Annotated in this window: 56 protein-coding genes (2 of these 56 cut by a window edge); 26 read left to right on the top strand and 30 right to left on the bottom strand. The window is 67.7% G+C overall.

Annotated features, from left to right (window positions below; translation table 11 throughout):
• Positions 1-992, bottom strand: the 5' portion of a protein-coding gene (gene metK / locus AC13GF_RS04035; protein ID WP_010481882.1) for a methionine adenosyltransferase. Its footprint begins 220 nt before the window's first position; the window shows 992 of its 1,212 coding nt (coding positions 1-992); the start codon lies at positions 990-992; the stop codon falls past the left edge of the window.
• A gap of 336 nt (positions 993-1,328) precedes the next feature.
• Here metK and olsF point away from each other — a divergent pair, with 336 nt between their 5' ends.
• From olsF to AC13GF_RS04020, 3 genes are all read left to right on the top strand, one after another.
• On the top strand, positions 1,329-3,044 hold the full coding sequence (olsF, locus tag AC13GF_RS04030) for a bifunctional ornithine lipid synthase OlsF (RefSeq protein WP_483003356.1): 1,716 nt from the start codon (positions 1,329-1,331) through the stop codon (positions 3,042-3,044).
• Positions 3,041-3,841, top strand: coding sequence for a UDP-2,3-diacylglucosamine diphosphatase (locus tag AC13GF_RS04025; RefSeq protein ID WP_483003355.1), 801 nt, complete (start codon positions 3,041-3,043; stop codon positions 3,839-3,841). Before olsF ends, AC13GF_RS04025 begins: the two co-directional genes overlap by 4 nt.
• Positions 3,842-3,953: 112 nt before the next feature.
• The gene (locus AC13GF_RS04020; protein ID WP_483003354.1) at positions 3,954-5,000 is read left to right on the top strand and encodes a metal-dependent hydrolase; all 1,047 of its coding nucleotides are present in this window, start codon (positions 3,954-3,956) and stop codon (positions 4,998-5,000) included.
• 80 nt (positions 5,001-5,080) lie between these two features.
• On the opposite strand, the gene AC13GF_RS04015 is transcribed toward AC13GF_RS04020, so the two are convergent.
• The 4 genes from AC13GF_RS04015 to AC13GF_RS04000 form a co-directional block, all read right to left on the bottom strand.
• Positions 5,081-5,908 (bottom strand): methyltransferase domain-containing protein, encoded by an 828-nt coding sequence (locus AC13GF_RS04015; protein ID WP_483003352.1) that lies wholly within the window; start codon positions 5,906-5,908, stop codon positions 5,081-5,083.
• Between the two features lie 174 nt (positions 5,909-6,082).
• A complete protein-coding gene (dusB, locus tag AC13GF_RS04010) occupies positions 6,083-7,078 on the bottom strand; it encodes a tRNA dihydrouridine synthase DusB (protein WP_483003350.1) in 996 nt (331 codons plus the stop codon).
• A gap of 147 nt (positions 7,079-7,225) precedes the next feature.
• The gene (locus AC13GF_RS04005) at positions 7,226-7,657 is read right to left on the bottom strand and encodes a hypothetical protein (RefSeq protein WP_483003348.1); all 432 of its coding nucleotides are present in this window, start codon (positions 7,655-7,657) and stop codon (positions 7,226-7,228) included.
• Between the two features lie 109 nt (positions 7,658-7,766).
• The gene (locus tag AC13GF_RS04000) at positions 7,767-8,684 is read right to left on the bottom strand and encodes a LysR family transcriptional regulator (protein WP_483003346.1); all 918 of its coding nucleotides are present in this window, start codon (positions 8,682-8,684) and stop codon (positions 7,767-7,769) included.
• A gap of 92 nt (positions 8,685-8,776) precedes the next feature.
• Here AC13GF_RS04000 and AC13GF_RS03995 point away from each other — a divergent pair, with 92 nt between their 5' ends.
• Entirely contained in the window at positions 8,777-9,997 is a 1,221-nt protein-coding gene (locus AC13GF_RS03995) for an MFS transporter (RefSeq protein WP_483003345.1), read from the top strand.
• A 64-nt stretch (positions 9,998-10,061) separates the two neighbouring features.
• Here AC13GF_RS03995 and AC13GF_RS03990 read toward each other — a convergent pair whose 3' ends face one another.
• Both AC13GF_RS03990 and AC13GF_RS03985 read right to left on the bottom strand, forming a co-directional pair.
• Positions 10,062-11,027, bottom strand: coding sequence for a ribokinase (locus AC13GF_RS03990; protein ID WP_483003343.1), 966 nt, complete (start codon positions 11,025-11,027; stop codon positions 10,062-10,064).
• A gap of 25 nt (positions 11,028-11,052) precedes the next feature.
• Complete coding sequence (locus AC13GF_RS03985; RefSeq protein ID WP_032129935.1) at positions 11,053-12,351, bottom strand: NupC/NupG family nucleoside CNT transporter; 1,299 nt, start codon at positions 12,349-12,351, stop codon at positions 11,053-11,055.
• Between the two features lie 193 nt (positions 12,352-12,544).
• Between AC13GF_RS03985 and AC13GF_RS03980 the strand changes: the two genes are divergently transcribed.
• The 5 genes from AC13GF_RS03980 to AC13GF_RS03960 all read left to right on the top strand — a co-directional run bounded on the left by AC13GF_RS03980 (position 12,545) and on the right by AC13GF_RS03960 (position 17,983).
• Positions 12,545-13,516, top strand: coding sequence for an aldo/keto reductase (locus AC13GF_RS03980; RefSeq protein WP_483003341.1), 972 nt, complete (start codon positions 12,545-12,547; stop codon positions 13,514-13,516).
• Between the two features lie 271 nt (positions 13,517-13,787).
• Positions 13,788-13,982, top strand: a complete 195-nt coding sequence (gene hemP, locus AC13GF_RS03975; RefSeq protein WP_005412278.1) for a hemin uptake protein HemP — start codon at positions 13,788-13,790, stop codon at positions 13,980-13,982.
• A 153-nt stretch (positions 13,983-14,135) separates the two neighbouring features.
• Entirely contained in the window at positions 14,136-16,379 is a 2,244-nt protein-coding gene (locus AC13GF_RS03970) for a TonB-dependent hemoglobin/transferrin/lactoferrin family receptor (RefSeq protein ID WP_483003339.1), read from the top strand.
• A 4-nt stretch (positions 16,380-16,383) separates the two neighbouring features.
• Positions 16,384-16,983 carry a ChuX/HutX family heme-like substrate-binding protein gene (locus tag AC13GF_RS03965; protein ID WP_099553672.1) on the top strand — a complete coding sequence of 200 codons (600 nt, stop codon included), beginning with the start codon at positions 16,384-16,386 and terminating at the stop codon, positions 16,981-16,983.
• Between the two features lie 73 nt (positions 16,984-17,056).
• Complete coding sequence (locus tag AC13GF_RS03960; RefSeq protein WP_483003337.1) at positions 17,057-17,983, top strand: DUF6607 family protein; 927 nt, start codon at positions 17,057-17,059, stop codon at positions 17,981-17,983.
• A gap of 45 nt (positions 17,984-18,028) precedes the next feature.
• Here AC13GF_RS03960 and AC13GF_RS03955 read toward each other — a convergent pair whose 3' ends face one another.
• The 4 genes from AC13GF_RS03955 to AC13GF_RS03940 all read right to left on the bottom strand — a co-directional run bounded on the left by AC13GF_RS03955 (position 18,029) and on the right by AC13GF_RS03940 (position 22,099).
• Positions 18,029-18,496, bottom strand: a complete 468-nt coding sequence (locus tag AC13GF_RS03955) for a hypothetical protein (RefSeq protein WP_483003335.1) — start codon at positions 18,494-18,496, stop codon at positions 18,029-18,031.
• A 20-nt stretch (positions 18,497-18,516) separates the two neighbouring features.
• Entirely contained in the window at positions 18,517-18,870 is a 354-nt protein-coding gene (locus AC13GF_RS03950) for a DMT family protein (protein ID WP_049444405.1), read from the bottom strand.
• Between the two features lie 68 nt (positions 18,871-18,938).
• The gene (locus tag AC13GF_RS03945) at positions 18,939-21,455 is read right to left on the bottom strand and encodes an ABC transporter permease (RefSeq protein ID WP_483003333.1); all 2,517 of its coding nucleotides are present in this window, start codon (positions 21,453-21,455) and stop codon (positions 18,939-18,941) included.
• Positions 21,452-22,099 (bottom strand): ABC transporter ATP-binding protein, encoded by a 648-nt coding sequence (locus tag AC13GF_RS03940; protein ID WP_126927681.1) that lies wholly within the window; start codon positions 22,097-22,099, stop codon positions 21,452-21,454. Before AC13GF_RS03940 ends, AC13GF_RS03945 begins: the two co-directional genes overlap by 4 nt.
• Before the next feature lie 75 nt (positions 22,100-22,174).
• On the opposite strand from AC13GF_RS03940, the gene AC13GF_RS03935 reads away from it, so the two are divergent.
• The 3 genes from AC13GF_RS03935 to AC13GF_RS03925 all read left to right on the top strand — a co-directional run bounded on the left by AC13GF_RS03935 (position 22,175) and on the right by AC13GF_RS03925 (position 25,047).
• Positions 22,175-22,819 (top strand): arylesterase, encoded by a 645-nt coding sequence (locus AC13GF_RS03935; protein WP_483003331.1) that lies wholly within the window; start codon positions 22,175-22,177, stop codon positions 22,817-22,819.
• 87 nt (positions 22,820-22,906) lie between these two features.
• Positions 22,907-23,620 (top strand): response regulator transcription factor, encoded by a 714-nt coding sequence (locus tag AC13GF_RS03930; RefSeq protein ID WP_002811889.1) that lies wholly within the window; start codon positions 22,907-22,909, stop codon positions 23,618-23,620.
• Positions 23,621-23,775: 155 nt separating this feature from the next.
• Positions 23,776-25,047, top strand: a complete 1,272-nt coding sequence (locus tag AC13GF_RS03925) for a sensor histidine kinase (protein ID WP_126927680.1) — start codon at positions 23,776-23,778, stop codon at positions 25,045-25,047.
• Between the two features lie 225 nt (positions 25,048-25,272).
• Here AC13GF_RS03925 and AC13GF_RS03920 read toward each other — a convergent pair whose 3' ends face one another.
• The gene (locus tag AC13GF_RS03920; protein ID WP_483003329.1) at positions 25,273-25,974 is read right to left on the bottom strand and encodes an SGNH/GDSL hydrolase family protein; all 702 of its coding nucleotides are present in this window, start codon (positions 25,972-25,974) and stop codon (positions 25,273-25,275) included.
• Between the two features lie 213 nt (positions 25,975-26,187).
• Here AC13GF_RS03920 and AC13GF_RS03915 point away from each other — a divergent pair, with 213 nt between their 5' ends.
• The 10 genes from AC13GF_RS03915 to AC13GF_RS03870 all read left to right on the top strand — a co-directional run bounded on the left by AC13GF_RS03915 (position 26,188) and on the right by AC13GF_RS03870 (position 34,105).
• Positions 26,188-26,583, top strand: coding sequence for a diacylglycerol kinase (locus tag AC13GF_RS03915; RefSeq protein WP_099529847.1), 396 nt, complete (start codon positions 26,188-26,190; stop codon positions 26,581-26,583).
• Positions 26,584-26,612: 29 nt separating this feature from the next.
• Entirely contained in the window at positions 26,613-27,362 is a 750-nt protein-coding gene (locus tag AC13GF_RS03910; RefSeq protein ID WP_126927678.1) for a TerC family protein, read from the top strand.
• Positions 27,363-27,592: 230 nt separating this feature from the next.
• A complete protein-coding gene (locus AC13GF_RS03905; RefSeq protein WP_483003326.1) occupies positions 27,593-28,753 on the top strand; it encodes an MFS transporter in 1,161 nt (386 codons plus the stop codon).
• Positions 28,754-29,304: 551 nt separating this feature from the next.
• Positions 29,305-29,925 (top strand): LemA family protein, encoded by a 621-nt coding sequence (locus AC13GF_RS03900; RefSeq protein ID WP_126930640.1) that lies wholly within the window; start codon positions 29,305-29,307, stop codon positions 29,923-29,925.
• Positions 29,926-29,928: 3 nt separating this feature from the next.
• Positions 29,929-30,816 carry a TPM domain-containing protein gene (locus AC13GF_RS03895; RefSeq protein ID WP_483003324.1) on the top strand — a complete coding sequence of 296 codons (888 nt, stop codon included), beginning with the start codon at positions 29,929-29,931 and terminating at the stop codon, positions 30,814-30,816.
• Positions 30,816-31,310, top strand: coding sequence for a TPM domain-containing protein (locus AC13GF_RS03890; RefSeq protein WP_060380614.1), 495 nt, complete (start codon positions 30,816-30,818; stop codon positions 31,308-31,310). The genes AC13GF_RS03895 and AC13GF_RS03890 overlap by 1 nt, the downstream gene beginning before the upstream one ends.
• A 51-nt stretch (positions 31,311-31,361) precedes the next feature.
• Entirely contained in the window at positions 31,362-32,249 is an 888-nt protein-coding gene (gene lgt, locus AC13GF_RS03885; RefSeq protein ID WP_126930615.1) for a prolipoprotein diacylglyceryl transferase, read from the top strand.
• On the top strand, positions 32,246-33,040 hold the full coding sequence (locus AC13GF_RS03880) for a thymidylate synthase (protein ID WP_126930614.1): 795 nt from the start codon (positions 32,246-32,248) through the stop codon (positions 33,038-33,040). The genes lgt and AC13GF_RS03880 overlap by 4 nt, the downstream gene beginning before the upstream one ends.
• The gene (locus AC13GF_RS03875) at positions 33,037-33,600 is read left to right on the top strand and encodes a hypothetical protein (RefSeq protein ID WP_483003320.1); all 564 of its coding nucleotides are present in this window, start codon (positions 33,037-33,039) and stop codon (positions 33,598-33,600) included. Before AC13GF_RS03880 ends, AC13GF_RS03875 begins: the two co-directional genes overlap by 4 nt.
• Before the next feature lie 13 nt (positions 33,601-33,613).
• On the top strand, positions 33,614-34,105 hold the full coding sequence (locus AC13GF_RS03870) for a dihydrofolate reductase (protein WP_483003319.1): 492 nt from the start codon (positions 33,614-33,616) through the stop codon (positions 34,103-34,105).
• A gap of 77 nt (positions 34,106-34,182) precedes the next feature.
• Here the strand turns inward: AC13GF_RS03870 and AC13GF_RS03865 are convergent, their stop codons facing one another.
• From AC13GF_RS03865 to AC13GF_RS03820, 10 genes are all read right to left on the bottom strand, one after another.
• Positions 34,183-34,830, bottom strand: a complete 648-nt coding sequence (locus AC13GF_RS03865; RefSeq protein WP_483003317.1) for a DUF1287 domain-containing protein — start codon at positions 34,828-34,830, stop codon at positions 34,183-34,185.
• The gene (locus tag AC13GF_RS03860; RefSeq protein ID WP_483003316.1) at positions 34,827-35,852 is read right to left on the bottom strand and encodes a symmetrical bis(5'-nucleosyl)-tetraphosphatase; all 1,026 of its coding nucleotides are present in this window, start codon (positions 35,850-35,852) and stop codon (positions 34,827-34,829) included. Before AC13GF_RS03860 ends, AC13GF_RS03865 begins: the two co-directional genes overlap by 4 nt.
• Positions 35,853-35,867: 15 nt before the next feature.
• On the bottom strand, positions 35,868-36,251 hold the full coding sequence (gene apaG, locus AC13GF_RS03855; protein WP_005412297.1) for a Co2+/Mg2+ efflux protein ApaG: 384 nt from the start codon (positions 36,249-36,251) through the stop codon (positions 35,868-35,870).
• Positions 36,252-36,264: 13 nt separating this feature from the next.
• Entirely contained in the window at positions 36,265-37,068 is an 804-nt protein-coding gene (gene rsmA, locus AC13GF_RS03850; RefSeq protein ID WP_005408139.1) for a 16S rRNA (adenine(1518)-N(6)/adenine(1519)-N(6))-dimethyltransferase RsmA, read from the bottom strand.
• The gene (gene pdxA, locus AC13GF_RS03845; RefSeq protein WP_483003315.1) at positions 37,065-38,045 is read right to left on the bottom strand and encodes a 4-hydroxythreonine-4-phosphate dehydrogenase PdxA; all 981 of its coding nucleotides are present in this window, start codon (positions 38,043-38,045) and stop codon (positions 37,065-37,067) included. Before pdxA ends, rsmA begins: the two co-directional genes overlap by 4 nt.
• Positions 38,046-38,048: 3 nt before the next feature.
• On the bottom strand, positions 38,049-39,395 hold the full coding sequence (locus AC13GF_RS03840; protein WP_049435572.1) for a peptidylprolyl isomerase: 1,347 nt from the start codon (positions 39,393-39,395) through the stop codon (positions 38,049-38,051).
• Positions 39,392-41,893 carry an LPS-assembly protein LptD gene (gene lptD / locus AC13GF_RS03835; RefSeq protein ID WP_483003313.1) on the bottom strand — a complete coding sequence of 834 codons (2,502 nt, stop codon included), beginning with the start codon at positions 41,891-41,893 and terminating at the stop codon, positions 39,392-39,394. Before lptD ends, AC13GF_RS03840 begins: the two co-directional genes overlap by 4 nt.
• A gap of 89 nt (positions 41,894-41,982) precedes the next feature.
• Positions 41,983-42,921 carry a histone deacetylase family protein gene (locus AC13GF_RS03830; RefSeq protein WP_126928711.1) on the bottom strand — a complete coding sequence of 313 codons (939 nt, stop codon included), beginning with the start codon at positions 42,919-42,921 and terminating at the stop codon, positions 41,983-41,985.
• 9 nt (positions 42,922-42,930) lie between these two features.
• The gene (locus AC13GF_RS03825; protein ID WP_043398096.1) at positions 42,931-43,485 is read right to left on the bottom strand and encodes a cob(I)yrinic acid a,c-diamide adenosyltransferase; all 555 of its coding nucleotides are present in this window, start codon (positions 43,483-43,485) and stop codon (positions 42,931-42,933) included.
• An 8-nt stretch (positions 43,486-43,493) separates the two neighbouring features.
• A complete protein-coding gene (locus AC13GF_RS03820; protein ID WP_019338105.1) occupies positions 43,494-44,078 on the bottom strand; it encodes a hypothetical protein in 585 nt (194 codons plus the stop codon).
• Between the two features lie 106 nt (positions 44,079-44,184).
• On the opposite strand from AC13GF_RS03820, the gene ubiH reads away from it, so the two are divergent.
• Both ubiH and AC13GF_RS03810 read left to right on the top strand, forming a co-directional pair.
• Complete coding sequence (gene ubiH, locus AC13GF_RS03815; RefSeq protein ID WP_483003311.1) at positions 44,185-45,393, top strand: 2-octaprenyl-6-methoxyphenyl hydroxylase; 1,209 nt, start codon at positions 44,185-44,187, stop codon at positions 45,391-45,393.
• Positions 45,390-46,571, top strand: coding sequence for a UbiH/UbiF family hydroxylase (locus AC13GF_RS03810; RefSeq protein ID WP_483003309.1), 1,182 nt, complete (start codon positions 45,390-45,392; stop codon positions 46,569-46,571). Before ubiH ends, AC13GF_RS03810 begins: the two co-directional genes overlap by 4 nt.
• Positions 46,572-46,641: 70 nt before the next feature.
• On the opposite strand, the gene AC13GF_RS03805 is transcribed toward AC13GF_RS03810, so the two are convergent.
• The 6 genes from AC13GF_RS03805 to AC13GF_RS03780 all read right to left on the bottom strand — a co-directional run bounded on the left by AC13GF_RS03805 (position 46,642) and on the right by AC13GF_RS03780 (position 52,015).
• Entirely contained in the window at positions 46,642-47,037 is a 396-nt protein-coding gene (locus AC13GF_RS03805; protein ID WP_483003307.1) for an EF-hand domain-containing protein, read from the bottom strand.
• 49 nt (positions 47,038-47,086) lie between these two features.
• Entirely contained in the window at positions 47,087-48,154 is a 1,068-nt protein-coding gene (gene rlmM, locus AC13GF_RS03800; RefSeq protein WP_483003305.1) for a 23S rRNA (cytidine(2498)-2'-O)-methyltransferase RlmM, read from the bottom strand.
• Complete coding sequence (locus AC13GF_RS03795) at positions 48,138-48,698, bottom strand: nucleoside deaminase (protein ID WP_004154307.1); 561 nt, start codon at positions 48,696-48,698, stop codon at positions 48,138-48,140. Before AC13GF_RS03795 ends, rlmM begins: the two co-directional genes overlap by 17 nt.
• A gap of 98 nt (positions 48,699-48,796) precedes the next feature.
• Positions 48,797-49,519: a DUF6348 family protein gene (locus tag AC13GF_RS03790; protein ID WP_483003303.1), complete on the bottom strand. Its 723-nt coding sequence runs from the start codon at positions 49,517-49,519 to the stop codon at positions 48,797-48,799.
• Between the two features lie 50 nt (positions 49,520-49,569).
• Entirely contained in the window at positions 49,570-50,223 is a 654-nt protein-coding gene (locus tag AC13GF_RS03785; protein ID WP_483003708.1) for a hypothetical protein, read from the bottom strand.
• Between the two features lie 43 nt (positions 50,224-50,266).
• Positions 50,267-52,015 (bottom strand): glutamine--tRNA ligase/YqeY domain fusion protein, encoded by a 1,749-nt coding sequence (locus AC13GF_RS03780; RefSeq protein WP_483003302.1) that lies wholly within the window; start codon positions 52,013-52,015, stop codon positions 50,267-50,269.
• Positions 52,016-52,185: 170 nt separating this feature from the next.
• Here AC13GF_RS03780 and AC13GF_RS03775 point away from each other — a divergent pair, with 170 nt between their 5' ends.
• Positions 52,186-52,449, top strand: a complete 264-nt coding sequence (locus tag AC13GF_RS03775) for a putative signal transducing protein (RefSeq protein WP_010481810.1) — start codon at positions 52,186-52,188, stop codon at positions 52,447-52,449.
• Between the two features lie 30 nt (positions 52,450-52,479).
• Positions 52,480-53,145 (top strand): peptide-methionine (S)-S-oxide reductase MsrA, encoded by a 666-nt coding sequence (msrA, locus tag AC13GF_RS03770; RefSeq protein ID WP_032968772.1) that lies wholly within the window; start codon positions 52,480-52,482, stop codon positions 53,143-53,145.
• A 739-nt stretch (positions 53,146-53,884) separates the two neighbouring features.
• On the opposite strand, the gene AC13GF_RS03765 is transcribed toward msrA, so the two are convergent.
• Positions 53,885-54,841 (bottom strand): transaldolase, encoded by a 957-nt coding sequence (locus AC13GF_RS03765; protein ID WP_483003300.1) that lies wholly within the window; start codon positions 54,839-54,841, stop codon positions 53,885-53,887.
• A 50-nt stretch (positions 54,842-54,891) separates the two neighbouring features.
• Positions 54,892-55,193 carry the 3' portion of a nucleoside diphosphate kinase regulator gene (gene rnk, locus AC13GF_RS03760; protein ID WP_005408156.1) on the bottom strand. The gene runs 103 nt beyond the window's last position, so 302 of the gene's 405 nt are visible here — the last part of the coding sequence; its start codon lies beyond the right edge, outside the window — the gene reads right to left on this strand; the stop codon is at positions 54,892-54,894.

Genomic DNA, 55,193 nt, shown 5'->3' with positions numbered 1-55,193 from the left:
AGCTTCTCGATCTTGTCGTCGCTGATCTTGCCGGTGCCGAAGGTGGTGACCGAGATCGAGGTCGGCTCAGCCACGCCGATGGCGTAGGAGACCTGCACTTCGCAACGGTCGGCCAGGCCGGCGGCAACCACGTTCTTGGCGACGTAGCGGGCCGCGTAGGCTGCCGAACGGTCGACCTTGGACGGGTCCTTGCCGGAGAAGGCACCACCACCGTGACGGGCCCAGCCGCCGTAGGTGTCGACGATGATCTTGCGGCCGGTCAGGCCGCAGTCGCCCACCGGGCCACCGATCTCGAACTTGCCGGTCGGGTTGATGTGGAACTTGGTGCCCTTGTGCAGCCACTTGGCCGGCAGCACCGGCTTGATGATCTCTTCGCGGACGGCCTCGATGAGGTCCTTCTGCTTGATGCCCGGGGCATGCTGGGTGGACAGGACCACGGCGTCGATGGCCGAGACCACGCCGTTTTCATAGCGCAGGGTGACCTGGCTCTTGGCGTCCGGGCGCAGCCACGACAGCGGCGAGTTCTTCTTCTTGCGGATCTTGGCCTGCTGCTCGACCAGGCGGTGCGACAGGTGGATCGCGGCCGGCATGTAGCTGTCGGTCTCGTTGGTGGCATAGCCGAACATCAGGCCCTGGTCGCCAGCGCCCATTTCTTCCGGCTTCTTGCGGTCCACGCCCTGGGCGATGTGCGGCGACTGCTTGCCGATCAGGTTCAGCACGCCGCAGGTGGCGCCGTCGAAGCCGACGTCGGAGCTGTCGTAGCCGATGTCCGTGATGACCTTGCGGGTCAGCGCTTCCAGGTCGATCCAGGCGCTGGTGGTGATTTCACCGGCCACAATGGCAACACCGGTCTTGACCATGGTCTCGCAGGCCACGCGGGCGCGCTGGTCCTGGGTCAGGATCGCGTCCAGCACCGCATCGGAGATCTGGTCGGCAACCTTGTCCGGATGGCCTTCGGAGACCGACTCGGAGGTGAAGAGATAGCTGGACATCAGGCGTAATATCCCTTGATTCGGATGGAAAGATGGGCGCGAATGATACACGGGGTGCGCCGCCTGTGCATTGTGAACCTGTACCGGTTGCCGGTGGTTAAGCCCGCGTAGGCCCGGCAGGGGCCGTCCGGCCGGGATTGGGGTCCAGCCTCGAGGCCCAGTGTTCCACCAGCGTGACAACGCACCGGCCTGCGACCGGCCTCGACTGTGCGGGCGACCCCGCCCGCGCCAGGACTGGCCAACCGTCATCGTTCTGCCCAAAAACCGCCATCTGGCTGCCGCCTGCCGGGCGCAGGCTGTCGGCCAATCCGGCCGCCGGGCATGAGTGGATCCGCCATGCAGGAACTTGAACAGCGTCTCCAGCAACGCTTCCCCGATTGGTTCCACGGCCGCCGGGGGCAACTGGCGCGGCCGTTGCTGCGCAGCGTCGGCCGCTGGTCGCGCTTGGACCAGATCGAAGCGTTCCTGCAGCGCAGTGCGGGATTGCGCGGATTCGGCTTCGTCGCCGCCGGCCTGGAGTTCATCGATGGCCAGTACCAGGTCGATCCGGCCGCGCTGGCGAAGATTCCCGCCACCGGCCGCCTGCTGATCGTCGCCAATCACCCTTCCGGAGCGCTGGACGCCCTCGCATTGCTGGACGCGGTCGGCCGCATCCGTCGTGACGTGCGTATCGTGGCCAACGATCTATTGGGGGCCATCGCGCCACTGCAGGACCTGCTGCTGCCGGTGCGCATCCTCGGTGGCAAGGCCCAGCGTGGCAGCCTGCATGCGGTCGAAGAAGCGTTGGCCGCCGAACAGTGCGTGATCGTGTTCCCGGCCGGCGAGGTCTCGCGGCTGTCGCTGCGCGGCATCCGTGATGGTCGCTGGCAGCGCGGGTTCGTCCGCTTTGCCCGTGCCGCCGGCGCGCCGGTGCTGCCGGTGCGCGTGGAAGCGCGCAATTCGGCGCTGTTCTACGGCGCCTCGACCCTGTTCAAGCCGGCCGGCACCGCGCTGCTGGCGCGCGAGATGTTCACCCGTCGTGGCCGTCCGCTGCGGCTGAGCATCGGTGAGCCGATGCAGCTGGGCAAGAGCGGTGACCCGGGCGCACAGCTGCTGGCGGTGCGCCGCGCTCTGTATGCGCTGGGCCGCAATGGCGCGGCCGGCAATGCCGCTGTCTTCGCAGGCCCCGAGCCGCTGGCGGCCCCGGTGCCGCCCTCGCAGGTCGCCGCGGGCATCGCGGCGGCCACGCAGTTGGGCCAGACCGCCGATGGCAAGCAGATCCTGCTGGCCACCTGTACTGCCGATTCGCCACTGCTGCTGGAGCTCGGTCGCCTGCGCGAGCTGACCTTCCGCCAGGTGGGCGAGGGCACCGGGCGCAGCCGCGACCTGGACGATTATGACCCGCAGTACGAGCACATCGTGATCTGGGACGCGGCCGCGCAGCGCATCGCCGGCGCGTACCGGATCATGCGTGGTGCCCACGCGTTGGCCCGGCACGGACTGTCGGGGCTCTACAGCGCGTCGCTGTTCCGCTATTCCGACGATGCCATCACCCACATCGCCGAAGGCCTGGAACTGGGCCGCAGCTTCGTGGTGCCCGACTACTGGGGCAGCCGCAGCCTGGACTACCTGTGGCAGGGCATCGGAGCCTACCTGCAGTGCCGGCCGGGCATCCGCTACCTGTTCGGCGCCGTGTCGATCAGCGCGGCGCTACCACGCGATGCGCGCGAGCAGCTGGTGGCGTACTACCAGCGCTATTACAGCGGTACCGCTGGCCTGGCCGAATCGAACCGGCCGTTCCAGTACTTCGCTGCACCGCCGAGTTTCGGCGAACTGGATGCAGGCGCCGCGTTCGACGTGCTGAAAGCCAACCTGGCCGCGCTCGGCACCGGCGTGCCGACGCTGTACCGCCAGTACACCGATCTGTGCGAACCCGGCGGTGCGCGTTTCCTGGCTTTCGGTGTCGATCCGGACTTCAGTGATTCGATCGACGGCCTGATCGAAGTGGACCTGTGCGCGATCCGGCCGAACAAGCGCAAACGCTACCTGCGCGACGCGGGGACGCCGGCATGAGCGCGCTGGCGAACCTGTCGCCGCACCGGCGCGCAGTGTTCGTCTCCGATGTGCATCTGGGTTCACGTCATTGCCATGCCACCGAGCTGGCACGGTTCCTCTCGCAGCTGCGCTGTGAACGGTTGTATCTGGTCGGCGACATCATCGACCTGTGGTGGATGGCGCATCGCCGCGCCAACTGGCGGCAGTCGCACAGCGAAGTCATCCAGGCCCTGCACGCGCTGCGCCGTGCAGGGACCGAGATCGTCTACATCCCCGGCAACCATGACGCATCGCTGCGCCACGTGTGCGGGGTGATGCTGCCAGCGATGCAGGTGCGCCGCCGCGCCATCCATGTGACCGCCGATGGCCGTCGCCTGCTGGTCGCGCACGGGGACGAGTACGACGGCGTGACCCACTTCGGCGGCCTACAGGAAAAGTTCGGCGACTGGCTGTACTACCGCATCCTGACCGGCAACCAGGCGCTGAACGCGGTGCGGCGCCGGCTGGGCATGCGCTACTGGTCGCTGTCGGAATTCCTGAAGAAGCGCAGCGGCGCCGCCGAACGCTACATCGAGCGCTTCGTGCAGGCCGGGCTGGACGACGTGCGCCGGCGCGGACTGGATGGCATCGTCTGTGGTCACATCCATCGCGCTGCGTTGATCGAACGCGATGGCCTGGTCTATGCCAACGACGGCGACTGGGTGGAGAGCCTGACCGCACTGGCCGAAGACCACGATGGCGCGCTGCGCCTGCTCGACCACAACGGCCAGACGCTGGTGGAACTGCCGGGCGCGCGGATGTCGCAGGCGGCGTAGCCTGCCTTTTGTAGAGCCGAGCCCATGCTCGGCTGCCGTTGCACGCAACGAAGAGCAGCCGAGCATGGGTTCGGTTCTACATGCACCGCCCGCAAGCCGCTAGCATCGGCCCATGGATTCCCTGACCCAGATCGTGCTCGGCGGCGCCGTCGCTGCTGCCATCGCTCCGCCCGGCCATCGCCGCGCGGCCCTGCTGGCCGGTGCCGCGCTCGGCACCCTGCCGGACCTCGATGCCCTGTGGTTGGGCTTCACCGCCGCCGACCCGGTGGCGAACATGATCGAGCACCGCAGCTTCAGCCATTCGCTGCTGGTGCTGCCCTGGGTAGCGGCGCTGATCTGGTGGTTGTTCAAGCGCTTCGGCAACGGCCGTGTCGCGCAGTCACCGGCGCGCTGGTTCTGGGCGATCCAGCTGGCGCTGGTCACCCATCCGCTGTTGGATGCGTTCACCGTCTACGGCACCCAGCTGTGGTGGCCGCTGCGCCCACACCCGACCATGGGTTCCAGTGTCTTCATCATCGATCTCGGCTACACGGTGTGGCTGCTGCTGGGTTGCGTGCTGGCCTGGTTTGGCCGCGCCCGCCCCTGGGCTGGCAAAGTGCTGGGTGTGGCGTTGCTGGTCAGCAGCGCCTACCTGGGTTGGGGCCTGATCGCAAAGGCCCAGGTCGACCGTGCTGCCCAGCAGAGCCTGGCGGCGATGGGCCTGGGCGATGCGCAGCGCTTCTCGGTGCCGATGCCGTTCAACACCCTGCTGTGGCGCGTGGTGGCGATGACGCCGAACGGCTACGTGGTGGGCGACCGCTCGCTGGTGGCTGACCATGGGCCGATGCAGTTTGAAGGCCACGCGTCCAACGTGCAGGCCTTGCGCGAAGCAGGGGGCATCCCGGCGGTGCAGCAGCTGACGTGGTTCAACCGTGGCTTCATGCGTGCGCAGGTGGTGGACGGGCGGCTGGTCCTGAGTGACCTGCGCATGGGGCTGGAGCCCGACTACACCTTCAACTTCGCCGTGGCCGAGCAGGTCGACGGGCAGTGGCGGCCAATCACGCCCGAGCAGGTGCGGACGGATTACAGCAGTCCCGCCGCGCGTGCTGATGCCGGTCGCCGGTTGGCGGCGATGTGGCAGCGGATCTGGCATGCGCCCGTAGCCGGTGCCGTTGAGTAGATCCACGCCATGCGTGGATGAAGGGACATCGGCGCTGGCAGCCACGCATGGCGTGGCTCTACGGGCAGTGCCGCATCGGCTCAATACACCGTGGCGCGGCCCTGCACGAACGAATAGAAGAACACCGCGTTCGGGTCGTTCTGCACCAAGCGGAACTCGCGACGCATGCCTTCCACGGTTTCCTCGTCCACCGAGCCTGCCTGCAGCAGCTGGTCGGCGGCCGACAGCAGCAGCTGCTCCCAGAACGCGATCATCGTCTTGCGGCGTGCCGGTTCGCGGTTGTCCAGGTGGATGGTCTTGATCTCGGTATGCACGTCGCGGAAGCCGCCGGCCAGCAGCAGGTTGCCCAGCTTGGCACCGACGAACGGGTCACCCCCGTGGTCGTACTGGAAATCGTTGAACGCCATCCAGTAACGCCAGATGTGCGGCGAATACGGGTCGAGCAGGAACGAGGCATTCATCACCTCGGTGATGAACACCGGCGAACCCGGTGCCAGCACCCGGCGCACTTCACTCAACACACGTGCGGGTGACGGCACGTGCTCCAGCACCCAGCACAGGAACGCCGAATCGAAGCTGCGTGCCTCGAACGGCAGCTCGCCGGCATCGGCCTGCTGCAGGGTATAGCGGTCGCTGCACCACGGCGTGCGCGCCAGGTTCTCGCGCGCGGTGGCCAGCTGCGTTTCGCTCAGATCCACGCCGGTCACGTGCAGCTCGGGGAAGCGGCGCAGCAGGATCTCGGTCTGCGCACCGACGCCGCTGCCGACTTCCAGCAGGCGCCGCGCGCCGCTGTAGTCGATCTGGCCGAAGATGCTTGATTCCAGCAGCCGGGCCTGGGTCATCAGCCGTTGCTGCTCGGTGCCGGAGAACCCGTGCAGGTAGGTCGGGGAAGAAATCGGCGGGGTCATGGGGGCGGGCTCTTGTAGCGTCGAGCGTGATCAATGGAAGGGGCGCGTAGAGTCGAGCTTGCTCGACTGTTCAGAAAACCGGTCGAGCAAGCTCGACTCTACGGTGTGGAGCAGTCGAGCAAGCTCGACTCTACGGATCAAGGCAGTCGGGCGGGTTACGAGGGGCTGGCGCGGTCAGGCCGCCGAAGACAACTCCGGTTCCCCGGCGATCAGGCGGTCGAAGTATTCAGTGGTCAGCGCGATCTGGCTCTGCGGGTCTTCGGCACGATTGACCACCGCGCGGAAGGCGGCATTCTCCGGCCGGTCCTTGGCATACCAGCCCAGGTGCTTGCGCGCGATGCGCACGCCCTGCAGCTCGCCATAGAACGCATGCAGCGCGTGCAGGTGGCCGAGCAGGATGTCGCGCACTTCCGCCAGCGACGGCGGCGGCAGTTCCTGACCGGTGGCCAGGTAGTGCGCCACTTCGCGGAAGATCCACGGCCGGCCCTGCGCCGAGCGGCCGATCATCACCGCATCCACGCCGGTTTCCTTCAGGACATAGGCCGCCTTCTGCGGCGAATCGATATCGCCGTTGGCGATGACCGGAATGCGCAGCGCGGCCTTGATCTCGCCGATCGTGGCGTACTCCGCCTGGCCGGTGTAGTGCTGGTCGCGGGTACGGCCGTGCACCGCCAGTGCCGCGATACCGCTGTCCTCGGCGATGCGTGCGATCAGCGGGCCATTGCGATGGTCGCAGTCCCAACCGGTGCGGATCTTCAGCGTGACCGGCACGTCCACCGCGTTGACCACGGCCTCGAGGATGCGCGCCACCAGCTGCTCGTCGCGCATCAGTGCCGAACCGGCCCAGGCGTTGCAGACCTTCTTGGCCGGGCAGCCCATGTTGATGTCGATGATCTGTGCGCCGTGGTCGACGTTGTAGCGTGCGGCCTCGGCCAGCTGCTGCGGCTCGGTGCCGGCGATCTGCACGCTGATCGGAGCCGGTTCGCCGTCATGGTCCATGCGGTGGATAGACTTGCGCGTGTTCCAGAAGCGCGGATCACTGATGGTCATTTCCGAGGCGGCCAGACCCGCGCCCAGCCGTTTGCACAGCAGGCGGAAGGGTTTGTCGGTGACGCCGGCCATGGGCGCCAGCACGACGTTGGGGGCAATGGTGTACGGGCCGATCTGCATGCGCCCATTGTAGGGCGCGGGCGGCGCTACGGCCGTGTCAGGCTGGCCCCGGTTCAGGCCGATCGGCACCGACCTCATGCCGTACTGGCATCAGCAGATGCTTGACGGTTGCTTCCGCCGCCCCCAAGGGCGGGCGATGGTGGGCGGCTACCCCAGGTCCTGCCAGGCCTGGCCGGTACCCAGCGCGAAGGCCAGCCCCAGGCTGAGGCAGGCCAGTGAACTGACCACCCAGAAGCGCAGGCCGTTGTAGCCGGGCCGTAGCAGGGCCAGCGCGAAGCCGATCGCCGCGCGCAGCAGCAAGAGCAGGGCGATGCCCGACAGCACCAGACGGCTGGCCGGCAGCGGCGAATGCCAGCCCGCGGCTGCCAGTGCGTACAGCGTCCAGGCCACCAGCACGGCAGTAATGCCGGCGGTCATCAGCGGCGGCCACCAATGCCCAGCCTGTGCCAGCCGGACCATGCGCTGGCCAGCACCGAAGTACCTGTACCACGCGGCGCCGAAGGCAATGCAGCCGATATGCAGCAAGGCTGCGATGGCACTACCGGCGGCGGCAACCAGCAACCAAGGGAATCCGTCCATGTCCTGCCCACGCTGAAACGCTGCGCGGATGGTGGGTGAGGGGCCGGATGCGGGCAATGCGACCGGCAGTCGCAGCCGTTCGATGCGACCGCTGCTGATGGCGCTGCGCTCAGCGCGGCGGATCGATCTGCAACCCGGCGCCGAGACGGTCCAGCGTCACGTCCACGCGTGGCAGCCGTTGCCGGCCCTGCGGCCACAACAGGCGCAGCGGCAGGCCGCGGCAGTCCAGCGACGGCAGGATCGAGACCAGGCTGCCGCGCGCCAGCGCGTCATCGACCAGCCAGGTGGCCAGCTGCGCGATGCCGAAGCCGGCCTCGACCGCCGCCACCTGGGCCTCGGCGCTGCCAACCACCAGGCGCGCGCGGGCCTGCAGCGGTGTAGTGCGCTGACCGCCATCGGCCACCTGCCACGGCCCGATGCTGCCGTCCGCGCGTCCGAACAGCACTCCGTCATGCCCGGCCAGCTCGGCGGCCGAGCGGGGCTGGCCATGCCGGAGCAGGTAGGCCGGGGAGGCGCAGAAGTGCAGGCATTCGTAACCGAGCAGGCGGCTGCCCAGCGTGGCGGGCAGCGGCTCGGGACCGCCGATGCGCACGGCGAGGTCGACGCCGTCCTCGGCGAGGTCGCTGAAGCGGTCGCTGAAGGTCACCTGCGGATGCAACTGTGGAAACTCGGCGGCCAACTGCAGCAGCAACGGCCAGACTTTGAGGCGCCCGAAGGTGGCCGGCGCATCCACCCGCAGCCGGCCCACGGGCGCGTCTGCGTGCGACACCAGCACCGACTCGGCATCGGCCAGTTCGCCCAGCACCCGCACGCAGGTGCGGTAGAAGCCCTCACCGGCCTCGGTCAGGCGAAGGCGGCGCGTGCTGCGTTCGAACAACCGCGCGCCCAGGCGTGCCTCCAGCCGTGCGATGGTCTTGCCCACCGCCGAACTGGTCAGGTGCAGGCGTTCGGCGGCGGCAGTGAAGCTGCCGGCATCGGCGGTGGCGACGAAGGCCTCGATGCCGCGCAGGCGCTCGGTGGGAAGCATGGGGAATTTCTGTCCGGAATCGATGGAAAACATAGCAGTAATCGGAATCAAGGGAGGAAATAGGCTGGCGGCCCCTGTTCTGATGCCCGCTCATGTCCTCCCTCGATTCCGCCGTGGCCGCTGTCCACGCAAACGCCCGCGCACGCCTTTCGGTCGTCCTGCTGGCGGTGTCCGCCTTCGTCATCGTCACCACCGAGTTCCTGATCGTCGGCCTGCTGCCCGCGCTGGCGCGCGACCTTGGCCTGGGCATCGCCCGAGCGGGGCAGCTGGTCACCTTGTTCGCGTTCACCGTGATGCTGGCCGGGCCACCGTTGACCGCGCTGCTGTCACACGTCGGCCGGCGCCGCCTGTTCGTGGCCATCCTGCTGTTGTTCGCGGGCTCCAACGCGCTGGCCGCGATGGCCACGCAGCCGTGGCTGCTGGCGCTGGCGCGGGTGCTGCCGGCACTGGCCCTGCCGGTGTTCTGGGGCACCGCCAGTGAGACTGCTGCGCAGCTGGCCCCTGCAGGGCAGGGCGGTCGTGCGGTCGCGCGGGTCTACCTGGGTATCACCGCCGCAATGCTGTTCGGTATCCCACTGGGTACGTTGGCCGCCGACGCCCTCGGCTGGCGCGGCAGCTTCTGGCTGTTGGCGGCCCTGTCGCTGTTGATGGCGGGCGCGCTGGCGTTGTGGATGCCGGACACCGTGGCCGGACCGCGGCGCGCGCTGGGCGAACAGGCACGAGTGCTGCGCCAGCCGCAGTTGCTGGGCCATGTGCTGCTGTCGGTGCTGGTGTTCACCGCGATGTTTGCTGCCTATACCTACCTGGCCGATGTGCTGGAGCGGCTGATGCAGGTACCGGCGGCACAGGTGGGCTGGTGGCTGATGGGCTTCGGAGCTGTCGGGTTGATCGGCAATGCACTGGGTGGGCGCTGGGTCGATCGTGCGCCGCTGGGCGCGACCCTGGTGTTCTGCGCGGTGCTGGCGCTGGGCATGCTGGCCAGTGTCGGGCTGGCCGGCCACGGCACGTTCGTGCTGATCGCACTGGCCCTGTGGGGTGTGGCGCATACCGCATTGTTCCCGCTGTGCCAGGTGCGGGTGATGCGTGCGGCGCCCCAGGCGCAGGCGCTGGCGGGAACCGTGAATGTGTCTGCGGCCAACGCCGGCATCGGCCTGGGCGCGCTGCTGGGAGGTGGGGCCATCGAACGCTTCGGGCTTGCCTCGCTGGGCGTGGTGGCTGCTGCCGTGGCGCTGCTGGCAATCGTCGCGGGCCTGCTGCTGCGGCGGCTTGCCCGGTCTCGCTCATCCACGCATGGCGTGGATCTGCCTCATTGAAAGGCAAACAAAAAAGCCCGGGTGTCTGCACACCCGGGCTTCTTCATCCACGCATGGCGTGGATCTACTTTGCTTCAGCGTCGGCCGGGGTGAAGCGCGGCATCGCCGCTGCAGCGCCTTCCTTCTCGGTCGAACGACCGGCGAACTGGTTGGCGAAGCGCACGTGGCGGGCGAACGGGGCGTCGGCCACCTGCGCCAGCGACGCGGCCAGCGCACCGTTGAAGGCGTCACCGGCACCGGTGGTGTCGATCGCCTGCACCTGTTCGGCACCCACGCGGTAGTACGCCTGGGTATCGCCGCGCAGGTTCTCGTCGGCATGCGACACGAACACGCCCACCGAACCCAGCGTGACCACCACGGTACCGTTTCCGACCAGCTTGCGGCACAGCGCGTGCAGGCTGGCGCCATCCAGCGCGGCGACGTCGTTGGCATCCACGCGCTCACCGACATGGCGGCCGAGCAGGGCGGCGAACTCGGTCTCGTTCGGGGTGATCACATCGGCCAGCTTGAGCAGGCCGATGGTCGAGGGGGCATCGGCCGGTGCGGTGTTGAGCACGGTGGTGACGCCGGCCTCGCGGGCCGTGGCCAGCGCCGCTTCAATGGTCTGCACCGGCGATTCCAGCTGCACCAGCACCACCTTGGCGCCGGTCAGCAGGGCCTGCTGCTGTTGCAGGAAGTCGGTGCTGAGCGCGGCGTTGGCCCCCGGGCCGATCACGATGGTGTTGCGGCCACGGACATCGACGTAGATGCCGGCGGTGCCGGTCGGTTCGCTGCTGGCTTCGGCGATCAGCCCGAAGCCGTCCTGCGCGGCCAGCTCACGGGCGGTGGCGCCACCGGCGTCGTCGCCCAGCGCACACACGAAGTGGGTGTCGGCACCGGCGCGACAGGCCGCCACGGCCTGGTTGAAGCCCTTGCCACCGGGGCCGGTGCTGTAACGGCCGGCAATGGTCGCACCCGGTGCCGGCAGCGACTCGCACCGCCACACGTGATCGACATTGAAGGAACCGACGACAACGACACTGCTGCTCATAGGGAATCTTTTCTCAACCAAGGGTTCAACTGAAGTGCGTCAGCACGCCGGCGATGGTCGCCGTCATGAAGGTGGCAATGGTACCGCCCAGCACGGCGCGCAGGCCGAACTTGGCCAGGTCGTGGCGACGTTCCGGGGCCAGGCCGCCGATGCCGCCGATCTGGATCGCGATCGAGCTGAAGTTGGCAAAGCCGCACAGCGCGTAGGTCGCGATCAGGCGACCTTCCTCGGACAGGCTCACGCCGGCGATCTGGCCGTTCACGATCTGCGACAGCTCGGTGTAGGCCACGAACTCGTTGATCACGACCTTCTGGCCGATCAGCGAGCCGACGGTGGTGGCATCGGCCCACGGGGTGCCGATCACCCAGGCGATCGGGGCCAGCACGTAGCCGAAGATGGTCGACAGGTTGGTCGGCTTGCCGATGGCAGCGGCCAGGCCGGTCACATCGCCGATCCAGGTCAGCGGTGCGTTCAGCAGCGCGATCAGGGCGATGAAGGCCAGCAGCATCGCGCCGATGTTCAGCGCCAGCTTCAGGCCGTCACCGGCGCCGGCAGCGGCCGCGTCGATGATGTTGCTGGAGGTCTTTTCGACTTCCATCTTCACCGTGCCGCGGGTCAGCGGGGTGCCGGTTTCCGGGATCAGCAGCTTGGCCACGACCAGGGTGGCCGGGGCCGCCATGATGCTGGCTGCCAGCAGGTGCTTGGCATAGAAGGCCTGCTGCGCCGGATCACCGCCGCCAAGCATGCCCACGTAGGCCGCCAGCACGCCGCCGGCGATGTGCGCCATGCCGCCGATCATCATGGTCAGCAGCTCGGACTGGGTCATCTTGGCGATGTACGGGCGCACGGTCAGCGGCGCCTCGGTCTGGCCGATGAAGACGCTGGCGCAGACGCTGGTGGTTTCAGCACCGGACACGCGCATCACCTTGGTGATCGACCAGGCCATCACGCGCACGATGCCCTGCATGATGTTGAGGTGGTACATCACCCCCATCAGTGCAGAGAAGAAGATGATGGTTGGCAACACCTGGAAGGCGAAGATGAAGCCGTAATTCTTGGTGTCCATCAACGAGCCGAAGATGAAGCCCGAGCCCTCGTTGACGTAGCTGAGGATCTTGACGAAGCCCTTGCCCAGCGCGTCGAACACGTCGCGCCCGCCCGGCACCAGGATCACCAGCGCCGCAAAGGCGATCTGCAGGGTGATACCGGTGGCAACCAGCTTCCAGTCAACCGCGCGCTTGTTATTGGAAAACAACCAGGTGATGCCGATCAGCACCGCCAACCCGAACAGGCCGAAGCCGATCCTGCCCAAACCTTCGACCATGTGAGTGACTCCCCTGGGGCGTCGCGAAAAACGGGAAGCCTAGTGCAGGGCAGGGGCCGGGGCAAGAAAAAGCAGCGTGCGCGCGGCCATCGGTGCCGATCAGGCCAGCAACGGCAAGGGCTTGCGGCTGGCGGCGGCAGGTAGAATGGGGTTCGATCCCGGCCCGGATGCGGGCCCGCAGCAGGAGATTCGCATGCAATACCGTCGCCTGGGCTCCACCGGCCTGCCGATTTCCGCCTTGTCCTTCGGCGCCTGGGTGACCTTCGGCGACCAGGTCCCGCGCGATGAGGCCCGCAACCTGGTGGCCGCCGCCTGGGATCATGGCGTCAACTTCTTCGACAACGCCGAGGGTTATGCCAACGGTCGTGCCGAACAGGTCATGGGCGATGTGATCACCGACCTGCGCCTGCCGCGCGACGGTTTCTGCGTGTCCAGCAAGGTGTTCTTCGGCAGCGCCAAGGACCCGCGGCCGACCCAGCGCGGGCTGTCGCGCAAGCACGTGACCGACGCCTGCCACGCCGCACTCAAGCGCCTGCGGGTGGACTACCTGGACCTTTATTACTGCCACCGCCCGGATCCGGACGCGCCGATCGCCGAGACCGTGCATGCGATGGATACCCTGGTACGGCAGGGCAAGATCCTCTACTGGGGCACCTCGGAGTGGTCGGCGGTGCAGATCCAGCAGGCGCTGGACATCGCCGAGGCGCACAACCTGCAGGGCCCGTCGATGGAGCAGCCGCAGTACAACCTGCTGCACCGCGAACGGGTCGAGGTCGAGTACGCGCCGCTGTATGCCGGTGCCGGCCTGGGCACCACCATCTTCTCGCCGCTGGCCTCGGGCCTGCTCAGCGGCAAGTACGACCAGGGTATTCCGGCCGATGCGCGGCTGGGCCGCGAGGGCATGGAATGGCTGCAGGACCTGGTACTGGGTGCCGACGCCGGGGCCCGCCTGGCCCAGGTGCGCCGCTTCAGCGAGGTGGCGCGCGCGCTGGGACACGCCCCGGCCACGCTGGCCATCGCCTGGTGCCTGCGCAACCCGAACGTCTCCAGCGTGATCCTCGGCGCCAGCCGGGTCAGCCAACTGCTGCAGAACCTGCAGGCACTGGACGTACTGGAGCAGGTTGACGCGGCCGGCTGGGCCCAGGTCGAAGCCGTCTTCGCCTGAACCCCGGGGCCGACCGGGCCTCGGGGGCCTCGGTCGGGCCGGCTCGGGCTCGGGCTCGGGCCTCGGTAGAGTCGACTGTTAGTCGACTGCTTCGAGCAACAGCAGTCGACTAACAGTCGACTCTACACACCTGCGTCGCGATTTAATTGATGTGGTCTATCGAATTTCAGAATTCGATCATTAATCTCATCAATGAAATTGAGAATGGTTGTTGATTGTCAACTGAGAATCATTATCATTTAACTCGTCCCTCGCACGAGTCCAGATGCTCATGAATGCTCAACCTGTACTGCTGCGCCCCGAAACGCTGACCCTCCGCGATCGACCGGTCCGCGTCGTTCCGCCGGAAGAGGTCATCGACAGCGAAGCCCTACTCAAGGGCCGTCGTGAAATCCTGATCCAGCACGGCGACCGCTTCTATCGCCTGCGGCACACCAGCAACGACAAGCTGATCCTGACCAAGTAATCGCGGCCTGGTCGCCCGCCTCCCTCCCTCCTGCCGGCAGCGCCGACAGGGTGGGCGACCCGTCCGCTCCCGCTCTCTCCCCCTCGGTCTACCGCGTGCACCTTCCGGGTGTGCCGGTAACCGGGGGTTCCCCTGCCTGACCGAACGAACCCGATGACCCGCCATACCGCCCTTTGCCTTGCTGTCTGGATGGCGCTGCCGCTGTCCGCCCACGCTGCTGCCACTGCTGCCCCCGATGCGCGCGAATTCGATCGGGTGCAGGTCACCGCCACCCGCACCGAGCGGGCCGTGAGCGACGTGGCAGCCACCGTGGATGTCATCGACCGTGAGCAGATGGACCGGCACCTGGTGCAGGACATCAAGGATCTGGTGCGCTACGAGCCGGGCCTGTCGGTCACCCGCAGCGCGACCCGCTTCGGCCTGGATGGTTTCCGCATCCGTGGCCTGGACGGCAACCGCGTGCGCATCCAGACCGACGGCATCGTCATGCCGACCCGGTTCGACATCGGTTCGTTCGCCAGTTCCAACCGCAACTTCACCGACCTCGATACGCTCAAGCGCGTCGAGATCGTGCGTGGACCGGCCAGCTCGCTGTACGGCTCCGACGCACTCGGTGGCGTGGTCGCGTTCGTGACCAAGGACCCGGCCGACTACCTCAAGGACGGCAAGAACAGCTACTTCGGCCTGAAGTTCGGCTATGACGGTGAGTGGAAGGGCCTGCTCGGCGGTGCCACGGCCGCCTTTGGTGGCGACCGCTGGAGCGGCCTGGTCAACGTCAACCACCACCAGGGCCAGGAAACGGACAACAAGGGCACGGTACGCAGCGACAACGACACCCGCACCGCGTCCAATCCGCAGGATCGCGACGGCCGCAGCCTGCTCAGCAAGCTGGTCTATGCACCCAGCGAAGACCAGCGCTTCCGCTTGACCGTGGAAGGCAACGAAGACACCACCGATACCAATGTGCTGTCGGCGATCGCCAGCGTTGCACCGCGCCCCGGCGCGATGGCAGCGGCCACTGGCATGAAGTCCCACGACACCCAGAAGCGCAACCGTGTGTCCTTCGCCCACGAGATGGATGCGCTGGACCAGCCGTTCGCCGACAGCCTGCATTGGCAGGTGTACGCGCAGAACAGCGAAACCCGGCAGCAGACCGACGAGACCCGCACCGACGGCACCCGCCGCCACCGCGTGTTCTCCTTCGACCAGCATGCCTATGGCCTGCAGGCGCAGTTCAACAAGGCGTTCACCACCGGCAGCGTCGAGCACGCATTGACCTACGGTTTCGAAGGCACCCGTACCGAGATCCGCCAGAAGCGCGACGGCTATCAGGTCAGCAAGGCGGGCGTGGTCAGCAACACGGTGCTGCCGGACACCTTCCCGGTGCGTGACTTCCCGATCAGCAAGACCACCGAGCTGGGCCTGTATGCACAGGATGAGATGCGCTTTGCCGATGGCAGGCTGTCGCTGGTGCCGGGCGTGCGCGTGGACCGCTACGAGCTGAAGCCGGAAGTGGACGGCATCTTCGCCGAAGACAACCCGACCACGGCCGTGGCGCAGCTGAAGAAGACCAGCGTGTCGCCGAAGCTGGGCATGGTCTGGCGCTTCACCGACGAATGGTCGCTGTTCGCCGGTTATGCGCGTGGCTTCCGTTCGCCGCCGTACAACGACGTCAACATCGGCCTGACCAACGTCGCCTTCCGCTATACCGCCATCGCCAATCCGGACCTGAAGCCGGAAACCAGCGACGGCTACGAACTGGGCCTGCGCTTCATCGCGCCGGCGGCGTACGTCAGCGTCAGCGGCTACTACAACGACTACAAGGATTTCATCCAGTCCAACGTCGATACCGGCCGCAACGCACAGGGTTTGACCGTGTTCCAGTCGCAGAACATCGCCGACGCGCGCATCTATGGCGCGGAAATGAAGGCCGGCATCGAGTTCGGCGAACTCAGCCCGGCGCTGAAGGGCTGGGCGCTGCGCAGTGCGTTGGCATGGTCGCGTGGTGACAACCGGACCGATGACGAACCGCTGGCCTCGGTCGATCCGTTGCGTGGCACGCTGGGCCTGATGTACGACACCGACACCTGGGGCGTCGAACTGGCCGGTACCTTCGTGCAGCGCAAGAAGCGCCTGCCGCCGCCTGCTGCGCAGACCAATCCGAACGCACCGGCGCCGTTCGTCTACCAGCCGGCCGGCTACGGCGTGCTGGACCTGATGGCGCACTGGAACTTCGCACCGGGTGCCATCTTCAATGTCGGCGTGTTCAACCTGGCCGACAAGCGCTACATCGAATGGTCGTCGATCACCCCGAGCCTGATCACCAATCGCGCACTGAGCGATCGTTTCAGCAGCCCGGGCCGCACCTTCTCCGCCAGCCTTGCCGTTTCCTGGTGACCTCATGAGCCGAGCACTGTCCGCACGCAGGAATGACTCCATCGCCGCGCCGCACAGCGCGGCCTGGCCGACCCCGGCACAGCTGGCTACGCTCGGCACCGTGTTGTGCCTGTACCACGCCGACGGCAACGAGCTGGGCGGCTGGCGCCAGGCCGTACGCGTACACGCCTGCCAGGGCGTGGACAGCGAGGGCCTGCGCGAAAGCCTGTGCTTCCTTGATGGCCGCGGCCGCTGCGTGTGGCGCCTGTACCTGCTGCCCGACAGCGACTTCCTGGCCTGGGACCGGCTGGTGGCCGCGCTGCCGCCGGGACCGGAACATGACAGCGAGGCGAGCGTTGGCGAACGCCTGTGGCGGCGCCTGGCCGGCCATCTCGGCGGCCAGCGCTGGCGCCTGTGCGCGCTGCGCCTGCACGCCGCCGACGACGGCCGCACCCTGGCTGCCAGCCTGTCGACCCTGTCCTCGCTGGGCGCGGCCACCGCGCGCCGCATCGCACGCCTGGAAGGTGCCGAAGGCGAGCTGGCGATCGACGACTGCTGCTGTGCCGACGCCGCCCGGCGCCCGGCGCCGCGGATCCCCGGCGACCTGCCGCTGATCCGCCTGTGACCCTCTCCTGATGGAACGCCCGTTGGCCACGGATGGCCCCTCAATGAATCTGCAACCCCGAAGGAAGACCCCGATGAAGCTCCAGACAGCCAGCGCCATGCTGCTGCTCGCCGCCAGCGGCGTGGCCAGCGCGCAGCCCTCCGATATCGCCCGCGACCACGACAGCATCCTCGCCATGCAGGGTGAGTACACGGTGGACTTCGCCTTCGACGAGACCGTGCTGCTGAAGCCGGGCTACGAGCGTGCACCGGCGATGCGCAGCGGCGGCAGCGAAGTGGTCATCGTGGTCGAGGACACCCCGAAGCGCATCGTGCTGCAGCACCTGCTGCTGGACGAGAAGAGCGGCCACATCACCAAGCACTGGCGGCAGGACTGGGTGTACGAAGCACCGAACCGTTTCGAGTTCAGTGCCGACCAGACCTGGAACGTACGCAGCATTCCGGCGGCGGTGAACCAGGGCGCCTGGACCCAGTGCGTGTACGAAGTGAGCGACGCACCGCGCTACTGCGGCACCGGCACCTGGACCTACACCAACAACGTGCCGAGCTGGACCAGCGATCTGAGCTGGCGCCCGCTGCCGCGCCGTGAGTACACCAAGCGCAGCGACTACAACGCGCTGGCCGTGATCAACCGCCATACGCTGACCCCGAACGGCTGGACCCACGAACAGTTCAACACCAAGGTGCAGCGCAATGCCGATGGCAGCCAGGTGGAGATCGCACGCGAGTTCGGCTTCAACGACTACGTGAAGACCACCGAGGTCGACTTCACCCCGGCGCGCAACTACTGGAAGGCTACTGCCGGTTACTGGGCCAAGGTGCGCCAGCGCTGGGACGGTTTCCTCGGCCAGGCCCCGGGCGTGCACCTGAAGACCAAGATCGACGGCATGGCGATGATCATTCCGCTGTTCACCCAGGCCGAAGAGATCCAGTCCGGCAAGAAAGTGAAGGACAAGCAGATCGACGAAGTGTTCGCCAAGTACGTGGAAAAGGCCCGGTAACGCCGGGCCGCAACCGCATCCACGCCATGCGTGGATGCACTGCACTCAGGAGGCCGGACCACCCAGGGTGGTCAGGTCCAGACCCGCATCCTGGAAGGTACGCAGGGTGGCCTGCAGGCTCGCCTCGTCATCGCGGGTGCGGACGCCCATGACAGCTTCGTGGCAACGCACTCGATCCGTACTGCAGGCGCTCCGGTCCGGCAGCAGCAGCGCAGTTTGCGAGACCAGGATCGCCATGTGCGCCACTTCCTTTCTTGGCTTCGGTTGCCCCTGGTAGAACCGGTTGAACTCCGCGCGCAGGTCGGCCATCACCTCGGCATCGGTGCGCGTGCGTGACACGCTGGCCGGAACCAGATAGGTCGGGTGGCCCTCGTGGAAGGCTTGCGCCTCGTCGGCCAGCACCGTTTCCAGTATGAAGGCCTGCACCGGATCCGGGGCGTGGCCAGCCGCGGTGCGGGCGCCTGCGGGTGGCAACGCGGCGAGCAGCGGGACGCCGACGAGAAGGATGCGCAAACAGAATCCATGTTTCATTTCTACTCCTTGAACATCAGAAATGCTGCCACCACGATCAACCCGAACGCGGCGTAGTGGTTCCACTTCAGCGGCTGGCCCAGGTAGAACGCGGAAAACACCGCAAACACCAGCAGCGTGATCACTTCCTGCATGCCCTTCAGCTGCGGCGCCGAATACACCGCGCTGCCCAGCCGGTTGCCCGGCACCTGCAGGCAGTATTCGAAGAAGGCGATGCCCCAGCTGACCAGGATCACCATCATCAACGGCGCGCTCTTGTACTTCAGGTGGCCGTACCAGGCGAAGGTCATGAAGATGTTGCTGCCGAGCAGCAACAACACCGGGTACAGGTAAGCAGCGAACGACGTGCCGGGCATCCGGGCGATCTCATCGGGTGGGGCGCGCAGCATACAGCCGGCCCCACCCGCAGCGTGTCACGGCCGCGTCAGGCCTCGCGCAGGGCCAGTGCCGGCGGCGTATGCAGGATCGCCCGCGTACCCCACCAGCCCGCCAGCAGGCTCAACCCGATGCCGACCACGCCGCCGATCAGCAGGCCCGGCCACGGCGGCAGCAACGGCAGCTCGAACACCTTCTGCGAGACCGCCACGCCGATGGCGGCCGCCGCGCCCACCGCCAGCATCGCCGCCAGCGTGCCCAGCGCGCCAAATTCCACCAGCACCGCGCCGCGCAGCTGGCGCCGGGTTGCGCCCAGCGTGCGCAGCACCGCGCTGTCGTAGCGGCGCTCGCCAGCCGTGGCCTGCAGCGCAGCCAGCAGCACCAGCACGCCGGCCAGCAGGCTGAATACCATCACCAGCTGCACCGCCTGCGCGACCCGGTTCATCACCTCGCGTACCTGCGAAATGACCGCATCGACATCCAGCAGCGACAGGTTCGGCTGTTCGCGTACCAGCGCACCCAGGCCCGCCGCCTTGCCGGCCGGCAGATGGAACGCCGACAGCAGGTTGTGCGGCGTATCGCCCACCGCGTTGGGATTGAGCAGCACGAAGAAGTTTGGGCGGAAGGTGTTCCAGTCCGCCTTGCGCACGCTGGTGACGGTGAACTCGCGTTCCTGTTCGCCCACGGCAATGGTGATGCGGTCGCCCGGGTACACGCCGTAGCGCTTGGCCCAGCCGATCTCCACCGAGGCTTCCGGCGCGGTGCTGTCAGCCTTCCAGAACGTGCCGTTGACCAGCGTGTTGGCCGGCGGGAAGGTGCTGCGCCAGCTGAAGTTCAACGGCCGGTTCTCGTCATCGTCGTCGCGCTGGCCTTCGCCCTGTGCCGGCTGGCCGTTCTGCTCCGGTGTACGGTCCACGCGCAGCGGGGGTTTGCCGTTGATCGCGATCAGGCGGCCGGTGGCCATCGGTTCGACGCTGGCATCGGCCGCGCCCAGCCCCTGCAGTGCGGCCAGCACGCTGTCGCGCTGTTCGGGCTGGATGTTGATCAGGAAGTAGTTCGGTGTATCCGCGGGCAGGCGTTCGCGCCACTGCTGCAGCAGGCCGGGGCCGGTCACCGCCAGCAGCAACAGCGCGCACAGCGACAGTGACAAGCCCACCAGCTGCATCACCGCCAGCATCCGGCGCCGGGTCAGCGCCGCCAGGCCCAGCCGCCAGTGGCCGTGCAGATGGTGCTGCAGGCCGCGCAGCAGCTGCAGCAGCACCAAACCGACCACGCCGGCCGCCACCGCCAGCCCGCCCAGGCCGCCCAGCACCCACAACGCCAGCTTGAGGTCGCCGGTGACCTGCACCGCCAGCACCAGGCTGGCCGCCAGCGCCGCCACATAGGCCAGCAGTGAGGCCGGTGGCAGGGTGGCGAAGGAGCGGTTGAGCACGCGCATCGGCGGCACGCCGCGCAGGCGCAGCAGCGGCGGCAGGCCGAAGCCGAACAGCAGCAACAGGCCGATGCCGGCGCCGGTCAGCGCCGGCATTGCCTCGGGCAGCGGCAAGCGCTGCGGCACCAGGCTGCCCAGTACCTGCACCAGGCCTTCCTGCGCAGCCATGCCCAGGCCGATGCCGAGTGCGCAGGCGGGCACTGCTAGCATCAGCAGCTGCAGTGCCAGACCGGACAGGATGTCGCGCTGGCGCGCACCCAGGCAGCGCAGGATCGCCACCTGGTCGATGCGGCGCAGCGCGAAGCGGTTGGCCGCCAGCGCCGTGGCCACACCGGCCAGCAATACCGCCAGCAGCGCGCTCAGGCCGAGGAAGCGCCCGGCAAGATCAAAGGCCTGGCGCACGCCGCGCTGGGTGTCGTCCACGCTCAGCAGGCGAAGGCCCTTCACCTGCGGCAGCAGCCATTGCCGCAGCGCGGCGATCTGGTCGGCTGCTCCGGCGAACATCAGCCGGTAGTTGATGCGGCTGCCGGGGCCGAGCAGTCCGGTGCCCTCCACATCGGCGCGGTTGACCAGCAGGGTGGGGGAGAGGGTCAGCAGGTCGCCGCCGGCATCCGGCTCGGCCTCGATGATGCCGGCGATGCGCAGCGTGCCGGCGCCGAATTCGAGGTCATCGCCGGCCTTCAGCCCCAGCCCCTGCAGCAGGCGCGGGTCGGCATAGGCCTGGCCCTTGGGCGGCATGCCGGCCTCGGCGATCAGGGCGCCGCCGGGTGTGGCCCGCACCCGCAGCGTGCCACGCAGCGGATAACCCGCCTGCACCGCCTTGATGCTGGCCATCTGGCTGGCATCACCGTTGAACAGCACGCTGCCGAAGCTGGCGATGCGGGTGTATGCCAGTCCACGCCGCTGCGCCTCGTCGGCGAACGCCTGCGGCGGGTCATCGCGCCCGGCGATGCCGAGGTCGCCACCGAGCATTTCCGCCGCGCTGCCGGTCAGTGCCAGGTTGACCCGGTTCACCAGCGTGCCGACCGCGGTCATCACCGCCACGCCCAGCACCAGTGCGGCGAACACGGTCAGCAGGTCGCCGGCCAGCGCCTCGCGGCGCAGCGCGCGCCACGCGTGCCGCAGCAGGTTCATGCCTGCGCCCCGCGCTCGACCGGCAGCAGCTGGCCGTTGTCGATGCGGTGGATGTACTGGCAGCGCTGGGCCAGGCGCAGGTCGTGGGTGACCAGCACCAGGGTGGTGCCGCTGCCGGCGTTGAGTTCGAACAGCAGGTCGCTGATGTGCTGGCCGGTGGCATGGTCCAGCGAGCCGGTCGGTTCATCGGCGAACAGGATGCGCGGGCGGGTGACGAAGGCACGTGCCAGCGCCACGCGCTGCTGCTCGCCGCCAGACAGCTGGCGCGGGTAGTGGCGGGCACGATGGGCCAGGCCGACCTGGGCCAGCACTTCATCGACCCGCGCCCGGTCTTCGCGCCCGGCCAGTTCCAGCGGTAGCGCGACATTCTCGGCGGCGGTCAGCGCTGGCAGCAGGTGGAAGCTCTGGAACACGAAGCCGACCTCACGCGCGCGCAGCTGGGCCCGTGCTTCCTCGTCAAGGTTTCCCAGGTCGTGCCCGGCCAGGCTGATGCGGCCGCGGCTGGGCAGGTCCAGCCCGGCCAGCAGGCCGAGCAGGGTGGTCTTGCCGGAACCGGAGGCGCCGACGATGGCCGCGCTGGTGCCTTCATGGACGGTCAGGGTGATGTTGTCCAGTATGTGGACTTCACCCTCCGGGCCCTGCACGGATTTGCCGACCTGGTCGACGGCGATGGCAACGGACGCGCTGCGGGGGGACAGGCTGTCGATGAGGAGACTCCAATGCGCAAGACGGGATGGAGCCGGCGAGCCGGCGTGATGATGGTGCTGCTGCTAGGGTTCCTGCTGCTGCCCGGGCTGGCCTGTGCCAAAGGTCCGGCCGGCACTGTGCTGGTCCTCGGCGACAGCCTCAGTGCAGCCCACAATATCCCCGCCGACGCCGGCTGGGTCAGCCTGCTGCAGCAGCGGGTCAGGCAGCAGTCGAAAACCCCGGCGCGCATCGTCAACGCCAGCATGAGCGGGGAAACCACCGCCGGCGCGCTGACCCGCCTGCCGGGCCTGCTGGCGAAGGAAAAACCGGCCGTGGTGGTGATTGCCCTCGGCGGCAATGACGCACTGCGCGGGCTGACCCCGGCGCAGGTGCAGGGCAACCTGGAAAAGATGGTGCAGGCCAGCCAGAAGGCCGGTGCCAAGGTGCTGCTGCTGGGCATCGACGTGCCGCCCAACTACGGCCCGGCCTATCGCCAGCGCCTGGCGGCGGCCTACAAGGCGCTGGCCACGCAGTACAAGGTGCCGCTGCTGCCCTTCCTGCTGGAGGGCGTGGCGCTGCAGCCGGGCATGATGCAGGCCGACGGCCTGCACCCGACCGCACAGGCGCAGCCGAAGGTGCTGGACAACGTCTGGCCGCTGCTGCGCCCCCTGCTCTGAACGATTTACATCCCTCTTGACGGAACTTCACATCGCGTCCACCGTCGATCCGGCATGTTTCACAAAGCTGAAGTTAGAGGGAATCACATGCGTCAGACGAAGGAGACCTCCGGCTTGGTGCTGGTGGTCGAAGACAACCGCAACATCTCCGAGATGATCGGGGAATACCTGGAAGGTCGCGGCTTCGAAGTCGACTATGCACAGGACGGCCTGGATGGCTACCGCCTTGCGGCGGAAAACAGCTATGACGTCGTGGTGCTCGACTTGATGTTGCCGCGCCTGGATGGCATCGAAGTGTGCCGTCGCCTGCGCAACGATGCGCGCAAGTCCACCCCGGTGCTGATGCTCACGGCACGCGACACGCTGGACGACAAGCTCACCGGCCTCGGTTTCGGCGCCGATGACTACCTGACCAAGCCGTTCGCGATCCAGGAGCTGGAAGCCCGCCTGCGCGCGCTGATCCGCCGCGAGCGTCGCCAGGTCGGTTCGGAAGTGCTGAAGGTTGCCGACCTGGTGCTCGATCCGGTCAGCATGCGTGCCACCCGTGCCGGTACCGAGCTGCAGCTGTCGCCGATCGGCCTGCGCCTGCTGACCATCCTGATGCGCGAATCGCCGCGCGTGGTCACCCGCCAGGAGATCGAACGCGAGATCTGGGGCAACGGCCTGCCGGATTCGGACACCCTGCGCAGCCACCTGTACAACCTGCGCAAGATCATCGACAAGCCGTTCGACCGTCCGCTGCTGCATACCGTGCAGAGTGCCGGCTACCGCATTGCCGACATCGCCCAGCCGATGGCCTGAGCAGGCCCGCGCCGGTGCAGCCGCAGGCCGGGCCGGGCTGCGGCCGGGCACACGGGCAGGGGATGACCGTCCGGCAGCGCCGCCGGTCATCGCCCGTGCATCCCAACGGCGCGGTGCGCTGCCTATAATCGCAGCGCTCTGACCGGGACCCCGCAATGCCGCACGGCCTGCCGCGCAAGATCCGTATCGCTTTCATCCTGCAGGCAGTGCTGGCCAGCCTGGGCATCCTGCTCGGTGCGTGGCTGGTTTCGCTGGTGATCAAGCACAGCCTGGTCGGCGCCGCCCTGCGCGAGGAGGCGGCGTACTTCTGGACGCTGCACGAGGCCTCGCCGGTGCAGCCGCCACCCAACACCCAGAACATCCGTGGCTACCTGCTGGAAAGCGGGCAGTCGGCCCTGTCGTTGCCGGCCAACCTGCGCAACCTGGAGCCGGGCTTCCACGAACTGCGTGGGGACGACCAGCTGGTGCTGGTCGATGTGCGCCCGGCCGGCCGCCTGTATCTGGTATTCCTGCGTTCGCGCGCGGAGATGCTGGCGTTCTGGTTCGGCATCGTGCCGGTGCTGCTGACCCTGCTGGCGGTGTATGGCGCCAGCTGGGTCACCTATCGTGCTTCCAAGCGCCTGGTGTCGCCGGTGAACTGGCTGGCGCGGCGCGTCTCACGCTGGGACCCGGGCCACCCGGAGGCGGCCGACCTGGAGCCGAACAAGCTGCCGGCGGACATGCAGGGCGAGACCCGGCAGCTGGCGGCCGCACTGCATTCGCTGGCCAACCGGGTCAGCGCGCATGTGGCGCGCGAGCGCAATTTCACCCGTGATGCCAGCCATGAGCTGCGCACGCCGCTGACCGTCATCCGCGTCGCCAGCGACATGGCACTGGGCGATGACAGCCTGGAGCCGCGCCTGCGCCGCAGCCTGCAGCGCATCCAGCGTGCAGGCCGTGACATGGAGGCGGTGATCGATGCCTTCCTGATCCTGGCCCGCGAGGCCGACGTCGAGCCCCAGGTCGAGCTGTTCGACGTCAACGACATCGTCCGCTACGAAGTGGACAACGCCAACGAACTGCTGGGTACGCGCCCGGTGTCGGTGCATTTGCACAGCGATGGCCCGGTGCAGCTGCATGCGCCGCCGCGGGTGCTGCAGGTGGTGGTCAGCAACCTGGTGCGCAACGCCTGCAGCTACACCGATGAGGGGCGCATCGACGTGCATGTGCACAACGACCGGGTGGTGGTGCGCGATACCGGTATCGGCATGTCGGCCGACGCGCTGTCGCGGGCCTTCGAGCCGTTCTACCGCGCCGAGCCGAGCCGCCCGCAGGGCACCGGCCTGGGCCTGTCGATCGTACGCCGGCTGTGCGATCGCTTCGGCTGGAAGGTCAGCCTGGCCAGCGAGCCGGGTCAGGGCACCGAGGCCACGGTGATCTTCCGGTAGAGGGATTTTGCCGGGCTGCGCCCGGCACCCGCCGAGGCAACATCAAAAGCGGGCATTCCGTGGAATGGCGGGGCGGTGTGGGTTTGCAGGACACGCCGTAAACCCGTCCATGGGGGCTCGATGGCGCCATCCATGGCGCCAACGGTCCTGCAAACCCGCACCGCCCCGCCTTCGACAGTTTCCCGCGATCCGCAGTAGATCCACGCCATGCGTGGATGGGGTTGCTCAGTTGCAGTGGACCTTCGGCGCCAGCGCCCTGGTCCAGATCGCATAGCCGGCCGGAGTCATGTGCAGCATGTCCTCGCGGAACAGCGACGCATCCGGCTGGCCATCGGTGCCGAGCATCGGCGTGTAGACGTCGGTGAAACCGGTGTTGGGCAGCTTGGCCAGGGCGGCCTTGATCAGCGTATTGGCTTCGTTGATCGCCGGCAGCAGATGCGCACGCGACGGGCTCGGCTTGATCGACAGGTACTCGACCCTGGTCTTCGGCAGGTCGCGATGCACGCGCTGCACGAAGGCAACCACATCGTCGCGCACCTGCACGGCACTGCGGCCGCTGTTGAGGTCGTTGTCACCGGCGTAGAAGAACACCTTGCACGGTGCATACGGCACCACGATGCGGTCGGCATACCAGGTGCTGTCGCGCACTTCCGAACCGCCGAAGCCGCGGTTGAACACCGGCTGGCCGGGGAAGTCGGCTGCCAGGCCTTCCCACATGCGGATCGAGGAGCTGCCGATGAACTCGATGCCGCCCCGTGGCGGTGGGTTGGCCTGGTCGGCGTTGGCGAAGTGGGCCATGTCGCCGGCCCAGGCCACGTTGGAGACCTGCTCGGGCACGCGCGGCGGCTTGGCCGGGCTCAGCGCCTGGGCAAGCGGTGCGGCGGTCAGCAGGCCCAGCATCAGCAGGCAGGTACGGCGACGGGACATCAGGCGCTCCAGCAGGGAAGTGGGAAGCCATCATAGAAGCTGGGGCGGGCCGGGGCTTGCCCCTGGCAGTCCATTCACCTGGCCGGTGCCGGGATGCGGCTGGCGGCCTTGTGGCAAAATGGCGGCCATCTGCCTATCCCTGTGCACCCATGATTCCCTGCCGTGCGTCTGAGCGGTCGCTGCGCCGCGCCCCTGTTGCTGGATGTTCCACCCGTGGCTGATCAGTTCGGCCATCTGCCCCGCGGCCCGCGCCGCATCTTCCAGGCCGCCCGCTGGTCCTGGCAGGGCCTGCGCGCCGCCTGGCTGCATGAGTCCTCGTTCCGGCTGGAGGTCTACCTGCTGATCCTGCTGGCCCCGGTCGCGATCTGGCTGGGCCAGACTCCGGTCGAGCGCGCGCTGCTGATCGGCTCGATGCTGCTGGTGCTGGCGATGGAACTGGCCAACTCGGCCATCGAAGCGGTGATCGAACGTTACGGCAGCGAGATCCACGAGCTGGCCGGCCGCGCCAAGGACATGGGCTCGGCGGCGGTCTTCGTGCTGATGATGAACGTGCTTCTGTGCTGGGCGCTGGTCGTGGTCCCGCATGCAATGGCCGGCAATTACGGCTGATCCCCATTCCCCCTTGTTGAAGACTTCCCATGTCCCTTGAGTTTCTTGCCGATCCGAATGTCTGGTTGACCCTGTTCACGCTGAGCGCGCTGGAAATCGTGCTCGGCATCGACAACCTGGTGTTCATCTCCATCGCCGTCAGCAAGCTGCCAGAGCACCGCCGCCCGTTCGCGCGCCGGCTCGGCATCGCGGTGGCCTGTATCACCCGTATCGGCCTGCTGGTATCGCTGGCGTACCTGGCGCACATGCAGGCGAACCTGTTCACCGTGGCCGGCATGGGCATTTCCATCCGCGACCTGGTGCTGATCGTTGGTGGCCTGTTCCTGATCATCAAGGGTTGGATGGAGATCAGGGAAATGATCACCGGTGGCGAGGATGAAGATCCGAGCACGACCAAGACCTCGGCCGTGTTCGGCTACGTGATCGCGCAGATCGCGGTCATCGACATCGTGTTCTCGCTGGACTCGGTGATCACCGCGGTCGGCATCGCTGACCACGTGCCGGTGATGGTCGCCGCGATCCTGCTGTCGGTGGCGGTGATGCTGCTGGCCGCCAACCCGCTGGGCCGCTTCATCGACGCCAACCCGACCGTGAAGATGCTGGCGCTGGCCTTCATCCTGCTGATCGGTGCGGTGCTGATCCTGGATGGCCTGGACGTGCACATTCCCAAGCCTTACATCTACGCCGCCATGGGCTTCTCGGTGCTGGTGGAGTGGCTGAACCTGCTGATGCGCCGCCGCGCACGCGAACACCACGTGCCGGGTGCCGGCGACTGGTAAGCGCGCCGCTGGCGTGTGAGTTCCTCAGAACCCCCGGCCTGGCCGGGGGTTCTGCGTTGTGGGGGCGAGGTCGGCTCTGCAGCTGCGCTGCGGTTTTTGCACCTGCAGCGGGGTTCCGGCCTCCACTTGTGAACCAGGATCAACAGTGTTTTCCCGGGGCGAGGCTTAATCCGCTACAGCAAAGCGCGCAGGCTACGCACTCCCGATTCCCGCCCCCAGGAAACCCTCCCATGAATTCCAGAGCCGCCTTGCTGGCGCTTGCCGTCGGCGCCTTCGCCATCGGAACCACCGAGTTTGCGCCGATGGGCCTGTTGCCGGTCATCGCCGACGGCGTGGGCGTGGGCATTCCCACCGCTGGCATGCTGATCACCGCCTACGCCGTGGGCGTGATGCTGGGTGCCCCGGTGATGACCCTGCTGATGGGCCGCTTCGGCAAGCGCACCGCGCTGATGCTGCTGATGTCGATCTTCGTGGTCGGCAACCTGCTCTCGGCACTGGCCCCGAACTACGGCCTGCTGTTGCTGTCGCGCCTGATCACCAGCCTCAACCACGGTGCCTTCTTCGGCATCGGTGCGGTGGTCGCCGCCAGCCTGGTACCGAAGGAAAAGCAGGCCGCCGCCGTGGCCACCATGTTCATGGGCCTGACCATCGCCAACATCGGCGGCGTGCCGCTGGCCACCTGGGTGGGCCAGCAGCTGGGCTGGCGCCTGTCCTTCGCCGGCACTGCGGTACTGGGCCTGATCGCGATCACCGCGCTCGGCTTCGCGCTGCCGGCGTCTGCGCCGGGACCGCGCCCGGACGTGCGCCGCGAACTGAAGGCGATCCTGCAACCGCAGGTGCTGCTGGCGATGGCCACCACCGTGCTTGGCGCCGGCGCGATGTTCACCCTCTATACCTACGTGGCACCGGTGCTGACCGAGCTGACCGGTGCCTCCAATACCTTCATCGCGATGTCGCTGGCCCTGATCGGCATCGGCTTCACCCTCGGCAACGGCATCGGCGGGCGCATGGCCGACTGGTCGCTCGATGGTGCCACCCGCATCCTGCTGGCCGTCCTGGCGGTGCTGATGTTCGTGCTGCCGCTGGCCTTCATGAGCCACGCCACCGCGGCGCTCGGCGTACTGCTGTTCGGTGCGGCGACTTTCGCCCTCGTGCCGCCGCTGCAGATCCGGGTGATGCAGGTGGCGAGCGAGGCGCCGGGCCTGGCGTCGTCGATCAACGTGGGTGCGTTCAACCTGGGCAATGCGGTGGGTGCCGCGCTGGGTGGTGCGGTGATCAGTTCGGGCCTGGGCTATGCCGCGATTCCGGTGGCCGGTGGCCTGCTGGCGGCATCGGGGTTGCTGCTGGCATGGCTGGGGCGTCCGCGCACTGCGGTGGCTGAGGCTTGCTGAGTGATGTGGGGTTCCGGCAGGGCTTGCAGCCCTGCACCCGCTGCAATCAACGTCAACGTCAACGTCAACGGCAAAAGCCTGCATTCCGTGGGGTGGCGGGGTGGGTCCGGTTGAGGGGGACGCTGCAAGTACGTCCATGTAAGCTCGGTCGCCGCATCCATGCGGCTCACGCCCCCTCAACCGGACCCACCCCGCCTTCGACAGTTTCCCGCGATCGGTCGGAACGGCGTTCTGCTTTGGTAGGTGTCGACCTTGGTCGACACGAATGCCTGAAGAACCGCGTTTTGCTTTTGATTTTTCTTTTGATCTTCCCGCGGTGCGCAGGAAATTGTCTGTGGCCGGGAGGGTGGGTTGGCTGGGGGCGTGAGCCGCATGGATGCGGCGATCGAGCTTACATGGACGTACTTGCAGCGCCCCCCAGCCAACCCACCCTCCCGGCCGCCCCCGATAACGCTTCCTCGCCAACCACCGCGGAGGGGGCGGCGCCCGATGGCCGGTCTTTCACCCGAACCGTGGCATGCTCGGTGCCCAGTCCACCCGGAACCTCCGCCATGCGCCTGTTCACCCGTGTCCTGCCCCTGATGCTGCTGGCCTCCCTGCTGTCCGGCTGTGGCTACAACGCCATCCAGCAGAAGGATGAAGCGGTCAAGGCCAGCTGGTCGGAGGTCATCAACCAGTACAAGCGCCGCGCCGACCTGGTGCCCAACCTGGTGCAGACCGTGAAGGGCTTCGCCAGCCAGGAAGAGCGCGTGCTGACCGAAGTCACCAACGCCCGTTCGCGTGTCGGCCAGATCAACGTGAATGCCGACGACGAAGCCTCGCTCAAGCAGTTCCAGCAGGCCCAGGGCGAACTGGGCAGCGCGCTGTCGCGGCTGCTGGTGGTGACCGAGAACTACCCGGAGCTGAAGTCCAACCAGAACTTCCGCGACCTCCAGGCACAGCTGGAAGGTACCGAGAACCGGGTCACCGTCGCCCGCGGCCGTTACATCCAGCAGGTGCAGGACTACAACACCTACATCCGCTCGTTCCCGCAGGTGATCACTGCCAAGATCTTCGGCTACAAGACCAAGCCGAACTTCACGGTGGAGAACGAGGCGCAGATCTCCAACGCGCCGGCGGTCGATTTCGGCAACGCGCCGCAGCAGCAGCCGGCACCGCAGCCGGGGACCTGATCGATGCGCCTGGCCACTGCGCTGCTGGCCCTGCTGCTGTGGCTGCCGCTTGCCGCGCAGGCACAGCAGCTGGCGCCGGTTCCTGCGCTGGATTCGCCGGTGGTCGATACCACCGGCACGCTGGATGCCACGCAGAAGCAGGCGCTGGTGCAGCAGGCGATCGAACTGCAGCAGCGCAAGGGCAGCCAGCTGCAGGTGCTGGTGGTGCCCACCACCCAGCCGGAAGACATCGCGCAGTACACCACGCGGGTCTTCGACCAGTGGCAGATCGGCCGCAAGGGCGTGGATGACGGCGTTCTGCTGGTGGTGGCCAAGGACGACCGGCGCGTGCGCATCGAGCCGGGCTACGGCCTGGAAGGCGCAATTCCCGATGCCATCGCCAACCGCGTCATTCAGGAATACCTGGTGCCGCGCTTCCGCAGCGGCGACTACGCCGGTGGCATCACCGACGCCACGGCGGTGCTGGTCAAGCTGATCGACGGGGAAACGCTGCCGGCACCGGTCAGTGGCCATCGCGGGCGTGAGCCCAGCGGTGGTGGCGATACCTGGTTCCTGGCGCTGTTCATCGGTGTGTTCGCCGGCAGCATCCTGCGTGGCGTGTTCTCTCGCGTGCCGCGACCGCTGCGTGGCCTGCTCGGCGGTGCCGGTGCGGCGCTGGCGGCGTTCCTGTTCACGTCCACGCTGCTGGCCAGTGGCCTGGCAGGCGTCGTAGGGCTGATCGTGGCCATGCTCTCCGGCCACCCGGGCCGCTTTGCCGGTGGCGGTGGCTGGGGCGGTGGCAGCTGGGGCGGCGGAGGCGGCTTCGGAGGAGGCGGTGGATTTGGCGGTGGCGGCGGCTGGGGCGGTGGTGGTGGCCGCTCCGGCGGTGGCGGTGCTTCGGGGGGCTGGTGATGATCCAACGACTGTGTCGGCATGTGTTTTCGCCGTCGGTACGGCGCGCGTTCCCGCCGGCCACGCTGCAGGCGATCACCGAGGCCATCGCGGCCGGTGAGCAGCGCCACGGCGGGCAGGTGATGTTCGCGGTGGAAGCGGACCTGCCGCTGGCCGCGCTGTGGCACAGGGTCACCCCGCGCCAAGCCGCCGAGCATGCGTTTGCCCGCCTGCGCACCTGGGATACCACCCACAACAACGGTGTGCTGATCTACCTGCTGTTGGCTGACCACGCCATCGAGATCGTTGCCGACCGTGGCCTGCAGGGCCGGGTCAGCCCGGCGCAGTGGCAGCGGGTCTGCACCCACCTGCGCGAGGGCCTGCGTGGTTCCCATCCGGTGGAAGCACTGCAGGATGCCATCGACGAGGTCTCCAGCCTGATCGAAGGGCACTTTCCGGCCTCGACGCGGTCGAACGATGACGCGTTGCCGAACTCGCCCCAGCTCCTTGGTTGAGCCGGGGCGGCACTGGCCCGAGAATAGGCGTTCAACCGCAAGGCACCTTTCATGATCTATTTCCACGACATCGACCCCATCGCCCTCTCGCTGGGGCCGATCAAGGTGCACTGGTACGGCATCATGTACCTGCTCGGCTTCACCGCGGCCTGGCTGCTGGGCCGCAAGCGCATTGCCGACGGGCGCCTGCCGGGCGTTGATGCCAACGGCTTCTCCGACCTGCTGTTCTACGCCATGCTTGGCGTGGTGCTGGGCGGGCGCATCGGCTACATGCTGTTCTACGCGCTGGGCGATTTCCTGCACAACCCGCTGCTGCTGTTCAAGGTGTGGGATGGCGGCATGAGTTTCCACGGCGGCCTGCTGGGCGTGATTGCGGCCTGCTGGTGGTGGTCGCGCAAGCACAAGCTGCATTTCTTCGACACCATGGATTTCATGGCGCCGCTGGTACCGCTGGGCCTGGGCTTCGGCCGTATCGGCAACTTCATCGGTGCCGAGCTGTGGGGCAAGTACACCGACGGTACCTGGGGTGTGGTGTTCCCGTCCGGCCTGCCGGCACCGCTGAACCAGCTCGACCACGCCACCCTGCAGGCGCAGTTCGCCACCGGGGCGTTGAACCAGTTCGCCCGCCATCCCTCGCAGTTGTATGAAGCGTTGCTGGAAGGCCTGGTGATGTTCGTGGTGCTGTGGGCCGTGTCGTCCAAGCCGCGCCATCGCTATCTGGTCGGCGGCCTGTTCGCGCTGATGTACGGCCTGTTCCGCTTCGCGGTGGAGTTCGTGCGCATGCCCGACAACGGCGTCTACGTGGCCTTCGACTGGCTGACCCGTGGCCAGATCCTCAGCCTGCCGCTGATCGCTTTCGGCCTGGTGCTGCTGGTGATGTCGCGCCGTGCGCCGGTACTGCAGCCGCAGCTGCCGGTGGCTGCCGAGGGCAAGGCATGAAGGCTTACCTGGACCTGCTCTCGCATGTGCTCGAGCACGGCGCCGAGAAGAGCGATCGCACCGGCACCGGCACCCGCAGCGTCTTTGGCTGGCAGATGCGTTTCAACCTGGCCGAAGGCTTCCCGCTGGTCACCACCAAGAAACTGCACCTGCGCTCGATCATCCATGAGCTGCTGTGGTTCCTGAAGGGCGACACCAACATCGGCTACCTGAAGGACAACCAGGTACGGATCTGGGACGAGTGGGCCGACGAGAACGGCGACCTCGGCCCGGTCTACGGCAAGCAGTGGCGCAGCTGGGCCACCGCCGACGGCGGCGAGATCGACCAGATGCAGTGGCTGGTGGACGAGATCAAGCGCAACCCCGATTCGCGCCGGCTGGTGGTCAGCGCCTGGAACGTGGGCGAGCTTTCGCAGATGGCGCTGATGCCGTGCCACAACCTGTTCCAGTTCTACGTGGTGGACGGCAAGCTCAGCTGCCAGCTCTACCAGCGCAGCGGCGACATCTTCCTCGGCGTGCCGTTCAACATCGCCAGCTACGCGCTGCTGACCCACATGGTGGCGCAGGCCACCGGCCTGGGCGTGGGTGATTTCGTGCATACGCTGGGCGATGCGCACCTGTATTCGAACCACTTCGAGCAGGCGCGTGAGCAGCTGTCGCGTGAACCGCGCGCGCTGCCGAAGTTGTGGTTGAACCCGGAGGTGACCGATCTGTTCGGCTTCCAGTTCGACGACATCCGCATCGACGGCTACGATCCGCACCCGACCATCAAGGCACCGGTGGCGGTATGAGTACCCGTCTGATTTCCAGCGGCCTGCTGGCGCTGTGCGGCATGCTGCCGCTGGCCATGGTGCAGGCCGGACCGGCCGATGCGCTGTCGTTGGCCCGGCAGGTCAATGAGCAGATCGTGCACAAGCACATGCGCGAGGAAGTGCAGGCGTTCGCCGGGGCCTTCAACGGCAGCACGATGATGCCCCAGGATGTGCCGGAAGGCTGCCGGGCGCAGATGCGTGAGGCGGTAACCGGCATGTACACGGCGATGACCGAGCATCTGAAGGCTGGTATCGAGGATCCGGCCTATCAGCGCACGCTCGAGCAGCAGCTTGCCACCGTCTATTCCAGTGACCAGTTGCAGGCATTCCTGGCACGCCGTGCCAGCACCGACACTGCCGCGTTGTCGGCAGACATCCTGTCAGGGCCGGGCCTGAAGGACATCGAAGAAGCGCAGAAGCAGAAGATCCTCGGTGGCCTGGATGAGCAGTCCACGTCCAGCCCTGCGCTGGCGGCGGCGTTGCGGGCCGCCAGTGCCGCCAACGCTGCCTGCGAACGCCTGCAGATCGACGCCGGTTGAGGAGGTGGTAGCAATGAAGCTGTCGATGATCGTGGCGCTGGACCGCAACCGTGGCATCGGCCAGGGCAATGCCATGCCCTGGCACCTGCCGGATGATTTCAGGCACTTCAAGGCGCTCACCCTGGGCAAGCCGATCCTGATGGGGCGCAAGACCGCCGAGTCGATCGGCCGCGTGCTGCCGGGGCGGACCAACCTGGTGCTGACCCGCAGCGGCCAGGTGCCGTTCGAGGGCATGCGGGCGGTGGCGTCGCTGGACGAGGCGAAGGCGATTGCCAATGGCGAGGGCGCCAGTGAGCTGTGCATCATCGGCGGCGGCGAGATCTTCCACCAGCTGCTGGACCAGGCCAGTGACCTGTACCTGACCTGGGTGGATGCCGAAGTCCCCGCCGATACCCATTTCCCCGAAGTGGACGTGCAGGACTGGCGGGAAGTGAGCAGCGAGCCGCACCCGGCCGACGAACGACACGCCTACGCGTTCCGCTTCGTGCACTACGTGCGCCGCTGATCGCAACGCATCTGTAGAGCCGAGCTTGCTCGACAGCTCTTGGCGGATACACAGGGCATAGTCGAGCAAGCTCGACTCTACGGCCCGGGCATCCGGTAATGCCCGATGATGGCGTGCTGGAACAGCAGGTTCTCTTCGCGCGTGCCGCGCGCGATGTTGTGCAGCACCAGCGGTGTGCCATTGGCCAGGTGGCGGTCGGAGACGATGCCCACATGCAGCAGGCCGTTGCCGTTGAGCTTCCAGGCAACGATGTCGCCGGCCGCGTAGTCGGCGGCGGCGGCCGTGATCGGCTGCTGCCAGCCCTGTCGCTCGAACCAGCGCATCAGGTTCGGCACGCGACGATGATCGATGTTGCGATCCGGCCGTGACAGGCCCCAGATCGCGGGATAGGCGCTGAAATTGCCGCGCATGTCTTCATGCACCTGCGCCTGCAGGTCCAGGCCCTGGCTGCGCAGGGCACGCACCACTACGTCGGTGCACACACCGCGATCAACCGGGACGTCTCCGCCGGGATAGGCCAGCACCTGATAGGCAGGGTCGTAGCGGGTGGTGACACCGATCTGCGCGCGCGCTGCAGCCACCAGTGGCGGCGATGGCGCCTGCGGTTGCGATGGCGTGTGGCCGGTGTTTCCGCCGCCGGTGGGGGCAGGGGCAGAAGTGGGCTGGCAGCCGCTGGCCAGGGCCAGCGTCAGCACCATCCATGGTGCCCAGCCGCGCCGCGTCATGCCTGCGGCGGGGGACTGCTGTTGCCGGGGCTCGCAGAGCCACCACCGCCACCACCACCACGGCGGCGGCGACGGCGCGGGCCGCGGTTGCCCGGGGTGGCGGCCGGAGCGTTGCCGCCGCCCTGTTCCTTGCCCTGCGCCGATGCAGCCGGGCGCTCGTGCGTCGGTCGCGCCGGCGGGCGGGCGTTGGGCACCGGTGCCGGCACATCGCGGCCCGGTACCTGCACTACACGCAGCTCATCGGTATCGAGCTGGATCGCGGTGAGCTTGCCGCCCCAGACCGCGCCGGTGTCGATGGCGTGCACGCCCTGGGTGATGGTCAGGCCCAGCGCCGACCAGTGGCCGCAGACGACCTTGAGGTCACGCTCGACCCGGCCCGGCACTTCGAACCAGGGATACAGCCCCTGTTCCTGCGTGCCCGGCGTGCCCTTGTCCTCGATGCCGATGCGCCCACGCGGGGTGCAGTAGCGCATGCGGGTGAGCACGTTGATGATCGCGCGCGAGCGGTCATAGCCGGACAGGTTCGGTGCCCAGCTCGGCTTGTCGCCGTACATGTTGCGGAACAGCTTGCGGTAGCCGGCGCCGTGCAGCTGCACCTCGACCTCGGCGGCATGCTTCTCGGCCATCTGCGTGGTCCACTTCGGCGCCAGGCCGGCGTGCACCATCATCCAGCCCAGCTCGCGGTCCACGTGCACCAGCTTCTGCAGGCGCAGCCAGTCCAGCAGTTCGTCGCGGTCCTCGGCCTGCACGATGCGCAGCAGGTCCGGGTTGACCTTGCGCTGTTCCTCTTCGGTGCGGGCACCGACGGCCAGCAGCGAAAGATCATGGTTACCCAGCACCACCACGCTGTGCTCGCGCAGCGAATGCACCAGCCGCAGCGTTTCCAGCGACTGGCCGCCCCGGTTCACCAGGTCGCCGCAGAACCACAGGGTGTCCTGCGCCGGGTCGAAGCGGATCTTCTCCAGCAGTCGCTGGGTGACGTCATAGCAGCCCTGCAGGTCGCCGATCGCCCACACACTCATCGTTCGGCCTCCGTGTCAGTGCAGGGTACGCGGGATGGCCAGCACGAAAGGTGCGACCGGCGCGGCAAATTCGGTGCCGTCGTCGGCGACCATGTCGTAGTGGCCCTGCATGGTCCCGTGATCGGTCCCCAGCATGACACCGGACGTGTAATGGAAGTCTTCACCGGGACGCAGGCGCGGCTGCTCGCCGATCACCCCGTCGCCATCGACATGCTCGACGCGGCCGTTGGCATCGGTGATGCGCCAGTGGCGTGCGACCAGGCGCGCGGCAACACGTCCCTGGTTGTGGATGCGGATCGTGTAGGCGAACGCATAGCGCCCGTCTTCCGGCGCGGATTGATCGTCGAGGAAGCGCGGTGCGACTTCGACGGAGATGGCGTAAACGTCAGCGTCTTCCATACCGGCAGTGTAATCAGGAGGCATTGGCCAAAGCGATGAATTCGGCCACGTCCAGCTGTTCGGCGCGGGCATCGGGACGCACGCCGGCGGCAACGAACTGTTCGGCGGACACCACGTTGTTCAGGGCGTTGCGCAGGGTCTTGCGGCGCTGCCCGAAGGCGGCCTTGACCACCTCGGCGAAACGCTTGTGGTCGTTGATGTTGATCGTGGCCGGGTCACGCGGCACCAGCCGCACCACGGCCGAATCGACCTTCGGCGGCGGCCGGAACGCGCCCGGCGGCACCACGAACAGCGAGGTCACCTGGCAGTAGGCCTGCAGCATCACGCTGAGCCGGCCGTACACCTTGCTGCCGGGGCCGGCGGCCATGCGGTCGACCACTTCCTTCTGCAGCATGAAGTGCATGTCGCGGATCACCGCGGCATGTTCCAGTGCATGGAACAGGATCGGCGAGGAGATGTTGTAGGGCAGGTTGCCGACCAGGCGGATCGGCTGGCCGGCAGCCAGTTCGGTGAAGTCCACGCGCAGCACGTCGCGGTGGACGATGGTCAGCTCGCCCAGCGGCTCGGCGGCGGCGGTCAGCGGCGCGATCAGATCGCGGTCGAACTCGATCACCGTCAGTTTCGGATGCACGCGCAGCAGCGGCAGGGTGATCGCGCCCTGGCCGGGGCCGATCTCGACCAGGCGGTCACCGTCTTTCGGGTTGACCGCCATCACGATCTTGTCGATGTAGTGGCGGTCGGCCAGGAAATGCTGGCCAAGCTGCTTCTTGGCCGGGGCGGTGAACACCGGGCCGGAGGGGGAATGCGGGGAATTCATGCGCTCAGTGTACGTTGCCGCGCAAGCTGCGCACACAGCGTTGTTGCCGCCTGCAGGCTGGAAGGATCGGCAATGCCGCGGCCGGCCAGGTCCAGCGCGGTGCCATGGTCCACCGCCACGCGCGGGTAGGGCAGGCCCAGAGTCAGGTTCACCGCCTGCTCGAAGCCGGAATACTTCAGTACCGGCAGGCCCTGGTCGTGGTACATCGCCAGCACGGTGTCGAAGCCGGCCAGCTTGGCCGGCAGGAAGGCGGTGTCGGCCGGCAGCGGCCCGACCAGGTCCATGCCCTCCGCGCGCAGGCGCTGCAGCAGCGGGATGACCAGGTCCAGTTCCTCGCGGCCCAGATGGCCGTCTTCACCGGCATGCGGGTTCAGGCCGAGCACGGCGATGCGTGGCGCGGGCAGGCCGAACTCGCGGCGCAGCGCGGCATGCACGGTGCGCAGGGTGTGTTCCAGACGGGGCGCGGTGATCGCGTCGGCCACCTCGCGCAGTGGCAGGTGGGTGGTGGCCAGGGCCACGCGCACGATGTGGTTGGCCAGCATCATCACCACCTTCACGCCGGCCTGGTCGGCCAGCAGTTCGGTGGTGCCGCTGTAGGCGATGCCGCCTTCGTTGATGACCGCCTTGTGCACCGGGCCGGTCACCACGCCGTGCAGTTCGCCGGACAGGCAGGCCTGGCCGGCACCCAGCAGGGCGTCGATGACCGCCCCGGCATTGGCCGGGTTGGCCTGGCCGAAGTGGCTGGGCACGGTATTGGCCACAACGCGCACACGCAGATCGCCGGGGACGCGTGCTTCGGCGTCCTCGGGCAGCAGCTGCAGGGGCAGGTTCAGCGCGGCCGCAGCCGCGCGCAGGGTATCCGGGTCGGCGAAGGCCAGCAGCCGGCAATCTTCACGCGGCTTCTGGACGAGGCGGACACACAGCTCCGGGCCGATCCCGGCGGGCTCGCCCGGTACCAGAGCGAGCTCGGGGCGCATCGGTCAGGACTGCGGCGGCGTGGCGGTGTTTTCCGCGCGGTCGCCGCTGCGGAAGCTGACGTAGGCTTCGCCACGCAGTTCCTGCAGGAAGCGGTTGTACTCGTCTTCCAGCTTGCGGCGGCCGATGGTCTCACGGACCTGGGCACGCTGATTGTCGGTGGTCACGTCGGTCTGGCGGGTGCCCACGCGCTGCACGATGTGCCAGCCCGCATCGGTGCGGAACGGCTGGCTGACGCCGCCATCCTGGATGCCGGACACCTGCTGGCCGAACGCCGGACCGAACGCGTCGGCCGGGAACCAGCCCAGATCGCCGCCCTGGCCCTTGCTGTTGTTGTCCTCGGAGGACTCCTTGGCCACGGTCTCGAAGTCCGCGCCACCGGCGATGCGGGCACGCAGGGTATCGATCTTGGCCTTGGCGGCAGCGTCGCTCTGGTGATCGTCCACGCGCACCAGGATGTGGCGGCCGTGGTACTCGGTGACGGTGTGCTCACCACCGCTGGCGGCGCTGGCATCACGCACTTCCACCAGCTTCAGCAGCTGGAAGCCGCTGGGGCCGCGGATCGGGCCGACCACTTCGCCGGGCTTCATCTTTTCCATCATCTGCGCGAAGGCCTGCGGGATTTCATCCAGGCTGCGCCAGCCCAGGTCGCCGCCTTCCAGCGCGTTGGGGCTGTCCGAATAACGCACGGCGGCGGCGTTGAAGTCCAGCTCACCCTTGTCCAGCAGGGCCTTCACGCCTTCGGCCTTCTTCTGGCCGGTGGCGATCTGGTCGGCGTTGGAGCCGTCGGGCAGGGCGATCAGGATGTGCGCCAGGTGGTACTGGTTGCCCACCGTGGCCTGCTGCTTCAGGGCGGCGTCGACTTCGCCCTCGCTGACGCTGATGCGGCTCTGCGCGAAGCTCTGGCGCAGGCGCTGCACGGTGATTTCATCGCGCACCGAAGCGCGGAAATCGTTGAAGTCGATGCCGTCGTGGGCCAGGCGCTGGCGCAGTGCATCCAGGTTCGAGCCGTTCTGCTGGGCGATGGCATTCATCGCCTGGTTCAGCTCCTGGTCGCTGACACGGATGCCGCTGCCCTGGGCGCGGGCCACCTGCAGCTTGACCAGCACCAGGCGCTCGAGCACCTGGCGGCTGAGCACGTCTTCCGGCGGCAGCTGGTTTTCACGGCCGGCGTACTGCGCCTTGATGTTGGCGATCGCACGCTGGAGCTCGCTCTGCAGGATCACGTCCTCGTCGACGACGGCGGCGATGCGGTCCAACGGCTGCGCCTCCTGCGCGAGCACCTGCAGGGGGGCGGACACGCTGGACACCGCCAGCAGGGAGGCGAGAAGAACGGGGAAGCGCTTGGTCATGGGATCTGATTCGGATCGTAGTCATCCCGGGTCGCCCCGGTGTTGCTGGGCGGCACGAGATAGAGGTCGTCGCGGTTGTAGCCGAGGATAGCACGGCGCAGCGTACGGTCCGTGTCCTGGCCGATGGAGCTGAGGCCCTTGAGCACGAACTCCAGCTGGATGGAATTGTTCATGTCGCCTTCGCGGTTGCGCACGTAGCGGCGGGCCACCGCACGCACGGCCAGGCAGCAGCTGTCCCACTGCACGCCGGCGATGATCTCCAGCGGTTCCTTGTCCTGCAGCGAGTAGTAATACCGGCCCACCAGGCTCCAGCGCGCATTCAGCGGGTACAGGAACGACAGGTCGGCCTGCTCCAGCAGGGTCCGGTCATGCTTGTTGGCGGTCGCCGGGGCGCCGGCGTTGATGCGGTAGCGGTAGCTGAGGTTGATCACGCCATCGTTGGGCATCAGATAGCGGGCGCGGACGCTGGCCAGATCCTCGCGCTTGTACTTCGGGTCCCACTGGTAGGTGGCGCCCAGGGTCCAGCGGTCGTTGATCATGTAGTTGCCGTCGGCGATCCACGCCGACTTGCCCTTCTCCACCGGCGCGCCGCCCGGCGTGGTGCTGACCCGCGATTCGTCGAAGTACTGGATCTGGCCGATCGCGGCCGAGAAGCGTTCCTTGCCGGTGGTCTGGTCGATGAAGCGGGTGCCCAGTGCCAGGGTCAGCTGGTTGGCATCGTTCTGGCGGTCGGCGCCGGTATAGCGCGAGTCGCGGAACAGCTGGCCCCAGCTGAAGGTGAAGTCACGGGTGTCGAAGATCGGCAGCTCGTCCTGGTTGCGATAGGGCGTGCGCAGGTAGAACAGGCGCGGCTCCAGGGTCTGCAGGAATGACTTGCCACCGATCGACGTCTCGCGATCGAAGAACAGGCCGGCATCAAGGCTGCCGATCGGCAGGCTGCGGCTGGGCGAGGTATTGCCGCGCAGCTGTTCCGGGGTGGCCGTGGCCGGGTCGATGCCCTGCGAGCGCAGGATCTGGCCACGGATGCCGTTGACACCGTCGACCAGGCCGCGGTCCAGCTGGTAGGCCGTGTAGCGGTAGGCCAGGGTCGGGGTGATGTACCAGGCCGCGCCACTGATCGGGAACGACACGTACGGCTTCACGTCCAGGCGCGAGCCACCACTGATGCCAAGACCGGATGTCTGCTGGATGCCGTTCCGCGTGTACTGCAGATCCGTGCCGCGGTCCGGTCCGTACTTGAAGTTGACGTCGTCGTGGGTGAAGCGCACCGCTTCGGTGTAGATGCCGGTTTCCAGCCACGGCAGCACCGGCTTGTTCCAGTTGAAGAACAGGCGTGGCTCGCGGTTGTAGGGCAGGGCGCGCTCGTCGAGGGTGTAGTCGGTCAGCTGCCAGCGGTCGGCCATGATGCCGGCCGTCCAGTTCTGGCCGGTGCCGTACAGGCCGATGGTGCTCTGCAGGTTGGAGGCGGTCACCCCCACCAGGCGGTTGGCGAAGTCCTCGACATAGCGTTCGTCGCTCACCCAGGCCAGGTTGGCGCGGGCCTGCCAGTGGCTGTTCACGTTGTGGTAGCCGTCGAACATCACCCGGCCGCGGTCGCGGTCGCGCAGCTTGTCGTTGGGCATGTAGCTGGTCAGCACCTCGCCACGGCCGCCGTTGTAGAGGTAGCGGAACTCGTTGTCGAGCAGCAGGCCGCGCCGGCTCATGTAGCGCGGGGTCAGGGTGTCGTCGTAGTTCGGCGCCAGATTGAAGTAGATCGGCTGCGCGTAGTCGACACCGTTGCGGCCGGACATGCCCAGCTGCGGGAACAGCAGGCCGGTCTTGCGGCGGTCATCGATCGGGAACTTGAAGTAGGGCGCCCACAGCACCGGCACTTTGCCGATGCGCAGCACGGCGTTGCGGGCCGTGCCGAAGCCTTCGTCGTTGTCCACTTCGATCTGCGGCGCCGACAGCTTCCACACCGGCTGCGACGGGTCGCAGGTGGTGTAGGTGGAGCGGTGCATCTGGCCGACCGCGCCCTGCAGGTCGACCGATTCGGCATCGCCGTTGCCCCGGCGCGACACCAGCTGGTACTTGATGTCGGAGATCTTGTGGGTGTCGCTTTCCTGGTTGCCTTCGGCGCGCTTGGCGACCATCCGGATCGACCCGTCCTGATAGCGGACATTGCCGTCGGCGATGTAGTTGCCGGTCTCGGTGTCGAAGCTGAGCTTGTCGGTACCGACGAACTGGTCACCCCGGCGCAGCGCCACGTTGCCCTCGTACTGCGGCACGGTGGTGGTGCCCAGCAGCTGGTCGCCTTCGATGTCGGTCGGCTGGTTCTCGCGGGCGGCCGCGGCGGCAGCCTTGTCCTGGGCCGGGACCGGGGTGGGGGCGTCGGTGAACGCGGGAATGACGTCGGTGGCCGGGCACAGGCCCCAGTTGAGCGGCTTATCATCGGCCATCGCCGGCAGGCTGATGGCGATGCTCAGAGGCAGGGGAAGCAGGCGGAGGGCTCGGCGCACGCGGTTCGGATTCGGGCGAAAACGGACGGTAGCTTGCCCCATCCCTTGCATAGGGGCAATGAAGGACGCCGGAGCCTGCCGGTTCGGGTTCATCCGGCGGAGGCACCCGCAGAAGGCGTGATCAGGGCCTGGACATGGGCCACGCTGCATTCGGCAAGGGCCTGCAGGTCGTAGCCTCCCTCCAGCATCGAGACCACCCGGCCGGCCGCGTGACGGCGTGCCAGCGCGTGCAGTTCACGGGTGATCCAGGCGAAATCGTCGGTCTCCAGCATCAGGTCTGCCTGCGGATCACGCAGGTGGGCGTCAAAGCCGGCCGAGATCAGCAGCAGCTGCGGGCGGAAGTCGTCGATGGCCGGCAGCATCTCGTCGGCCCAGACATTGCGGAAGCGGAACCCGCCACTGCCCGGGGGCAGCAGGATGTTCATCAGGTTGCCGGCACCGCGGTCGCGGCGCAGGCCGGAATTGGGAAACAGCCCGGCCTGGTGGGTGCTGTAGTACGAGACCCGGGCATCGTGCTGGAAGATGTCCTGGGTGCCATTGCCGTGGTGCACGTCGAAATCGACCACCGCGATCCGCTCCAGGCCATGGCGGTCGCGGGCATAGGCGGCGGCGATGGCGATGTTGTTCAACAGGCAGAAGCCCATCGCCGTGCTGCTGGTGGCGTGGTGGCCCGGCGGGCGTACCGCGCAGAAGGCCAGCGGGTCCTCGCCCAGCATTACCGCATCGACCGCGGCCACGCCGGCACCGGCGGCGTGCACGGCGGCGCTGGCCGAACCCGGCGAGGTCCAGGTGTCCATGTCCAGCTGCCGCAGCGGCGCGGTCTGCGGCTGCAGCACGAAGTCGAGCAGGGCGCTGTCGTGGACCCGGGTCAGTTCACCGAACTTGGCTGGCGGCGCTTCGCGCCAGTCCAGCTGGCCGGGGAAGGCGGTGTGCAGCGCGTCCAGCACATGTTGCAGGCGTTGCGGGCACTCGGGATGGCCGGGACCGGGGTCATGCAACAGGCAGGACGGGTGGGTATAGACCAGCATCGTGCCGACTCAGCGCTGGCGCTGCTGTGGTTGCCACAGCGCTTCGCCCTGGCCATCGGCGCGGGCCAGCACTCGGGCCAGCACGAACAACAGGTCCGACAGCCGGTTGAGGTACTGCAGTGCCTCGCTGCGCACGGCTTCGTGGCGGGCCAGGGTGACCGTTTCGCGCTCGGCGCGACGGACGATGGTGCGGGCCAGGTGGCAGCGCGCGGCGGCTTCGCCACCGGCCGGCAGGATGAATTCCTTCAGCATCGGCAGGTCGGCGTTGTAATGGTCCAGCTGCTGTTCCAGGGCCGAGACGTCGGCGGCATGGATCGCGGCGTGGCCGGGGATGCACAGTTCGGCGCCCAGATCGAACAGCTGGTGCTGCAGATGCACCACCAGCGCGCGCACATCCTCGGGCAGGGGCGCGGCCAGCAGCAGGCCGAGCGCGGCATTGGCCTCGTCGACGGTGCCGAAGGACGCCACGCGGGCGTCATCCTTGGCCACGCGCTGGCCGTCGCCAAGGCCGGTACTGCCGTCGTCGCCGGTGCGGGTGTAGATGCGCGAGAGGCGATGACCCATGGCGCGGCTCAGTGGCGGATGTCGCGGCGGGCCTGCTGGAGCTTCAACACCTGCTCCACAGCCAGCTGCAGGGCGGCGGCCAGCGCCACATAGATCGCCGTGGTGCGCAGGTAGGGCCCGAACCACTGCGCGTAGTTCTGTGCCCAGCCGGCCAGGGTCGGTTCGGCCACGTTGCGGCTGGACCAGTAGAAGCCGCCCTGTGCCAGCAGATGGCAGACCGCCACCGAGGCGACCAGCAGCAGTGCGCCCTTGGCCAGTACCGGCCAGCGCGCGCTCTGGTAGTTGCGGCCCAGCAGCATGCCGCCGGCCCACAAAGAGAAGTAGGCCGGCAGCAGCAGCCAGTAGCCCGGGGAGACGCAGTAGTGCTGCCAGAAATCCAGTCCGCTGCTGCGGATCACGATCCAGTCCACCAGCACGGCGAACACCATCAGCAGCGGGAACGCCCAGCGGGTCCAGCGGGCCAGGTAGAAGCCACCGATGAAGAACACGGCCCAGGAGGCATCCGGAATGGCCGCGAAGTGATTGACCCGGGTCGCCGCCAGCAGCAGTACGAGTACGGACAGGACGAAGGCGCGGTTGGCGGTATCGGACATGGCGGGGGCCCGGAGCGGATTCAGGTTTCATTCTAGCCCGCCGCGCAGGTTGGCGCAGGTGCCGCCCGTTCGGCGTACAGTCGGGGCGAGCGCGTATCATGAACACATGAGTGAACGACATGACGTGCTGATTGTCGGTGGTGGCCTGGTGGGTGCCAGCCTGGCCATTGCCCTGGACCGCCTGGGCCGTGACGTGGGCCTGCTCGAGGCCAGCCCGGCCGGCGAGCTGCCTGCGGTGTTCGACCAGCGCAATCTCAGTTTCGCTGCTGCCACCGTCAATGCGCTGACCGCGCTGGGGGTGATGCAGAAGCTGGCGATGGCGCCGGGCCCGATCCGGCGCATCCATGTCAGTCGTGCCGGCGATTTCGGCCGTGTGCAGCTCGAAGCGGCCGATTACGACCGGCCGTGGTTCGGCCAGGTGGTGGTCGCGCGCGATTTCGGCCAGGCGCTCGAAGCGCGCCTGCAGGAGCTGCCGCGCCTGCGCCGTTACCGGCCGATGCGGTTCCTGGGGCTGGGCGAGGTGGTCGATGGTTACCGCCAGGTGCGGGTGGCTGACGAGGCCGGCGAACGCGTGCTGCTGGCACGCCTGGTGGTAGGGGCCGATGGCACCACCAGCGGCGTGCGTGGCGTGCTGGGCATCGAGGTCGACCGCCATGATTTCCAGCAGACCCTGTTCGTGGCCCGTGTACGCAGCCAGCGCGCGCCGGATGGCACCGCGTGGGAGCGTTTCACCGATACCGGCCCGACGGCCCTGCTGCCGCGCGGCGATCGTCACTTCGGCACCGTGCACGGTGTTGCACGCGACCAGGCCGATGCGGTGATGGCGCTGGACGATGCGGCCTGGCTGCAGCGCCTGCAGGATGCGATCGGCTGGCGTGCAGGTCGGCTGCTCGAATCCGGCCCGCGCAGCGCTTACCCGCTCATCCAGGTGCTGGCGCGCGCGTTGGCCGGTGAACGCACGGTGCTGCTCGGCAATGCCGCGCAGACCATCCATCCGCTGGGTGCACAGGGCTTCAACCTGGGCCTGCGCGATGCGCTGACCCTGGCAGAACTGCTGGAAGATGCACACGATGATGCCGGCAGCGATGCACTGCTGCAGGCCTATGTCGCGCGCCGCGAGGAAGACCGCCGGCAGACGGTGGCGTTCTCCGGCGGCCTGGCGCGCCTGACCAGCAACCCGGCGCCGCTGATGCGGCCGCTGCGCAGCCTCGGCCTGGTGGCCGCACAGCGCGCCTCTGTGCAGTCGATGCTGGTGGGTGGCGCGATGGGCTTCCGTGGCGAAGTGCCGCGCCTGTGCCGTGGAGAAGCCGCATGAGCCGGCGCATGCGCCTTGATGTGGCCATCGTTGGTGGCGGCGTGGTCGGTGCCGCGTGCGCGCTGGCGCTGGCCGATGCCGGCCTGTCGGTTGCGCTGGTGGAAGGCCGTGAACCGGCACCGTGGCAGGCCGCACAGCCGGACCTGCGCGTGTTCGCCTTTGCCGCCGACAACGTGCAGCTGTTGAACCGCCTGGGCGTGTGGCCGGCGATCGCGCAGGCCCGCGCCTGGCCCTACCGGCGCATGCAGGTGTGGGATGCGGCCGGTGGCGAAGATCTGCTGTTCGACGCCGATCGCTTCGGCCGTCGTGAACTGGGCTGTATCGTCGAGAACGGCCTGCTGCAGGATCGCCTGTGGGCGGCGTTGCCGGCGGCGGGCGTGCAGTTGCACTGCCCGGCACGGGTAGAAGCGCTGGAACAGGATGAAGACGGCGTGCGCCTGCGCCTGGATGACGGTCGCCGCCTGGAAGCGGCGTTGGCGGTGGCCGCCGACGGTGCCGAGTCGACCCTGCGCCAGCTGGCCGGGATCGAGGTGGAGCGGCACGATTACCACCAGCGTGGCGTGGTGGCCTATGTGGACAGTGATCTTCCCAACCAGGCCACGGCCTGGCAACGCTTCCTGCCGACCGGGCCGTTGGCGCTGCTGCCGGTGGCAGAGCGCCGCAGTTCGATCGTCTGGACCCTGCCCGAGGAGGAAGCGGCTCGCGTGCTGGCCTTGGACGAAGATGCGTTCAACCGCGAACTGACCCGCGCCTTCGCTGCGCGCCTGGGTGACCTGCGGCTGGCATCACCGCGCGCAGCCTTCCCGCTGCGTCGCCAGCTGGCCCGTCATTACGTGGCCGGCCGTGTGCTGGCATTGGGTGATGCCGCGCACGTGGTGCATCCGCTGGCGGGGCAGGGCGTGAACCTGGGCCTGCGCGATGTTGCCGCCCTGCAGCAGTGGCTGGCGCCGTCGGCCGAGCGTCGTGGACAGCCGCGTCTGTCACCGCAGCGCCTGCAGCGCTGGGCACGCGAACGGCGCAGCGACAACCACATCGCCGCCTACAGCTTCGATGCGATCAACCGCCTGTTCTCCAACGACGAAATGCACCTGACCCTGGCCCGCGGTCGCGCGCTGGGCTGCGTCGGCAGATGGCCGCCGCTGGTGCAGGCATTCTGGAAGCGCGCCGCCGGGGTCTGATGCAAAAAGGGGACGGAGGGGATTAAGTCGTTTGCGGCACAAACGACTTAATCCCCTCCATCCCCTTTTTTCAGTCGACCAGCCAACCGGCCAGGTCAGCACGATCCAGCTTGCCGCGACGCTTCACGTCCAACGCATTGAACTCATCGGCCAGCGCCGGGTTGGCCTGCGCTTCCTCGCGGCTGATGAAACCATCGGCGTTCAGATCCAGCACGGCGAAGTGGATGCGGTACTGGCCGACCACGCTGCTCGGTTCCAGCGAACGCACGGTTACCTGTGCCTCGCCGGCTGGCCGTGCAATCTCGACGCTGCCGCTGACCCGGCCAGCATCCAGCGGTTGCTGGCGGATCGCGCCGCCGGTGGGGCCCAGCGGCTGGCTCTGCGCAGGGGTGTGCGGCAGCTGCTGGGCAATGGCCGGTGCGGCTGCCAGCAAGGTGATCAGCATGGCGAGTGAGTGGTATCGCATGGTTCCCTTCCTCGGTAGCGCCGGGCCCTGCCCGGCGGGCGCGGTGGCCTCAGCGCAGCGGCGAGGCCAGTACCGTGATCTCCTCACGGTCGTGATAGAGCTGCTTGGCACGTACCACCAGCGGCTTGCCGGCCTGGTCCTGGAACAGGTCCAGGCACAAGCGGGTTTCGTCCCAGCGCTTCTTCATCGGCAGCTTCAGATTGAAGATCGCGTGCCTGCACCAGCCTTCGCGGAACCAGGTGGCCATGCGTTCGGCCACGCGGCGCGGCTGCTCGACCATGTCGCAGACCATCCAGTCCAGTGGCTGCTCCGGGTGCCAGTGGAAGCCATCGGCACGCAGGTGCTCGACCAGGCCGGTGTCCAGCACGTGCTGGCGCAGCGGGCCGTTGTCGATGCTCAGCACGTGCATGTGCTGGCGGGTCAGCACCCAGGTCCAGCCGCCCGGTGCGGCACCCAGGTCGGCCGCGCGCATGCCGGGCTTGGCCAGCGCTTCGCGTTCTTCCGGGGTCAGCAGGGTCAGCAGCGCTTCGTCCAGCTTCAGCGCCGAACGCGAAGGCGCTTCGGGCAGCAGCTTCAGGCGCGGGATGCCCAGTGCCCACGGCGCGCTGTCGGCCGGGTCGGCCACGCAGACGAAGGCGTGGGTGCCGTCGACAAACACCACGTGCAGCCGCGGCAGGCGATTGCTTGGCTTGTCAGTGAGCTTGCCGGCCTTGCGCAGCACCGGGCGCAGTGCATTGCCGAAGGCACGGGCCAGCCCGGACAGCGGCTTGCCGGCGTCCGAATCGGGGTGCTCCACCCACAGGTCGCCGAAGCGCGGCGCATCGGCCAGCACTTCCAGCATCGGGGTGATCCGGTCAGCCGGGTCCAGCTGCGGCAGCTCGGCCAGCACCACCAGTTTCTGCCGCGCGAAGATCAGCTCACGCCAGCGCAGGCGCGGAGCCAGTGCCGCAGCTTCGTCGCACATGAAAAGCACGTAGCCGTCATTGCGCTGGGTACGCGCATAACCTGCGAAACCGGCTTCGCCGGCGCGGAACTGCAGCTCGCCGGCCAGCTCGGGCTCGAAGCCCTGCCGGCACAGGCACAGCAGGCCGATGCCGGTCTCAGTAACGGGCGCCATCGCTTTCCCCATAAGCACGCAGCACGCTGCGCGCGGCGTCGCGGTTCAGGCCCTGCACCACTTCGATGCCACGCTTGTTGAGTTCACCCACCCAGTCTGCCGGCAGCGGGCCTTCATCGAACGGGGTCAGCTCTTCGACGTCGGCCGAGTTGGCACCGATCAGCAGGCGGTCGATGCCGGCCCACACGGTAGCGCCATAGCACTGGCAGCACGGCTGCGAACTGGTGGCCAGGGTGACCGGCGACAGCACTGCGTTCAGGCGCGGGGTCTGCAGGCGCTGCTGGGCCAGCATGTAGGCCATGTTCTCGGCGTGCGCCAGCGAGGTCGCATGCGGCATCACCCGGTTCACGCCGGCGGCGATGACCTTGTCGTCCGGGCCGAACACCACGGCACCGAACGGGCCGCCACTGGCGTGCTCGACGTTCAGCCGCGACAGCTCGATCGCCAGCGCGACCTTGGCCTCATCGCCCGGATATCGACGATCCAGGTCGATCTGGTCGTGGATCCAGGCGGGAAGGGTCAGGTGGACTTGCGCGTACAGCATCGCGGGGGTGCCTCGTAGTGGGATGGAAGAAAGTGCGGTTGCTTGGGAAACCGGCGCGCAGTGTAGCTGCACCGGCCTGTATCGGGTGTGGCGGCGGGTCAGCCCGGCGAGCCGGTGCGGATCACCATGTACTGCTTGCGGAATTCCAGCCCGGCCTCCGGCCAGCTGGCCGCGTAGGCGCGCAGCAGGGGCAGGGCGGCGGCAAAGTCGTGGCCGTTGACCCGGCAATCGGCCTCGCACAGGCCGTCGGCATCGCGCGAGGCGAACAGGCGGATGGCGAGGAATTGGCGGGCTTTCAGCAGCTCGTCGAAGGCGTCCATGCTGCGGGTGAACAGGCAGCAGGGGCAGGAACCATGGTCGTCCTCGCTGCAGGTGGAGGTATCCACTTCCTGCGCACGGTAGTGCGCCAACGGCCCCAGCACCACGGTGCGCTCGTGTTCCTCGCCATCGTCACTGGCCGGATAGGTCAGGCCCATCATCGGCAGGCCCTGTGCATCTTCGGCGCCGATCGCGGTCTGCAGGGTCGCCAGGTCCACCCGCACCCAGGTCTGGAACCCGGACAGCAGCGAGGCCTGCTCATCGGCACCGTTGGCGTGCTGGTACTCGAACAGGCCATCGGCGAACAGCTGCGGATGCTGGCTTTCGATGACGGTGGAGGTCTGCCAGCCGCCGTTGTCGCGCGCGTGCGCGGCCATCGCATGCGGGGTCAGGCGCAGGCCGCTGTCCAGCAGCAGCGCGTTGCCGTCGATGCGGCTGGCGATGCCGGCGTCCTGCAGGACCTGCTGCAGCAGCGGGAGGAGTGCGGCGGAGGTCGTGGTCATGTCAGGCCTGTGGGTGGATGGGGTGGAACATCCAGGCAGGGCCTGGGGATCTAGCGGTCGAGCGCGTCGAGTTCGGCGCGATATCGCAGCGCGTCGGGCTGCTGCTGCGGATCGTTGCCGTGGTCGCGCAGCCAGGTTTCCAGCTCGCGGCGATAGTCCGCGCGGAAATCGGCATTGCCCGGGCTGAAGTGCAACTTGCGCGCCGCCACTTCCACCCGCTCGCGTGCGCTGGCACGGGCCTGGGCGATGCCGTGCGGGGATTCGTTGGTGAGGATGACGAAGTTGCGCGGGAAACCCGGCGTGTACTTCACCACGAACGGCTGGTCGGGCGCCGGGATGCGGATCGCGTTCTCCAGCGGCCACAGCGAGGCGGTGTTGGTGTGGAACACCACCTCCACGTCGCGGCCCTCGGCGGTGCGCAGCACCCCTTCGTAGCGCCAGATGTACTGCTCGTTCATCGTCGAACTGGTGCGCTCGGACTTCACGATCACCGCTTCACCACGCTCGCCCACCACGTTGAGGAAGGCGGCGTTGAGGAAGTGGCCGAGGAAGATGTTGAGCATCGCCAGCGGGAACACCACGATGGCGTAGCCCGGAAAACGCCGCCACCACGAGACCAGCCCGGCCAGCACCATCGCCGAAAAGAACGTCAGCAGCGGATGCTGCGAGATGAACCAGAGCAGGACGGAGAGGGCAGTGATCATGGTCGCGGTCATGCGGGCGCCGTCCTGGCGCCCGCGCAGGTCCTCAGGCCGACCAGGTATCGCGCAGGGTCACGCTGCGGTTGAACACCGGCTTGGCCCCGGTGTGGTCGCGGCGGTCGGCGACGAAGTAGCCGGTACGCTCGAACTGGAACGACTGCTCCGGTGCGGCGCTGGCCGCGGCCGGCTCGACATAGCCGGTGACAGTGCGGCGCGATTCCGGGTTGAGGTAATCGCGGTAGGTCTTGCCTTCTGACTCGTCGTCGGGGTTCGGTACCGAGAACAGGCGGTCGTACAGGCGGATCTCGGCCGGCACGCCGTGCACGGCGCTGACCCAGTGGATGGTGCCCTTGACCTTGCGGTTGGCGCCTTCCATGCCCGGACGCGATTCCGGATCCAGCCAGCCGCGCAGTTCGGTGATGGTGCCGTCGGCATCCTTGATCACTTCATCGCAACGGATGATGCCGGCGCCGCGCAGGCGCACTTCGCCACCCGGGATCAGGCGCTTCCAGCCCTTCGGTGGCACTTCGGCGAAGTCCTCGCGGTCGATCCACACTTCGCGTGCGAATGGCACTTCGCGGCTGCCGAAGCTCTCGTCCTTCGGGTGGTTGCTGAAGGTGAGCTGCTCTTCGTGGCCTTCCGGCAGGTTGGTCAGCACCAGCTTGACCGGGTCGACCACCGCCATGCGGCGCGGCGCTGCACTGTCCAGGTCTTCGCGCAGCGCGCCTTCCAGCACGCTGAAGTCGATCAGCGAATTCTGCTTGCTGATGCCCACGCGCTCGGCGAACAGGCGCATCGCAGCCGGAGTGTAGCCACGGCGACGCAGGCCCTGCAGGGTCGGCATGCGCGGGTCTTCCCAGCCGTCCACCAGCTGCTCGGTGACCAGCGCCATCAGCTTGCGCTTGCTCATCACCGTGTAGTTGATGTTCAGGCGCGAGAACTCGATCTGGCGCGGCTTGGCCGCTTCGCGCGGCAGGCCGGCATCGACCAGCGGCTGGGTAAGCGTGTCGTCATGGGCGAAATCGACGTTGTCCACGCACCAGTCGTACAGCGGGCGGTGGTCTTCGAATTCCAGCGTGCACAGCGAGTGGGTGATGCCCTCGATCGAATCGCCCAGTGCATGCGCGAAGTCGTACATCGGGTAGATCGGCCACGCGTTGCCGGTGTTCTGGTGCTCGACGTGCTTGATGCGGTACAGCGCCGGATCGCGCAGGTTGATGTTGCCGCTGGCCATGTCGATCTTGGCGCGCAGGGTGCGCGCACCATCCGGGAATTCACCGGCACGCATGCGGCGGAACAGGTCGAGGTTCTCCTCGACGCTGCGGTCGCGCCACGGTGACGGGCGGCCCGGCTCGGTCAGGGTGCCGCGGTAGGCGCGCACTTCTTCGGCCGACAGGTCGCAGACATAGGCCTTGCCCTGTTCGATCAGCTTTTCAGCGGCCAGGTAATAGGTCTGGAAGTAGTCCGAGGCGTGGCGCAGCTCGTTCCAGCTGAAGCCCAGCCAGCGCACGTCGTCCTGGATCGCGGCCACGTATTCCGGGTCTTCCTTGGCCGGGTTGGTGTCGTCGAAGCGCAGGTTGCAGACGCCGCTGAACTCACCGGCGATGCCGAAGTTCAGGCAGATCGACTTGGCGTGGCCGATGTGCAGGTAGCCGTTCGGCTCCGGCGGGAAGCGGGTCTTGATCGCCTGGTGCTTTCCGCTGGCCAGGTCCTCGCGCACGATCTGGCGGATGAAATCGCGCTTTTCGTGGCTGTCGGCGGGGGTCTCGGGGCTGGCGGGGGTGTGCTCGGACATGAGTCGGCGAAAAGAAAGGCAGAAAGACCAACAGTCTAGCGCGTACGGGGCAGGGCTGCCCGGTGGGGTGTGGGGATGCCGGCCGCTGGCCGGCAGAACGGTCATGCGCCGTCACCACCACCATTCAGCCCCCGGGCGTATGCTGGAACCCTGTCCCACGGAGCCGCCGCATGCACATCGTGTACAAGGCCGACAACCTGTTCGACGCCCATCTGGTCAAGCACGCGCTGGAGGACGCCGGCATCCCGGCCTTCGTGTTCGGCGAGTCGTTGCTGGGCGGCATGGGCGAGCTGCCGCTGTTTGGTGTGCTGCGGGTGGGAATCCCCGATGCGGCACGCCCGCAGGCCGAGGACATCGTGGCGGCGCTGGACTTGGGCCACGCGCCGGACGCCCCCATTTCAGATGCAGACGACATAGCCGGCCTTCCGGCGTAGGAGCGCATCATGTTGGGAATTGGCCAGGGCATCCTCGGCATCGGCGCCTTCAAGCAGCGCCTGCCGCGCCCGGAAGAAGCACTGCCGGGGCGTGACCAGCCGTTGCCGCTGCACAGTAACCAGCACTTCGTGAACAGCCATCCGCTGAAGGACCGTTTCGCCGGCCTGCAGCAGATCCGTTTCGCGCTGGGCTGCTTCTGGGGTGCCGAGCGCAAGTTCTGGACCGAGCCGGGCGTGTACAGCACCTCGGTCGGTTACGCCGGTGGCATCACTCCGAATCCGACCTATGAAGAGGTCTGTTCGGGTCTGACCGGTCATACCGAAGTGGTGCAGGTGGTATTCGATCCTGCGGTGGTGAGCCTGGAGCGGCTGCTGCAGCTGTTCTGGGAAAGCCACGACCCGACCCAGGGCATGCGCCAGGGCAACGACACCGGCACCCAGTACCGCTCGGCGATCCACGCCACCGACGAGGCGCAGTACGCCGCCGCGCTGGCCAGCCGCGAGGCCTACCAGGCGCAGCTGGATGCGGCCGGCTACGGCCCGATCACCACCGAGATCGTGTACCCGGCACCGGCGTACTACTACGCCGAGGATTACCACCAGCAGTACCTGGCGAAGAACCCGAACGGCTACTGCGGCATCGGCGGCACCGGCGTGAGCTGCCCGATCGGGTTGGATGTGGAGGCGCCGCGCTGACGCGCGGTGGTCCGCCTGCGGCGGGCAACGTCAACGGCTGAAAGCCAAAGCCAAAGCGGCTCTGGGTTGCTGCTTGTTGGGTGGGGCGGTGTGGGTTGGCAGGACACGCCGTGAACCCGTCCCTGGGGGCTCGATGGCGCCTTGCTCGTGTGCGCTGTCCTGCGCACACGGCAAGACCGGGGTTGGGCGTCCTGCCCAACCCGCCCGAGGCATGCCTCGGGCCCATGGCGCCAACGGTCCTGCCAACCCACACCGCCCCACCCCCGACAGTTTCCCGGTGACGGTGGGAAAGAGCATTGGGTTACTGACGAACTGATGGACAACAAAAAGGACGCGGCGTTCGCCGCGTCCTTTTTGTTTGGTTCTGCATTGCCCTTGTAGAGCCGAAGGCAGCGGCAGGAGCCGCTGCCAACGTCGCTTGCGACGGCCCGGAGGGTGCCGGTCAGGACGACCGGCATAGCCATGCTCGGCTCCGAGCAAGCGAAGCGCGCGACCCGCTGTTGCTCTTCTTTCTTTCTTCCGTGGCGGGCGGCCACCGGAAACTGTCAGAGGGCGGGCGGGTTGGGTTCGCGGGGGTGTCCGCGGCATGGATGCCGCGGCCAAGCCCCCATGGATGGGTTCACGGCGTCCCCCGCGAACCCAACCCGCCCGACCCAGCACGGCTGTTGCTCTAGCAGTCAATCGAGCAAGCTCGACTCTACCGACCCGCCACGAGGGGCTCAGCCGTTGGCCGAAATCCTCACAGTTCCGAGCGAATGCGCTCGCGCAGCGCCTGCAGATCCTTGGCAAACGCATCGATACCGGTCGCCAGCTTCTCGGTCGCCATCGGATCGGCCGCCAGGTCTGCTGCGAACTTCGCCGCATCGATCGGGGTCACCGCCGCGCCATCAGCCGCACCGGCCACCAGCTTGCGCGGCAGCTCGCCGTGGTCGGCGTCCAGCTTCTCCAGCAGGTCCGGCGAAATCGTCAGGCGGTCGCAGCCGGCCAGCGCTTCAATCTGCGCGGTCGAACGGAACGAGGCGCCCATCACCACCGTCGGCGAACCGCGACGCTTGAATTCGGCATACACGCCACGCACGAACTTCACGCCCGGGTCTTCGTCGATGGTGGCCGGGGCCTGGCCGTTGGCCACGTACCAGTCCAGGATGCGGCCGACGAACGGCGAGATCAGGAACGCGCCGGCTTCGCTGCAGGCCAGCGCCTGGGTCGGGTTGAAGATCAGGGTCAGGTTGCAGTCGATACCCTCGGCCTGCAGGATGCGCGCGGCTTCCACGCCTTCCCAGGTCGCGGCGATCTTGATCAGGATCTTCTCGCGCGGCACGCCGGCGTCGGCGTACATCTGGATGAACTGGCGGGCCTTGGCCACGGTGGCGGCGGTGTCGTGGGCCTGGTCGGCATCCACTTCGGTGGACACGCGGCCCGGCACCAGCGTGCTCAGCAGCGCGCCGACGCCGATGGTCAGGCGGTCGGCCACGGCGTGCACCACCGCTTCGCGGTCGCCACTCTGCTGGCGGCCCCAGGCCAGTTCGCGTTCGATCAACTCGGCATAGACCGGCAGGTCCAGCGCCTTCTTCACCAGGGTCGGATTGGTGGTGCAGTCCACCGGCTGCAGGCGCTTGATGGCGTCGTAGTCACCGGTATCGGCAACGACCACGGACAGTTCGCGCAGCTGGGACAGTTTGGACGGGGTACTCATTACGGCTCCTGGTGCAGGGGGATCGAATCGCGCGCGGTGCGCAGCGGTAATCAGGGGCGGTCGTTGTGGACCGCGGTCACGCGCAGGCGCAGCTTGCGGCCGCCGGGCGCGTTCCAGTCGATGCTCTGGCCGATCGAAAGGCCGAGCAGGGCACTGCCGACCGGGGCCAGCACGGAAACCTTGCCTTCATCGACGTTGGCTTCGCGGGGGAAGACCAGGGTCAGGACGTGCTTCTCGCCCGACACTTCATCTTCGCACTCCACGCGCGAATGCATCATGACGATGCCTTCGGGAATCTGGTCCGGTGCCAGCACGGTGGCACGGTTGAGTTCTTCAGCAAGCGCGAGCGCGG

Source organism: Stenotrophomonas sp. 22LJNL06-5-1 (assembly GCF_056861455.1).
The sequence above is the reverse complement of the archived record's forward strand: the minus strand, read 5'-3'. Positions and strand labels throughout refer to the sequence as shown.

Coding starts and splice junctions, on each gene's coding strand:
- olsF (WP_483003356.1), top strand. CDS start 1,329: ATGCAGGAACTTGAACAGCGTCTCCAGCAACGCTTCCCCGATTGGTTC.
- AC13GF_RS04025 (WP_483003355.1), top strand. CDS start 3,041: ATGAGCGCGCTGGCGAACCTGTCGCCGCACCGGCGCGCAGTGTTCGTC.
- AC13GF_RS04020 (WP_483003354.1), top strand. CDS start 3,954: ATGGATTCCCTGACCCAGATCGTGCTCGGCGGCGCCGTCGCTGCTGCC.
- AC13GF_RS04015 (WP_483003352.1), bottom strand. CDS start 5,908: ATGACCCCGCCGATTTCTTCCCCGACCTACCTGCACGGGTTCTCCGGC.
- dusB (WP_483003350.1), bottom strand. CDS start 7,078: ATGCAGATCGGCCCGTACACCATTGCCCCCAACGTCGTGCTGGCGCCC.
- AC13GF_RS04005 (WP_483003348.1), bottom strand. CDS start 7,657: ATGGACGGATTCCCTTGGTTGCTGGTTGCCGCCGCCGGTAGTGCCATC.
- AC13GF_RS04000 (WP_483003346.1), bottom strand. CDS start 8,684: ATGCTTCCCACCGAGCGCCTGCGCGGCATCGAGGCCTTCGTCGCCACC.
- AC13GF_RS03995 (WP_483003345.1), top strand. CDS start 8,777: ATGTCCTCCCTCGATTCCGCCGTGGCCGCTGTCCACGCAAACGCCCGC.
- AC13GF_RS03990 (WP_483003343.1), bottom strand. CDS start 11,027: ATGAGCAGCAGTGTCGTTGTCGTCGGTTCCTTCAATGTCGATCACGTG.
- AC13GF_RS03985 (WP_032129935.1), bottom strand. CDS start 12,351: ATGGTCGAAGGTTTGGGCAGGATCGGCTTCGGCCTGTTCGGGTTGGCG.
- AC13GF_RS03980 (WP_483003341.1), top strand. CDS start 12,545: ATGCAATACCGTCGCCTGGGCTCCACCGGCCTGCCGATTTCCGCCTTG.
- hemP (WP_005412278.1), top strand. CDS start 13,788: ATGAATGCTCAACCTGTACTGCTGCGCCCCGAAACGCTGACCCTCCGC.
- AC13GF_RS03970 (WP_483003339.1), top strand. CDS start 14,136: ATGACCCGCCATACCGCCCTTTGCCTTGCTGTCTGGATGGCGCTGCCG.
- AC13GF_RS03965 (WP_099553672.1), top strand. CDS start 16,384: ATGAGCCGAGCACTGTCCGCACGCAGGAATGACTCCATCGCCGCGCCG.
- AC13GF_RS03960 (WP_483003337.1), top strand. CDS start 17,057: ATGAAGCTCCAGACAGCCAGCGCCATGCTGCTGCTCGCCGCCAGCGGC.
- AC13GF_RS03950 (WP_049444405.1), bottom strand. CDS start 18,870: ATGCCCGGCACGTCGTTCGCTGCTTACCTGTACCCGGTGTTGTTGCTG.
- AC13GF_RS03945 (WP_483003333.1), bottom strand. CDS start 21,455: ATGAACCTGCTGCGGCACGCGTGGCGCGCGCTGCGCCGCGAGGCGCTG.
- AC13GF_RS03935 (WP_483003331.1), top strand. CDS start 22,175: ATGCGCAAGACGGGATGGAGCCGGCGAGCCGGCGTGATGATGGTGCTG.
- AC13GF_RS03930 (WP_002811889.1), top strand. CDS start 22,907: ATGCGTCAGACGAAGGAGACCTCCGGCTTGGTGCTGGTGGTCGAAGAC.
- AC13GF_RS03925 (WP_126927680.1), top strand. CDS start 23,776: ATGCCGCACGGCCTGCCGCGCAAGATCCGTATCGCTTTCATCCTGCAG.
- AC13GF_RS03920 (WP_483003329.1), bottom strand. CDS start 25,974: ATGTCCCGTCGCCGTACCTGCCTGCTGATGCTGGGCCTGCTGACCGCC.
- AC13GF_RS03910 (WP_126927678.1), top strand. CDS start 26,613: ATGTCCCTTGAGTTTCTTGCCGATCCGAATGTCTGGTTGACCCTGTTC.
- AC13GF_RS03905 (WP_483003326.1), top strand. CDS start 27,593: ATGAATTCCAGAGCCGCCTTGCTGGCGCTTGCCGTCGGCGCCTTCGCC.
- AC13GF_RS03900 (WP_126930640.1), top strand. CDS start 29,305: ATGCGCCTGTTCACCCGTGTCCTGCCCCTGATGCTGCTGGCCTCCCTG.
- AC13GF_RS03895 (WP_483003324.1), top strand. CDS start 29,929: ATGCGCCTGGCCACTGCGCTGCTGGCCCTGCTGCTGTGGCTGCCGCTT.
- AC13GF_RS03890 (WP_060380614.1), top strand. CDS start 30,816: ATGATCCAACGACTGTGTCGGCATGTGTTTTCGCCGTCGGTACGGCGC.
- lgt (WP_126930615.1), top strand. CDS start 31,362: ATGATCTATTTCCACGACATCGACCCCATCGCCCTCTCGCTGGGGCCG.
- AC13GF_RS03880 (WP_126930614.1), top strand. CDS start 32,246: ATGAAGGCTTACCTGGACCTGCTCTCGCATGTGCTCGAGCACGGCGCC.
- AC13GF_RS03875 (WP_483003320.1), top strand. CDS start 33,037: ATGAGTACCCGTCTGATTTCCAGCGGCCTGCTGGCGCTGTGCGGCATG.
- AC13GF_RS03870 (WP_483003319.1), top strand. CDS start 33,614: ATGAAGCTGTCGATGATCGTGGCGCTGGACCGCAACCGTGGCATCGGC.
- AC13GF_RS03865 (WP_483003317.1), bottom strand. CDS start 34,830: ATGACGCGGCGCGGCTGGGCACCATGGATGGTGCTGACGCTGGCCCTG.
- AC13GF_RS03860 (WP_483003316.1), bottom strand. CDS start 35,852: ATGAGTGTGTGGGCGATCGGCGACCTGCAGGGCTGCTATGACGTCACC.
- apaG (WP_005412297.1), bottom strand. CDS start 36,251: ATGGAAGACGCTGACGTTTACGCCATCTCCGTCGAAGTCGCACCGCGC.
- rsmA (WP_005408139.1), bottom strand. CDS start 37,068: ATGAATTCCCCGCATTCCCCCTCCGGCCCGGTGTTCACCGCCCCGGCC.
- pdxA (WP_483003315.1), bottom strand. CDS start 38,045: ATGCGCCCCGAGCTCGCTCTGGTACCGGGCGAGCCCGCCGGGATCGGC.
- AC13GF_RS03840 (WP_049435572.1), bottom strand. CDS start 39,395: ATGACCAAGCGCTTCCCCGTTCTTCTCGCCTCCCTGCTGGCGGTGTCC.
- AC13GF_RS03830 (WP_126928711.1), bottom strand. CDS start 42,921: ATGCTGGTCTATACCCACCCGTCCTGCCTGTTGCATGACCCCGGTCCC.
- AC13GF_RS03825 (WP_043398096.1), bottom strand. CDS start 43,485: ATGGGTCATCGCCTCTCGCGCATCTACACCCGCACCGGCGACGACGGC.
- AC13GF_RS03820 (WP_019338105.1), bottom strand. CDS start 44,078: ATGTCCGATACCGCCAACCGCGCCTTCGTCCTGTCCGTACTCGTACTG.
- ubiH (WP_483003311.1), top strand. CDS start 44,185: ATGAGTGAACGACATGACGTGCTGATTGTCGGTGGTGGCCTGGTGGGT.
- AC13GF_RS03810 (WP_483003309.1), top strand. CDS start 45,390: ATGAGCCGGCGCATGCGCCTTGATGTGGCCATCGTTGGTGGCGGCGTG.
- AC13GF_RS03805 (WP_483003307.1), bottom strand. CDS start 47,037: ATGCGATACCACTCACTCGCCATGCTGATCACCTTGCTGGCAGCCGCA.
- rlmM (WP_483003305.1), bottom strand. CDS start 48,154: ATGGCGCCCGTTACTGAGACCGGCATCGGCCTGCTGTGCCTGTGCCGG.
- AC13GF_RS03795 (WP_004154307.1), bottom strand. CDS start 48,698: ATGCTGTACGCGCAAGTCCACCTGACCCTTCCCGCCTGGATCCACGAC.
- AC13GF_RS03790 (WP_483003303.1), bottom strand. CDS start 49,519: ATGACCACGACCTCCGCCGCACTCCTCCCGCTGCTGCAGCAGGTCCTG.
- AC13GF_RS03785 (WP_483003708.1), bottom strand. CDS start 50,223: ATGATCACTGCCCTCTCCGTCCTGCTCTGGTTCATCTCGCAGCATCCG.
- AC13GF_RS03780 (WP_483003302.1), bottom strand. CDS start 52,015: ATGTCCGAGCACACCCCCGCCAGCCCCGAGACCCCCGCCGACAGCCAC.
- AC13GF_RS03775 (WP_010481810.1), top strand. CDS start 52,186: ATGCACATCGTGTACAAGGCCGACAACCTGTTCGACGCCCATCTGGTC.
- AC13GF_RS03765 (WP_483003300.1), bottom strand. CDS start 54,841: ATGAGTACCCCGTCCAAACTGTCCCAGCTGCGCGAACTGTCCGTGGTC.